Below are 55539 nucleotides of genomic sequence, written 5' to 3'. Positions count from 1 at the left end.
GCTTCAGCGACCCGCTCTCTGGTTTCCGGCCCGCGCACGGCGACGACCTCAGCCGCGGCGGCATGGGCCTGTGGCTGGCGCGCAAGCTCTGGGACTCCGTGGACCTGCTGCCCGGCCCCGGCGGCCTCACCGTGCGGCTCAGCACCCGGTTGCACTGAGCCCGGTCCTTGACGCGGCGAATACCTCACTGCTGAGGTACCCGGGTGATCGTGGTGACGGCGGCGGGCGGACAGACCGGCACCGCCGTCGTCCGGGCCCTCCGCGCGCGGGGGTGGGACGTGCGGGCGGTGGTCTCCCGGCCGGGCCGGCGGCCGGAGCTCGCCGCGCTGGGCGCCGAGGTCGTGGTCGCCGAGCTGACCCGGCCGCGGTCCTGGGCCGGCGTCCTGGCGGGTGCCGACGCGCTGTACCTGATCTGGCCGAACTTCGACCCCGGCGAGGCCGAGGGTGCCGCGGCGCTGTTCGACGAGGCGCGGCGGGCCGGCGTCCCCCGGGTCGTCTACCACTCGGTGCTGCGGCCCCAGGCCCGGTCGATGCCGCACCACGCCGCGAAGGACCGCGCCGAGGAGGCCCTCGACGCCTCCGGCCTCGCCTGGCGGGTGCTCCAGCCCTGCGCCTACGCGCAGAACCTCGACGACCAGGTCGCCGAGGCCGCGCGCACCGGACGGCTGCGCAGCCCCTGGGGTCTGCAGCAGGCACAGTCGCTGGTCGACCTGGCCGACGTCGCCGAGGCCGCGGCGGTGCTGCTCACCGAGGACGGCCTGGACGGCGGGACGTTCGAGGCCGTGGGCCCCGAGCCGCTGACCGCGCCGCGGCTGGCCGAGTCGGTGGCCGAGCACCTGGGCCGCGCGGTGACCGCCGAGGACGTCGTCCCGGAGGGGGACGTGCCCGCCGACCACGCCGCGCGCTGCCTGCGGCTGATGTTCGACCACTACCGGGCGCACGGCTTCGTCGGCAGCCCGCGGGTGCTCACCGCCCTGCTGGGCCGCCCGCCCCGCACGTACGCCGAGCACCTGGCGTCCCTGCCCGCCCCGGATCGGTGACTGAACGGTGACGGAGCGCACTACCGTGACCGGCGTGGGGGACGCGGTCGACCTGATCCTGGCGCAGTGGGCCCGGGAGCGTCCCGACCTCGACTGCAGCCCGATGGGGATCATCGGCCGGATCTCCCAGCTGCACCGCGAGGTGTACCTGGCGCAGCGCGCGACCTTCGCCCGGCACGGCCTCGACGCGCCGTCCTTCGACGTGCTGGCCGCGCTGCGGCGTGCGGGGGAGCCCTACCAGCTCACCCCGACCGCGCTCATGCGCACCGCGCTGGTGACCTCCGGCGCGATCACCCAGCGGCTGGACCGGCTGGAGGAGAAGGGGCTGATCACCCGCGAGCGCAGCGAGGCCGACGGGCGGGCCGTCGTCGTCACGCTGACCGACGCCGGCCGCGCCGCCCTGGACGCCGCCCTGCCCGACCACCTGGAGACCGAGCGCCGGCTGCTCGGCGGGCTGTCCGACGACGACCGCGAGCAGCTCGCCGGCCTGCTGCGCCGCCTGCTGGTCGACCTGGGCCGCGTCCCCCAGCGGCCGTGACCGCCGTGACGTCGTCGGCCTACCGGCCGACACCGCGACCAGGTGCCGTCCCCCGGCAGCGCTGAGCCCTGCCGCCGCCTCGTCGCGGACTCCTCCAGGGCCCACTCCTCGACGGCACGGGACTCCTCACACCCCCGGGAGGTCCTCCGGTGTGAGGTCGGGCCGGACGCGGACGAACCGCAGCGGGTGGCGGAAGACGCCGGCCTGCAGCGCGGCGTCGGCACCGACCTCCACGACGACGTCCGGCTGCACGCGGGTGAGCGGCACCGACAGCCGTCCGCCGCCGAAGCGGCCCGTGCCGATCCGGTCCGGCCACGGGTGCTCCGGCCCGGCCGGGCGGAGGACGGCGGCCAGCTCCGCGGCCTGCTGGGGGGAGAGCGGGCTGGTGCGGCCGACCACCACCAGCTCGCCGTCCCGGTAGCGGCCGGCCACGAGCTGGCCGGGCCGCTCGATCGGGCCGATGACCCCGCCGGCGACGACCTCGGTGGTCTCCCAGGACTTGACCTTGACCCACTCCCGCCGGCCGGGTGCGTAGCGGCTGCCGGCGCCCTTGGCGACCAGCCCCTCCACGCCGGCGGGACGGAAGTCGGTGAACCACTGCTCGGCCTCGGCGCGGTCGGTGGTGGCGGGGGAGAGCTGCATCGGCGGGGCCCAGCGGGCGGCCAGCTCCTCCAGCGCCGCCCGCCGTTCCCGCAGCCGGCGACCGCGCAGGTCCGCTCCGCCGAGCGCGAGCAGGTCGAAGGCGACGTAGGAGGCGGGGGCCGCGGCGACCAGGGCGGCCATCCGGCCGGGCGCGGTGACCATCCGCCGCTGCAGCAGGCCGAAGTCCAGTCGGGACCCGTTCCAGACGACGACCTCGCCGTCCACCACCGTGCCGGTCGGCACCTGTGCCACGGCGGCGGCGACGACGTCCGGGAAGCGGGCGGTCAGGTCGCGGCCCTGCTTGGACCACAGCCGGGTGGTGCCGCCGGTGCGGACGACGACGAGGCGGTAGCCGTCCCACTTGGGCTCGTAGAGGACGCCGCCGGGCAGCGCGTCGGGCCGCGGGATGTCGCGGACGGGCTTGGCCAGCTCCACCGCGACCGGCCCGGCCAGCTCCGGCGGCACGTCGGGCAGACCGGGGACGGACAGCGGCACGTCGGTCAGCCTGGGGGCTCTCGTACCCCACCGCAGGCCGCTGAGCTGGTTGTTCACCCCTTCGTGGCAGGTCGCCACCCTCCGCGAGGGACCCGGCGGGACGCACGTGCCCACCCGCCGGGTCAAGTCACGTTCGGGTGACGGGCGGGTCAGCTGCCCTCGGTGACGAGGCGGTCGGCGAGGGTGCCCGCGAAGTCCTCGGCGACGGTGAGCTCGGCGCGCCGGCTCAGCGGTAGCCGAGGCCCCACACGTGGTCGGCGACCAGCTGGAGGCGGGCGGCGCGGCCGGCGTCGGTGAGGTGCACACCGTCCCAGGCGACGTAGCCCGGGTTCGCGGCGACGGCTCGGGACCAGGGGATGACGTGGAGGTTGGGATGGCGCTTGGCCGCCGCCTGGATCTCGGCGTTGATCTGTCGCTGGTACCGGTGGGCCGAGTGAGCGGGGTTGGTCGCGGCCACGTCGATCCAGAGCACCTGCTTGCCCTGCGCCAGCCAGAGGAAGTAGTCGATGTGCTGACTGAACTGCTGCAGCGAGACTGCGCACGGCGGCGGGTTGGGGCCCGATCCGCGGGCGTTGTCGATCTGGACCGGCCAGTAGGTGGTCTTGCGGCTGCCGCAGGAGACCAACCGACTGGCGTCGTTGGTCCCGAGGCCGAACACGACCACGCGGGACTTCGCGATGGCCTCCCGCAGGTCGTACGGGTTGGTCAGGCCCCGGCCCGGGAGGTAGGGGTGGGGCTGTGCGGCGTCCCTCGAGTGGAACCGTCCGCCCTGCAGCATGAAGGCCGTGTCAGGGGTGCTGGCTCCCCAGAACCCGTAGCAGCCGCCCTCCCGCTCGCGCAGCCACCGCGGCGCGGGAGCCCCGATCCGCTGCGCCGCGCCACAGGACTGCCAGGTGAGGGAGTCGCCGATCATGAGGACGCGCGGATTGGCCCGCGTGGTGGCTGCTGCGGCTGCCTCCTGTGGCGGGGCCAGGAACAGCGCCAGCAGGACGCCGATCAGGACCACCACGGGCAGTCGGCGGAGCGAGATGGTCACGGCAGGCTGGTCGGCAGACCCGGCCCGTCGCTTGATCGGGGGTCACCCGGTAGAGGGAGCTCGGGCCCGGCTCCGGTGTCACCCTGGAGGGGATGACGGAGCGCAAGCCGCCCGGGATGTCGTTCCAGACCTGGGTCGACCAGCAGATCACGCAGGCACAGGCCCGCGGCGCCTTCGACGACCTCGACGGCGCCGGCCGGCCGCTGCCCCGGCGGGACCGGGACCAGAGCAGCCACGAGTGGGCCCTGGAGTGGGCGCGACGGCAGTCGGCCGACCCCCGCGACCTGCTGCCGCCCGGCCTGGCGCTGCGCCGCGAGCGCGACGAGCTGCCCGGGCGGGTGGCCGGGCTGCCCTCGGAGGCCGCCGTCCGCGCTGTGGCCGACGACTTCAACGCCCGGGTCGAGGCCTTCTGGCGCCGTCCCCAGGAGAGCCGGTGGGCGCCGGTGCCCGGCCTGGCCGACGTCGAGGCGCTCGTCGCCCACTGGCAGGCCACCCGCCCGCCGCCGGCTCCTCCGGCCGAGGTCACGGCCGCGCCGCCGCGGCGTCGCCGGTGGTGGCGCCGGCGACGATGATCGTCGGATGCGCTTCGTGCTCGAGGTGGACCTGGTCGCCGGCGCCCTGGCCGGGGACGACCGGGCCGCGGAGCTGGGCCGGATCCTGCGCCGCTGGGGCGGCAGCATGAGGCAGGTGCCGCTGGAGCCGGGCGCCCGGCAGGACCTGTACGACAGCGGCTACACCGCCGTCGGCTCCTGGCGGGTCGAGGCGGACTGAGTCCGGGCGCGCGGCGAGGCCGGTGATCCCTCGAGGAGGGACCACCGGCCTCGCCGGTGTCAGGCGGCCGACGGCACGCGGTCCAGGAAGCCGAGGACGGCGCGGATCCGACCGGCGCCGTCGGTCAGCGCGACGTCGAAGCCGGCGATCGGCCCCTCCTGGCCCTCGGGGCCGAGGTGCCACGTGAAACGCACCTGGTCGTGGTGCGCGTCGGCGGGACCGGCCGAGCGGAACACGAAGCCCGGGAACTGCGCCTGGACGGCGGCGATGGTCGCCTCGATCGCGTCCCGCCCGGTGACGTCGACCAGCGGGTCGGTGTAGCGGGCGTCCTCGGTGAACAGCTCCGCGACGGCGGCGCGGCGCGCGGCCGGGTCGGTCCGGTTCCAGGCCGCGAGGTAGCGGGCGGCGAGGTCGGGCGATGCGGTCATGGGTCCTCTCCTCTCGGTTCAGCTGCGCCGCAGGCCGGCGGCCTGCAGGACGGCGAAGGCGGCGACGACGAGCGCCTGCAGCACCAGCCAGGCGGCGCCGACCGTCGTGGGGGAGCCCAGGCCGGCCAGCACGGCGACGACGCTGCCGGCGGCCCAGAGCGCGTTGGCGGCGACGACCGTGCGGACGGTGGGCGGGCCGGGGCGGGTGCCCACCAGCCACACCGCGGCGGCGAAGGCCAGCAGGAAGACCCCGGCGCCGCGCAGCCAGCCGGCGGGCAGGCCGAGCAGGCCGGCGAGGGGGCCGGCGGCCAGGAGGTAGGCCGCGCCGTTGAGCCCGGTGACGACGGCGTCGAGCCGCAGCGCCACGCGGAGCAGGGAGGCGGGAGCGGGAGCGGTGGTCGTTGTCATGGCGACCACCGTGGCGGCCCGTGTGAGGAGGGTCGATTACCTCGCAGGTAAGCGACGGGCAGACCGTCCGTCGCTAGCGTCGGCGCCGTGAGCGCACAGGGGCGCCAAGCCCGGCAGGGAGCGCCGGCGACCGAGGAGCGGAGCGCCCCGCGGGAGCGAACGGCAGGCGGGGTGACCGCCGTCCGGACGCGACCGAGCGTGGGTGAGCTGCTGCGCGACTGGCGGCAGCGCCGCCGGCTGTCCCAGCTGGATCTCGCCGGCGAGGCCGGCGTCTCCGCCCGGCACCTGAGCTTCGTGGAGACCGGCCGGGCGCGGCCGAGCCGGGAGATGGTGCTGCACCTGGCCGAGCAGCTGGAGGTCCCCTTGCGCGAGCGCAACGAGCTGCTGCTGGCGGCCGGCTTCGCCCCCGCGTACGGCCGGCGCGGCCTCGACCACCCCGACATGGCCGCGGTCACCCGGGCGCTGGACCTGGTGCTCGCCGCCTACGAGCCCAACCCCGCGCTGGTGGTCGACCGGTCGTGGGAACTGGTCATGGCCAACGCCGGCGTCGCGCTGTTCACCGACGGCGTCGCCCCGTGGCTGCTCGAGCCGCCGGCCAACGTGCTGCGGCTGAGCCTGCACCCCGAGGGCCTCGCCCCGCGGATCCTGAACCTGCCGCAGTGGCGGGCGCACGTGCTGCACCGGCTCGGCCGCGAGGCGCACCTGACCGGCGACCCGATGCTGGCGGCGCTGCACCGGGAGCTGTCCGCGCTCCCCGGCGGCACCGACCGCTCGACGCCGGACGGCATCGCCGTCCCGCTGCGGGTGCGGTCCGGCGACGGCGTGCTGAGCTTCCTGAGCACGGTCACCACGTTCGGGACCGCCGTGGACCTCACCGCCGCCGAGCTGTCCGTGGAGGCGTTCCTCCCGGCCGACGCGCCCACCGCCGAGGTGCTGCGGAACGCTCACGGCGCGGTGACCGGGTCGGTCACCGCGCCGTGAACGCGTGCGGGGAGGGACGGCGTCAGCTCGCCGCCGCGCCGGTGCGGACGATGTCCCCGTACAGCTCGGGCCGCCGCTGCTCGAGCAGCGGGTAGCGCTCGCGCATCACGTCGACGAGACCCAGGTCGAGGTCGGCGGTGACGATTCCCTCGACGTCCGAGGCCGTCGCGACGATCGTGCCCCACGGGTCGGCGACCATGGACCGGCCGACGAAGCTGATGCCGCTCACAGGCTCGGTCCCCACCTGGCCCGAGGCGACGACGAACACCTGGTTCTCGGCCGCCCGCGCACGGATGAAGAACTCCCAGTGGTCCAGTCGCGGGCTGAGGAACGCCGAGGCACAGACGATGATCCGTGCGCCCCGCAGCGTGAGCACGCGGTAGACCTCGGGGAACCTCAGGTCCGAGCACACGGTGACGCCGATGGGGCCGATCGCGGTGTCGAAGACCGGCAGGTCCTCACCGGCCGTGACCTTGTCCGACTCCCGGATGCCGCTGGTGATGTCGGTCCGGTTCGGGGCGTCGAACAGGTGCGTCTTCGTGTAGGACCCGATGACGTGCCCGTCCGGCCCGATCAGCGGGGCGAGGTTCGCCACGGTGCCGTCCGCCGAGCGGGCGTACAGGGACCCGACGATGTGCAGGCCGTGACGTCGGGCCCGCTCCGCGAGCAGGTCGGTCGCCGGGCCGGGTACCGGCTCGGCGATCTCCCGGTAGATCGTCGGGGTCGAGTAGCCGAGCCCAGTCCAGACCTCCGGCAACACGACGAGCTGCGCGCCCCGGTCCGCCGCGGCATCGATGAGCTCCAACGCCTTCTTCACGGTGCCGGCCTTGTCGTCGTCGCGCGCGGTCAACTGGACGCACGCGACCGTCAGCACGTCGCGGCTCATCGCAGCGAACCCCCGGTGCTGGCCTCGACCGGCGCGCTCCCCGGGGTACCGGTGTCCACACCGGCGTCCTCCCGGTGCACGAGGGGCGTCCGGTACGACTCGGGCAGCCGCAGGGCGACGAGGAAGACGAGGGCGGAGAGCACCGCCACGTACACGGCGGGTGCGAGGAGGCTGCCGGTGACGTCGACCAGGTACGTGCTGAACAGGGGAGCCGTTCCACCGAAGACAAGGTAGGCGGCGTTGTAGCCGATCGCGGCGCCGCTGTACCTGTTGCGGGTCGGGAACAGCTCGAGGAACACGATGCCGACCGGGCCGAAGAACAGGCCGAGCGTGATCGCCAGCAGGCTCTGACCGGCGATGGCCGAGGCCAGGGACCCGGCGCTGGCCAGGAGGAAGGCCGGCAGGGCGGCCACGGCGCTCAGCCCCGCGCCCAGGACCATCGTCGGACGGCGCCCGATGCGGTCGGACAAGAGCCCGCCGAGGGGCATCGTGACGAACGCGACGAGCAGCGCGATGCTGTTGGAGGTCAGCGCGGCGCTGGAGCCCAACCCGACGGCTTCGGCCAGGTAGGTGCTGAAGTAGCCGGTCAGCATGTAGAAGCCGAGACCGGACAGCGACGCCATCGCGAAGGCGAAGGCGAGGCTGCGCCGGTGGTTGCGCAGTACGGCGAGGATCGGTGCGCGGGAGACCCGGTGGGCGGACCTGGTGGCCTCGAAGGCCGGGGACTCATCGACCGAGAAGCGGATGTAGAGCCCGACGAGGGCCAGCACGCCGCCGAGCAGGAACGGGATCCGCCAACCCCACGACGCATAGGCGGCCTCGCTCATCTGGCTGCTGAGGAGGAGCACGAGCAGGGCGGCGAAGACGGCCGGCAGGTTGGCGAACGAGTAGGTGAACCCGACCCACAGCCCGCGTCGGTGGTCCGGCGCGTGCTCGGCCACGAGCGCGTTCGAGCCCATGGCCTCGCCGCCGGCAGACAGGCCCTGGAGGAGCCGGCAGACCAGGAGCAGCAGCGGCGCGGCGATTCCGATCTGCTCGTACGTCGGCAGCAGACCGATGGCGAGCGTCGATCCGCCCATGAGCAGGATGACCAGCGCGAGCACGCCCCGGCGCCCGAGGACGTCACCGAAGTGGCCGAAGACGACTCCACCGAGAGGACGCATCACGAAGCCGACGGCGTACACACCGAAGGTCGCCAGCAGCGAGGCCACCCGGTCTTCGGAGGGGAAGAACAGCGTCGCGATGATGCTGGCGGCGTAGGCGTAGACGACGAAGTCGTACCACTCCACGAACTGCCCGATGGCCGCCGAGGTGACGACCTTCCGCCGTCCGGCTCGGCGCGCCGCGTCGGGCACGGCGCGGGTGTCAGCAGGGGAGTTCACCGGGTTTCCTCCGATTCAGGGGTGCGGGGGGATGCAGCAGGGTGGGGGAGTGCGATCTCGCTGTGTGGAGCGGTCACCCGATAGCGGCGGTGTGCCAGCGACGGAACGGTCTGCCGTACGTCACGGAGGTGTGCGGGGTCGAGGCTGTGGACGGCGATGCCCTCGCGCGTCGGGCACGTGGCCGCCACCAGGCCGAACGGGTCGATGACCGTGCTCAGCCCGACCGACGCCGGTGGCGGCTGGTTCGAGGCGAGGACGTAGCACGTGTTCTCGATCGCCCGCGCCCGCAGCAGCGTCTCCCAGTGCATCTCCTTGTGCGGACCGGCGACCCAGGCGCTGCTGACCACGAGGACGTCGGCGCCCCGGTCCACCAGTGCCCGAGCCATCTCCGGGAAGCGCAGGTCGTAGCAGTTCAGCAGGCCGATGGTGAACTCGCCAATGGGGACCACGCACAGTTCGGTGCCGTCAGGGGTGAGGCTGCCGGCGCTGACCTTCTCGGACTCACGCCAGGCGAAGGCGTCGTAGAGGTGCAGCTTGTCGTAGGAGCCCTGCGGCCGGCCGTCGGCGCCGACGACCACCATGCGGTTGAAGGGCTGCGCCCCCGGTCGTGGCGCGAACACCCCTGCCACCAGGGTGACCGCGTGCCGGGCGGCCGCGGCCCCGAGGCCGGCGGTGAAGGCGGCGACGTCTCGCTGCGCGGCTTCCACCAGCTCAGGGGCCGGTACGTCCCACGCGTACATCGACGCCTCGGGGAACACGACGAGGTCGGCGCCCTGCGCGGCGGCTTCGGCGGTCAACTCCTCGACGCGCCGCAAATTCTTCTCCGCGTCCGGCCCGGCGAGGAACTGGGCCACTGCGACCGTGAGCATGCGATCCGACGCGTCCATCCATCTCCCATCAAAGCGTTTTGACCAATCGATTTGACGGCTACCTTCACCCGTGAGATGCCTCACGTCAAGAGGCGTCCGGCAATCTGCAGCACGCGGCAGGATGACCCTGTGTCCGTGCCCGACGACCACTCCGAACCGCCCGGTGAGCGCCCGGCCAAGGTGACCATCAGCGACGTCGCTGCTCGGGCCGGCGTCTCGATCAGCACCGTCTCGCACGCGCTGTCCGGCAAGCGGCCCATCTCCGCGGCCACGCGTGCCCGGGTCCAGGAGGCGATCGCTGCCCTGGGATACGGGGCGAACCCCGCCGCCCGTTCCCTGCGGACCGGCCGGTCGGGGCTCGTCGGCCTCATCTTGCGCCCCCGCGACGCGGTCCACGGGTCGCTGCGCGGCACGCAGACGTTCACCCGGCTCTCGGGCGCCATCGCCACCGCCGTCCTGGACCGTGGCATGGGTCTCGTACACGTGCCGGACATCTTCGATCCGACGGCCTCCCGCGTGCCCATGGACGGGTGCATCGTCGCGCACCCCTACGGCCGCGACGAGGTGCTCGCCGAGTTGCTGAGGCGCGGGGTCCCGGTGGTCACCGTGGAAGAGGACCCCGACCGCCCGGACTACCCGTGGGCGGTGACCCTGGACTACGGCACGACGCTCAGGGAGTTGTTGGACCGCGTGCACGCCGAGGGGGCCCGGCGGATCGCCCTGGTGACGGGGACGGAGGACAACGCCTGGAACCGGCGGGCCCGGGAGATCTACCTCGCCTGGACCGGCGCGCGCGGGATCACGCCGCGGCACCACACCCTGTACGAGGGGTCCGGCATGGAGGGCGCCGAGGAGTTCATCCGTCCGTTGCTCACCGGGCAGGACCCGCCGGACGCCGTCATCACGGGACCCAGCACGTTCGCGGCCGGGGTCGCCCACGTCGCGGGCGCGCTGGGCCTGTCCATCCCGGGCGATCTGATGCTGGCGGCGCTGACCGACAGCGAGTTCAGCAGGGGAGGCGTCCCCCCGATCACCGCCGTCGACCTCGTACTCGAGGACCTCGCCCGGCACGCGGTGGCACTCATGCTGGACAGGATGGACGGCGGGGCGACACCGGACCGGCCGCAGGTCCTGCAGCCGGTGCTGCACTGGCGGGCGTCGACCATGCGGTCGGGCGGCACCTGACCTCCCGGGAAGCTCGTGCTCTGCCCACCGGAGTGGGCAGAGCACGAGCACTCCCGAGACGACCACGGCGCGGAGACCGGGCCGGTCTCCGCGCCGTGGTCGCCGGCGAGCTCAGAGGACGTCGAACTCGTTGAACGCCGCGCCGCCGGAGAGCATCGCGTAGCCCGGGCCGCGGTCGAAGAACGGCTCGTCGCCGGTGCGGGCCGCCCGCCTCTGCGCACGCAGCGCCGACGTCGCGGCCTCGTCGGCGGTCCCGTCCTCGCGGACCACCACGCCGTAGTCCCCGCGGGCGCCGTCCACCGACACCTTCCGCCAGGCGATGTCCCGCAGGACCTCGTCCACCGGCCGGTCCAGCGGGTCACCCCAGCCGCCGCCGCCCGTCGTCCGGATGCGGACGACCGTGCCGGCCTCCAGCGGCTCGGCGTCGGCGAGCGCGTCGACGTCGTGCTCGTCGGGACCACCCGGGTCGACGGTGATCTGGAACGGCCGCCCGGCCTTGCCGCCCTTCACTCCCCAGCAGGACAGGATCGAGCGGTCGGCGATCGACATGAAGTGCGCGTCGCGGAGCACCCGGATGTGCTTCTCGTAGCCGCAGCCGCCCCGGTACCGCCCCGGGCCGCCGGAGTCGATGGCCAGGCCGAGCCGCTCCACCCGCAGTGGGAAGCGGCCCTCGGTGAACTCGGTGGGCAGGTTCCGCGAGTCCGGGACGACGTGGATGGTGTCCTCGCCGTCGGCGTAGTACCGCCCGCCCGAGCCGCCGCCGAGCACCTCGCGCATGAGGTAGGGCTGCCCGTCGGCGTCGGTGCCGTAGACGCCGGTGTAGCGGATCGTCTCCTGGTCGGCGGGCATCCGGCCGCCGGTGGCCTTGGCCAGCACCCCGGCGAGGACGCCGAGCAGCCGCAGGATGACGAACGTCCGGGCGTTGGTGGGCGCCGGGAAGATCGGCGTGAGCAGCGTGCCCTTCTCCGGGAAGCGCATCTCGATCAGCGGGACGACGCCCTCGTTGACGTCGAGCTCGGCCATCCGCTCCGGCGTCTCGGCCAGGTTGCGCAGGATCGGCGCGAGCCACTTCTTGAGGAAGTTGCCGTCGGCGTAGTCACCGCAGTGGTTGATGGGGCCCTTGGCCTGTGGGCCGGTGCCGGAGAAGTCGATGACCAGGGGGACGTCGGCGCTCGAGTCCATGGTCAGCGTGATCCGCTGGCGGTGGAGCTTGGGCTCCTCGACGCCGTCGTGCTCGGCGTAGTCCTCCCAGACGTAGGTGCCGTCGGGGATCTGGGACAGGATCTCCCGCCGGTAGACCTCGGTGGAGTTGGCCAGGATCGCGTCGAAGCACGCCTCGACCGCCTCCACGCCGTACCGGTCGAACAGCTCGCCGAGCCGCCGGGCGCCGGCCAGGCAGGCCGAGCACTCCGCGTCGAGGTCGGCGGCCAGCGAGTCCGGCATCCGGGAGTTGCGCGTCATGATCTTCAGTGCGCTCTCGTTGGGCACGCCGCGGTCCCACAGCTTGATCGGGGGGACCATCAGGCCCTCCTCGTACACGCTGGTCGCCGCCGACGGCATCGACCCGGGCACCGCGCCGCCGATGTCGTCGTGGTGGCCGAACGCCTGGATGAACGCGACGACCTCCTCCTCGCCGTCCACGTGCGCGAAGACCGGCACGGTGACGCACAGGTCGGGCAGGTGCCCGATGCCGCCCTCGGACCGGTAGACGTCGTTGTGGAAGAAGACGTCGCCCACGTGCATCGTCTCGATCGGGTAGTCGCGCACCACCGGGTGCACGAGTGCCGAGTACGAGCGCCCGGTCAGCTTGCGCAGCTTCCGGTCGTGGATGCCGGCGCGGAAGTCGTGCGCGTCGCGGATCATCGGCGAGCGCGAGGTGCGCCCGATGGAGGTCTCGACCTCCTTCTCGATCGCGGCCAGCGTGCCGGCGACGATCTCGACGAGGACCGGGTCGGCGGCGACCTTGGGCTGGGTGGGAGACGACTCGGCCAGGGTGCCGCTGGGGAAGGTCGTCACTGGCCGGTCTCCTTGGTGAGCAGCAGGTTGCCGTGGGCGTCGACGGTGGCGGCGAAGCCGGGGTGCACCGGCACGGTGGAGCCGAACTCCTCGATGATCGCCGGTCCGCGGACGACGTCGCCGGGCCCGAGGTCGGGCCGGTCGTAGGTCGGGGTGTCGACCCAGTCGTCGAAGAACACCCGGCGGGTGCCCGTGACGGCCCGGTCCGTCCCGCCGTCCTTCGGCGCCAGCTCCACCACGTCCGGACGGCGGATCGGGCCGATCCCGCTCACCCGCAGGTTGACCCACTCGACGGCCTGGCGCGGGTCGTCGGCGAAGTCGTAGCCGTAGAGCTGCCGGTGCACGGCGTGGAAGGCCTGGGCGACCTCCTCGGCGGCCGCGGCGTCCAGCTCGCCGTCGGTGACCGGCACCCGCACCTCGAACGCCTGGCCCACGTAGCGCAGGTCGGCGCTGCGCTGCATGCGCTGCTGGTCGCGGGCGAAGCCCTCGCCGTCGAGCGCGACCTGAGCCTGGCCCTCCAGGTCGGCGTACACCGCGCGGACCCGGTCCAGGTCGAGGTCGGCGTGCTTGGAGACCACCGTCTGCACGTAGTCGTTGCGGACGTCGACGGTGAGCAGGCCGAAGGCGCTCACGTTGCCCGGGTTCGGCGGGACGAGCGTCCGGGGCAGCCCGAGGATGTCCATCAGCCGGCAGGCCAGCAGCGAGCCGGAGCCGCCGAACGTGGTCAGCGTGAAGTCGCGGACGTCGAGGCCGCGGGCCACGGTCACCTGGCGCAGCGCGTTGGCCTGGTTCCAGGCGGAGATCTCGAGGATGCCGGTGGCGGTGCGCTCGAGGTCCATGTCCAGCTCCGCGCCCAGGGCGGTCAGGCCCTTGCGCGCCGCCTCGACGCTCAGCGGGATCTCGCCGCCCAGCAGGTGCGGGGGGATCCGGCCGAGGACGACGTGCGCGTCGGTGACGGTCGGCTGCTCGCCGCCGGAGGGGTAGCACATGGGGCCGGGGTCCGCGCCGGCCGACTTCGGCCCGACCTTGAGCGTGCCCTCGGGGGACAGCCAGGCGATGGAGCCGCCGCCGGCGCCGACGGTGACGACGTCGATCATCGGGATCTTGGACGGGTAGTCGCCGACCGAGCCCTCGGTGGTGAGCGTGGGCTCGCCGTCGATGACCACGGTGACGTCGGTGGAGGTGCCGCCGCCGTCGCAGGTGAGCACCCGGTCGAAGCCGGCGGTGCCCGCGATGAGCGCGGCGCCCAGCGCACCGGCCGCCGGGCCGGAGAGCATCGTGGTGATCGGCTGGTGCACGACCTCCTGCGCGGACAGCACGCCGCCGTTGCTCTTCATCACGTAGAACGGCACGCCGGGCGCGATCTCGTCGAGCCGGGTGCGGATGTTGGTGACGTAGGCGCCGACCTTGGGCTTCACCGCGGCGTCGACCAGCGTGGTCACCGAGCGCTCGTACTCGCGGTACTCGCGCAGCACCTCGCTCGACAGCGAGACGACGGCGTCCGGGTGCTCTTCACGGAGGATCTCCAGCATGCGGCGCTCGTGCGCGTCGTTCGCGTAGGCGTGCAGGAAGCAGACGCCGACCGTGCCGATGCCGGCGTCCTTGAAGAAGCGGGCGGCCGCGCGGGCGTCGTCCTCGTCGAACGGGCGCACCTCCTCGCCGCGGTGGTCGAGCCGCCCTCGCACGGTGCGCACCAGGTCGGCCGGGACGATCCGCGGCGGCTTGACCCAGAAGTAGCTGTTGCCGTACCCGTCAGGCACCGACTGGCGGGCGATCTCGAGCACCGACTCGTAACCCTCGGTGGTGATGAACCCGATCCGGTCGAGCTTGCCCTCGAGCAGCTGGTTGGTCGCGACGGTCGTCCCGTGGCTGACCGCCGTGACCGCGTCGCCGGGCAGGTCCAGCAGGCCGAGCACCTTGCGGACGCCGGTGAGGAAGCCCTCGGCGGGGTCGGCGGGGGTGGACGGCGTCTTGGTGGTGGTGGTCTGCCCGGTCTCCTCGTCCACCGCGACGACGTCGGTGAACGTCCCCCCGGTGTCGATGCCGATGCGGACCCGGCGGGGTGGCGCGCTCATGGACGGATACCTTAGCGCTGAGATACCGCGCGGCGGAAGGTGCTGCCCGAGATCACGCGGAGCAGCGCCCGTCCGGTCCGGGGGCCCGCCGTCAGCCGGATCTCGGCACCGCCGTCAGCCCTCCCCGAGCTCGCGCTCGACGGACCCGCGGCCGGCGTCCTCCACCACGTCCTCGCGCGGGGCGACGGTCTCGGCCGGGCGCTCGACGTCGTCGGCGCCGGGGCCGGCGTCCTCGTCGAAGTCCCGCAGTGCGTCGTCGGGCGCCAGGAAGGCGTCGTCGGGACCGGTCATGGCTGCTCCTCTCCAGCGAACGTGACGTCCTTGAGTGTTGCCTGCCGGAACGCGGCCAGCCGCTCGGCCTGCGCCGCGACCGCCTCCTGCAGCGCCGTCGTCGGTGACCGCCACGGCTCGACGGCGACGGTGAGCGACGAGCCGGACTTCCGCGGCCGCCACGTGCCGGCGACCTCCCCGTCCACCAGCACCGCGCCGGGCCGGCCGAGCACCGGCCACAGCGTCGTGGCCCGCGCGGCGTCGGGCACCAGCAGGTCGCGGTCCCGGCCCTGGAGGAACAGGTCGAACGGGCCCAGCAGCCGCGTGCCGGACGCGGCCGGGACCTCGCCGAGCCGGTCGGCGTCCTCGGCGAGCAGCCAGCGCCGCTCGCCGTCCACCGTCACCTCGACGGCGTCCGCGGGCCAGTGGGCCTGCACGTCCTTGACCGGGGCGTCGAGGTACCCGGCGACCAGCTTCGGCGTCGCCGGGCCGAGCAGCCGCAGGCAGCCCCGGACGACGTCGAAGCGCGGCGGGACGGTCTCGGCCGGCCGCAGCCCCGGCACTGGGCGGAGGACCGGCGGAGAGGTGCCCGGCTCGAGCTCCAGCCCGGCGCGCAGCGCGGCCAGCCGGAACGGCTGCTCGTACAGGTGCGTGGCGTCGCAGGGCCGGCAGTACCGCAGGTAGGGCTCCGGCATGAGTTCGGCCAGCCGCCCCGACATCTCGCCCTTGACCATGGGCGCGGTCACCAGCGACCGCATCGCGGCGGCGACGGCGTCGAGGGCCTCGAGGTTGCCGATGCCGGCGGCCTTGAGCGGCCTCGCGGCGTCGAAGATGCGCTTGCCGGCGTCGGCGTCGGAGAACGGCGCGGTGGCCGCGGCGACCGAGGGTAGGTCCTCGCGCCGGTACAGGTGCGGAGCGCCCCGGATGGTCCAGACGGTCGCCAGCGCGCCGTCCGGCAGGTCCGCCACGTCGACGCCGCGCAGGGCGAGCGCCCACAGCCCGCCGTCCGGGCCGGTGTCCTGCACGCCCAGGTCGAGCACCGCGGTGTCGGCCGGGCTGCCGGTCGCGCGGTCGAGCTGCTGGGCGTGCACCCGCAGGTCCAGGACCTGCCGGCGGGTCAGGGAGAGGGCCACCCGGGGGACGCTAGCGGCGGGGGACGACGGCCGTCAGCGTCTCGGCCGGCCGATGCCCACCGCGTAGAGCACCGCGAGGACGGCGCCGGGCGGGGCGGCCACCCAGATCCACCAGGGGTGCACGAACTCACCGGAGGTTCCCGACACGAGCACCCACGCGACCAGGTTCACCGCAGCGATGCTGGCGAAGACGATCGTGAGCACCCGCATCGCCATGCCGCCGGCGTCGTCGGAGAACGCGCCGCCCAGCGGCAGCCGCCGGGGCGCCGGCGGCGCGGGTGGCGGCTCGGGCAGGTCCCGGGTGACGTGGGCGAGCTCGCCACGGGTGCGCGCGGCCCACACCGACTGCACCCGGGCGTCGAACTCGTGCAGGTCGAGCTGCCCGGCCGCGACGGCGCGGCGCAGCCGCTCCTGGACGGCGGCCCGCTCGGTGTCCGAGACGCGCAGCTCGTCGGGGCGCACCGGATCGGTCACGCCGCCGATCGTGGCACCCCGCGCCGCGCGATCGAGCCCGCACAGCTCCGGTGCGCGTCGAGTCGCACGAAGTCGCAGGCCGCGCTGATCGGCTCCGGCGACGAGCCGTCGTCAGTCCCCCGCGAGCGCCAGTCCCCGCTCGCTCAGCTCCGCCCGCAGGAGCCGGACCGCCTTCGGGCCCACGCCGTGCAGGGCCAGCAGCTCCTCCTCCCGACGGCGGGCCACCTCCGACAGCCGGGAGATCCCGGCCGCGCGCAGCGCCCCGAGCGCCGGGCGGCCGATGGCGGCGGGCAGGTCGTCGTCGGTCATGTCAGCGCAGACTCCCCGCAGCCCGAGAACTCATCCGTCGGGCCTGGGGCCGCCCGCCGGCCCCGTCCAGGGCACCGCCCCGAGCGTGCGAGGGGGTGGGAGGACGGGGTCCTCTCTCAGTCGGCGTCGGCCTGCCACAGGTCAGGACCGAACACCTCGTACTGGATGTCGCGCGCGGACACGCCCTGGTCGAGCAGCGTCTGGCGGACCGCCTTCATGAACGGCAGCGGGCCGCACAGGTAGTAGACGGCGTCGTCGGGCAGGTCGACGTCGGAGAGGTCCATGACCCCCTCGTGGACGCCGTCCACCGGCAGGCTGCTCTGGGCGCCCCGCTCGAACCACACGTGCACCCGGCCCTCGGGCAGCGTCCGGACGTCGTCGACCACCTGCTGCCGCAGCGCCCAGGACGCCTCGTCGACGTCGGCGTGCAGCAGCGTCACCTCGAGGTGGGAGCCGGCCGCGACCAGGTGGGAGAGCATGCCGGCCATCGGGGTGACACCGATGCCCGCGCTGGCGAACACGGCCGGCCGCGAGTCGTCGAGGACGACGTCCCCGAACGGCAGGGACATGGTGATCGTGTCGCCGACGTCGCACCGGTCGTGCAGCAGGTTGGAGACCTCGCCGTCGGGCTTCTCCCCGCCGTGCACGCGCTTCACCGCGAACGAGCGGTGCTCGCCGTCGTCGGCCCGGGTGAGGCTGTACTGGCGCGGCTGGGCGACGCCGTCGGGCATGTCCACCCGCACCGTGACGTACTGGCCGGGCAGGGAGGTCTTCACCAGCCGGTCGTCGATCCGCTTGCAGGTGAACCGGACGACGTCGTCGGTCTCGCGGACCTTCTCGATGACCTCCCAGTCGCGCCAGACCGTCTCCGCGCGGACCCCGCGGGCGCTGTAGAGGCCGCGCTCCTGGTTGATCAGCGCGTAGGCCATGAGCCAGTAGACCTCGTCCCAGGCGGCGGCGACCTCCGGCGTGACGGCGTCCCCGAGGACGTCGACGATCGCCCAGAACAGGTTGTCGTGGACGACCTGGTACTGCGCGGGCTGGATGCCCAGCGAGGCGTGCTTGTGCGCGACCCGGCTGAGCAGGTGCTCGGGCAGGTGGTCGGGGTGGTTGACCAGGGCGCTGGCGAACATCGCCACCGAGCCGGCCAGCGCCTGCTGCTGGGTGCCCTCGGCCTGGTTGCCGCGGTTGAACGTGCCGTTCAGCAGTTCCGGGTGCTCCCCGAACAGGTGCTGGTAGAAGCGCTCGGCGATCTTGCCGATGTTCTCGCCGACCACCGGCAGGGTGGCCTCGATCACGGGCTTGGCCTTCTCGGAGAGCACGGCGGGTCCTTCCCCTCGGGTGGCGTGACGGGTCCGTCACGCGCAACACCCGTAGCCCGCGAGCGCCGCGAGTACGCATGCGCTGCGCACTCGGGTCACTCGGCGGCGAGCGAGCGCAGGATCCGGGCGAGTGCGGCGCGGTCGGCCGGGTCGAGTCGGGTGAAGAGGTCCCGGGTGTCGGCCGCGCGTGCCGCGGCGACCTCACCCTGCACCCGCCGCCCGGCGTCTGTCGGCGTGAGGACGACGGCCCGCCGGTCGGTGGGGTCGGGGGAGCGGGTGACCAGGCCGCGGGCCTCGAGAGCGTCGGCGACCTCGGTGGCCGAGCGCGGCGCGATGTGCAGCGCCTCGGCGAGATCCGACAGCCGGGTGCCCTCCCGCGTGCAGACGACGCGCAGCGCGCGGGCCTGGTGCGGGGAGAGGTCCCAGGGCGCCAGGGCGTCGCTCCAGCGATGGCGTTGCGCGCGGGCCACCCGCAGGAGCAACTCGCCCAGCACCTCGGCGTCGTCGTCGGCCACGGCGGGAATCCTCCGTCCACTGCTACGGTTCCCTTATCGTGAGGTTACCTCAGTAAACCGGGGAGGTGGTCGTCGTCGACGTGCTGACCAGAGGCGGCGGGGGCGGGCGCTTGGGGCGCACCGTCGACCCGGCCGACCGTGCCCAACTCGAGCGCTCACCCGTCCCTCTGCGCCGGGTGGCCGCCCTCTTCGCCCCCCACCGCTGGCAGGTGGCCGCGGTCGTGGTGCTCATCGTCTGCGCCTCGGTCGTGGCGCTGGCCTCGCCGTTCCTCGTCCGGCTCGTGATCGACGAGGCGCTCCCGCGGCAGGACGTCGCCCTGCTCGCCTGGGCGGTCGCCGGGATGGTGGCGGTCGCCGGCACCACCGCCGTCCTGGGCGTGGTGCAGACCTGGTTGTCCACGACGGTCGGCCAGCACGTCATGCACGGCCTGCGGACGGCGGTCTTCAGCCACCTGCAGCGCCAGTCGCTGGGCTTCTTCACCCGCACCCGGGGCGGGGAGGTGCAGTCGCGGCTCACCAACGACATCGCCGGCATGCAGTCGGTGGTCACCTCGACGGCGACCTCGCTGGCGTCCAACGCGACCACCGTCGTCGGCACCGTGCTCGCGATGGTGGCGCTGTCCTGGCGGCTGTCCCTGCTGTCCCTCGTCGTCCTACCGCCGGCGGTGCTGCTCACCCGCCGTGTCGCGCGGATGCGGCGCACCGTCACCGCCCAGCGGCAGCGCGCGCTCGCGGACCTGCACGCCCAGGTGGAGGAGGGGCTGTCGATCAGCGGGGTGCTGCTCGGCAAGACCCTCGGCGCCGGGCCCGCGCAGTCGCGCCGGTTCGCCGACACCTCCTCCGGGCTGGTCGGCCTCGAGGTGCGCTCCCAGCTGGCCGGCCGCTGGCGGATGGCGACCATGAGCATCGTGTTCGCCGGCATCCCGGCGGTGATCTACCTGGCTGCGGGCCTGCCGGCGACATCCGGCGGCATGACCATCGGCACCCTCGTCGCCTTCACCACGCTGCAGACCGCGCTGTTCCGCCCGCTCATGCAGCTGCTCGACGTCGGGGTCTCGGTGACCAGCTCGATGGCGCTGTTCAGCCGGGTGTTCGAGTACCTCGACCTGCCGGTGGAGATCGACGACCCCGCCCACCCGGTGCCGCTGGACCCCGCCGCGGTCCGCGGCGAGGTGCGCTTCGAGGACGTCTCCTTCACCTACCCCGACGGGCACCGGCCCGCGCTGGCCGACGTCGACCTGGCGGTGCCGGCCGGGACGACGCTGGCGCTGGTGGGGGAGACCGGCTCGGGCAAGAGCACGCTGGCCTCGCTGGTCGCGCGGCTGGCCGAGCCCACGGCCGGCCGGGTGACGATCGACGGCGTCGACGTCCGCGACCTCTCCCTCGCCACGCTGGCCCAGGTCGTCGGCGTCGTCGCGCAGGAGACCTACCTGCTGCACGCGACGGTGCGGGAGAACCTGCGGCACGCCCGGCCCGACGCCACGGACGCCGAGGTCGAGGACGCCGCCCGCCGCGCCCAGGTGCACGACGTCATCGCCGCGCTGCCCGGCGGCTACGACACCGTGGTCGGCGCGCGCGGGCACCGGTTCTCCGGCGGGGAGAAGCAGCGGCTGGCGATCGCCCGCACGCTGCTGCGCGACCCGCGGGTGCTGGTGCTCGACGAGGCGACCAGCGCGCTGGACACCGCCACCGAGCGAGCGGTGCAGGCGGCCCTCGACGAGGCCTGCCGCGGCCGGACGACGATCACCATCGCCCACCGGCTGTCCACCGTGCGCGGCGCCGACCGGATCGCCGTCCTCGCGGCGGGGCGCGTCGTGGAGCGCGGCACGCACGAGCAGCTGCTCGCCGCCGGCGGCCGCTACGCCGAGCTGGTGGCCGCCGCCGACCGGGACGTCGCCCTGGCCGCGTGAGCGCGGACGCCGGCCCACCGATGAGCAGGCGGCGCGGACGCCGTCCTACCGGGGAGACCGGTCACCGCGGCCGGCCGGACCCGAGGAGGGACTCGATGCGACCGCTCGTCGTCACCACGTTCGTCACGCTGGACGGCGTCATGCAGGCCCCCGGCGGACCCGGCGAGGACCCGGAGGGCGGGTTCTCGTACGAGGGCTGGCTGGTGCCGCACTTCGACGACGACCTCGGCACCCAGATGGAGGAGTGGTTCGTCCCGGCGCAGGACTTCCTGCTCGGCCGGCGCACCTACGACATCTTCTACGCGTCCTGGCCGAAGATGCGCGACGAGAGCAGCGCGGTCTCGACCGGCCTCAACGACAAGACCAAGTACGTCGCGTCGCGGACCCTCACCGCGGTGGAGTGGGAGACCGCACGGCTGCTGGAGGGCCCCGTGCCCGCCGCCGTCCGGGCGCTCAAGGCCGAGGACGGCGGTGAGCTGCAGGTGCACGGCTCGGCCGGGCTGGTGCAGACGCTGCTGCACGAGGACCTGGTCGACGAGCTGCGGCTGGTCGTCTTCCCGGTCACCCTCGGCCAGGGCAAGCGGCTGTTCGGCGAGGGGGCGGTCCCGCGCACCTGGCGGCTGACCACGTCGAAGGCGACCGGCTCGGGCGCGCTGATCGCCACGTACCAGCGGGCCGGCGAGGTGGAGACCGGCTCGGTGGGGCCCGAGTACGAGGAGTGACACACCCGGGAAGGGCAGCGGCGCCGGATCGGTTGCTCGTGGCAACACCACGCGAGAGGTACCGCCCCATGAGCACCCCGCTGTCCATCCTCGACCTGGCGCCGATCGCCAAGGGCTCGACCGCGGCCGACAGCATCGCCGCCAGCGTCGCGCTCGCGCAGCGCGCCGAGCAGACCGGCTACCGCCGGGTCTGGTACGCCGAGCACCACAACATGCCGCAGATCGCGTCGTCGGCGACCAGCGTGCTGATCGCGCACGTCGGCGCGCACACGTCCTCCATCCGGCTCGGCGCCGGCGGCGTCATGCTGCCCAACCACGCGCCGCTGACCATCGCCGAGCAGTTCGGCACCCTCGACGCGATGTACCCGGGCCGGATCGACCTGGGCCTGGGTCGGGCCCCCGGCTCGGACCAGAGCACGATGTACGCGCTGCGCCGCGACCCCCGCTCGGCCGACCGCTTCCCGCAGGACGTCCTCGAGCTGCAGGCCTACCTGGCCGGCGACTCCCGGGTGCCCGGCGTCGACGCGATCCCCGGAAAGGGCTCGCACGTGCCGCTGTACGTGCTGGGCTCGTCGATGTTCGGGGCGACGCTGGCCGCCGCGCTCGGCCTGCCGTACGCGTTCGCGTCGCACTTCGCCCCGGCGATGCTCGAGCCCGCGGTCGCGGCCTACCGGCGAGAGTTCCAGCCGTCCGAGCAGCTCGCCGAGCCCCACGTCATCGCCGGCGTGAACGTCGTCGCGGCCGACACCCGCGCGGCGGCCGAGGAGGCCTACGCCGCCGTCCGCCGGACGCTGGCCGTCGGGCTCTTCGGCCGCGGCCGCTCGCTGACGGACGACGAGGCGCGGCTGCTGCTCGAGGGCGGTGCCGGCCTGCACGTCGACACGATGCTGACCCACACCGCCGTCGGGACCCCGGCCGAGGTGCGCGAGTACCTCCAGGGCTTCGCGAAGCAGGCCGACGCCGACGAACTGATCGTGGCGCACCAGTTCCCCGGCACGGAGGGCCGGCTGCGCTCGGTCGAGCTCACTGCCGAGGCCATGGCGACCGGCTGAGGCCATGGCGACCGGCTGAGGTCGGCCGGAGGGCCCGCGCCGCGCGGGGAGCGGGCCCTCGGTGTCTCGCGGCTCAGTACCAGCCGCTGGTCCGGGAGTGCTGCCACGCCCCACAGGCGCTGCCGTACCGCTTCCCGATGTAGATCAGCCCGGCCTTGATCTGCCGGTACGGGTCCGACGTCTTGCGGATGCCGGTCATGGCCCAGGTCGAGTCGAGGAACTGGGGGATGCCGTACGCGGAGCTCCTCGGGTTCTGGGCGTGGGGGTTCCAGCCGCTCTCCCGTTCCCAGAGCTGGTCGAGGCAGCCGAACTGGGTCCGGTTGCCACCGACCTGGCCCAGGGCGTGGTCCTTGTAGGCCTGCTTCTCGCCGGCGCTGATCCCGGCCAGGCCGTGGCTCCCCTCTGCCCGGGCGACCGACTGGGCGGCGGGGGCCAGAGCGAGGGCGAGGGTCAGGACACCGACGGCGGCGAGCCGGTGCAGGGAGCGCGGTCGGTGGGTGTGCTGGTTGTGCATGGTGCGGGTTCCTCGTGTTGTGCGGTGCCCGGCACCATCGGCGCCGGGGCGTGCGGGACCGGCCGCGGCGGTCGCCGTGTCGTCAGCTGGGCGCGCGGCACCGGCCGGACACGGGCGCCCGGCGAGGAGCCGTCGACCGACACTGCGTGCCGTGCGGCTGGTCCCTGGGGGTGGGCAGGCGGGACCGCGACGGTCCCGGACCTGGAGGGCGCGGGGGGTCGAGGCCCCGGGCGCGGTGGTTCTCCTTCTCTCCCCGGGCCGCCTACCGGGTCAGCTGACGGGTTCGGGCTGGGAGTGCCCTACCCGCTCCCGGATGATGCCCGGGAGCGGGACTCACCCCGGGTGGTGCGGGTGGGTCCCCGGCTCGCGCCCACTGCGGTGGGAGCGACTCGGCGGCGTCCGGCGCGGGCTCCCCAGGCTCGGGAGGCGACGATCGGCCGGACGCAGTCACCGTAAGAACGCCTCACACATCCCGCCACTCGACGGCCGACGATCCACTGTGGCGGCATAGTGGGTCTCGCGAGGCGCGCGTCACTGTGAGCGCCGTGACGGTCGCCGGCCGGAATGGCGACCCCTCCGTCGAGCGTCGAACTCCCCGTGGACCTGTTCTCCCCCGTGACCCTGGGCGACCTCGAGCTCGCCAACCGCGTCGTGATGGCCCCGCTCACCCGCATGCGCTCCGGCGCCTCCGGCGTCCCCGGCGACCTCGTCGTCGAGCACTACCGGCAGCGTGCCGGCGTCGGGCTGATCGTCACCGAGGGCACCTACCCCAGCCCCGAGTCGCAGGCGTTCGTCGGCCAGCCCGGCATCGTCACCGACGAGCAGGTCGAGGGCTGGCGCCGCGTCGCCGAGGCCGTGCACGCCCGCGGCGGCCGGATCGTCATGCAGGTCATGCACGGCGGCCGGGTCACCCACCCCGACGTCAACGGCGGCCGCCGCGTCGTGGCGCCCAGCGCCATCGCCATCGACGGCGAGGGGCACACGGAGAAGGGCAAGCAGCCCTACCCGGTGCCGCACGCGCTCACCGTGGCCGAGGCCCGCGACGTCGTGCAGGACTTCGTCTCCGCCGCCCGCCGCGCGATCGAGGCCGGCCTCGACGGCGTGGAGATCCACGGCGCCAACGGCTACCTGCTGCACGAGTTCCTCTCCCCGGCGTCCAACCGGCGGACCGACGAGTACGGCGGGTCCCCCGAGAACCGGGCGCGCTTCGTCGTCCAGGTGGTGACGGCGGTGGCCGCGGCGATCGGCGCCGGCCGGGTCGGCCTGCGGATCTCGCCCGAGCACGACATCCAGGACGCCCTCGAGACCGACCGGGACGACGTCCGCGCGACCTACGGCGCGCTGCTCGACCAGCTCGCCCCGCTGGGCCTGGCCTACCTGTCGGTGCTGCACCGCGAGCCGGCCGGGGAGCTGGTGCAGGAGCTGCGCCGGCGATTCGGCGGCCCGCTGATCGCCAACAGCGGCTTCGGCGCCGTCACCACGCGCGAGGAGGCGGTGCAGCTGATCGAGGCCGCCCACGCCGACGCGGTCGCCGTGGGCCGTCCGGTCATCGCCAACCCCGACCTGGTGCAGCGCTGGGCCGGCGAGCACCCGGAGAACGAGATCCGGTCGCACCTGTTCTACGCGGCCGGCCCCGAGGGCTACACCGACTACCCGCCCCTGCAGGACCGCCGGGCGAGCTGACGCCCTGTGCACCCAGCGCGGTCCGGCGCCGTCCGGGACCGCGCTGGGTGCACACCACGCTCTCGGACCGGGTACGGGAGCCGCGTGGACCTCGACGACGTCGTGCCGGCCGCCGACCACGTCACCCGCCAGGCCCAGTGGATCGACGCCCCGCCGACGGCGGTGTGGGCGGAGCTGCACCGGGTGCGGATGTCCCGGCTGCCGGTGACCACGGTGCTCAGCGCCGCCCGCTTCCTGCCGGTCGTGCTCGCCGGGCGCGGCCTCGGGCACCTCCGCGACCGGCCGTTCCTCGACGCCGTGCCGGTGCCGCTGCTCTCCTCGGAGCCACCGGCCTCGGCCGTGTTCGGTGGCGTGCTGCAGGCGTGGCGGCTCTCCGGAGGGGAGGCCCCACCGGCGCTCGACGCCGACGGGGTGCACCGCTTCGCTGAGCCGGGCTGGGTGAAGGCGGCGATGGACTTCCGGCTGACGCCGTCCCGCGGCGGCACGGAGCTCAGCTCGGAGACGCGTGTGGCGGCGACCGACCCGGCCACGCGGCGGCGCTTCGCCCGCTACTGGCGGGTGATCCGGCCGGGCAGCTCGGCGATCCGGTGGGAGCTGCTGGCCGCCGTCCAGCTCCGCGCGGAGGCCCGCGCCTCGTGACGGCGGTCAGCCGTCGAGTGACGCTGTTCGGGACGGCGTTCGCGGCTCTGTTCACGGCGCTGACGGCCGGCGTGCTCCTGACGATGCTCGACGGCGTCGCCTGGGACGCGCCGGGCGGCCCATCGGCGCGGTGGGGGCGCCGGCGCGGCGTTCGCGGTGACAGGCGGGCGTGGATGCGGCCCTGGCACACACCCCCGCGGCGTTGACCGGCCTCTACCCAGGTGGTGCTGGGCGTCATCCCGGTGGTGTCGGGCTTCAAGGCGGAGATCGGCGAGAAGCTCGATCCGGCGGACGCCGTGCTGAACCTGGGCCAGGGTGCGGAGTAGACGCAGTCGATCCTCGTCCTCGTCGCCTGGGTGGTCGTGCCCGCGGTGGCCGGCTGGGCTTCACCCACCGCCGCGCCCTGCAACAGGCAGGCCGAACAAGCCAAGGGCTCCGCGGTGGGCTACCCGTGTCCCTCTTGAGTCACGTCACACGAGTCGCGATCCCTGAATGGGCGAACACGCACAGAGACTGTGTGCATGGACTTCTTCAACGCCTCAGTCCAGGACTTAGCCATCCTGGCGCCCTGGATTGCGGTGGCGGGCATCGTGGGGGGAGCGCTCGCCTTTGCGAGCAAACTCATGGCTCTCTGGGCGAAGGACGAGAGTGGGTCCGGGCGCAGAGAGAAGGTCGCCGCACGCCTCGACCTCTACAGCTCCCTCGTGGTTGCTGCCACCGGCCTTGGCGCGCTGATTGCGGTACTGACTGCCTAGCCTGTCGATCCATCCAACGACGAAGTGCGACATCACGCTGCGGGCCCTCTCGAGTCGATCGAGAGGGCCCGCAGTACGTCGGCGAAGTCAACCCCTGCGGCGGCCCAGGAGCCAGCCGACGAGGACGCCGAGCAGCGTGAGCCCGGCACCGCCGAGAGCGCCCGTCACCAGGGTCCGGACGTCGGACGGCGCGGCGGGTGCAGCAGCGGCCCGGCCCGCGAACACCGTGGGCGCAGCGGCAGCAGGGGTGGCCTCAACGGCGGCGGGAGCCGCAGCGGCCGGAGCCGCCGCGGCCGGCGCCGGAGCGGCGACCCCGGTCAGCTCGTCGTCGATCGCCTTGAAGAACTGCCCGGCCATCCGCTTGGCCACGCCGGTGATCATCCGCTGGCCCACGCCCGCGACCGGGCCGCCGATCACCGCGTCGGCCGAGTAGGTCAGCGTCGTCGTCCCGGCGTCGGTCGGCTCCAGGTTGATCGTCACCTGCGCCCGTGCGTTCCCCGGGGCACCCGCGCCGGACGCGTGCATCACGTAGGACTTCGGCCGCTCCTGGTCGGTCAGCCGCACCTCGCCGGCGTAGGTGCCCTTGATCGCCCCGACCCCGACCGAGACGTTCATCTTGTACTCGTCGGCGCCGACCTGCTCCAGCGACTCGCACCCGGGGATCGTGCGGGCCAGCACCGCCGGGTCGGTGATGACCGACCACACCTTCTCCGGGTCGGCGTGCAGCACCGCAGAGCCGTCGAGGTTCACGCACTCACTCCTGTCCTGCGGGCGGACGCCGCCGTCCGCTCCGAATCGGGGGATCGCATCAGGTCGTACAGCTGGGTGGGGGACAGCGGCATCGCCGCGATCCGCCGTCCGGTCGCGTCCTCGATGGCCGAGGCGATCGCCGCCGTCCCGGGGATGACGCCCGCCTCGCCGGCGCCTTTGATGCCCAGCGGGTTCAGCGGCGACGGGGTCTCCTGGTGGTCGATGACCACGTCCGGGACCTCCGAGGCGTACGGCATGAGGAAGTCCATGAACGACGCGTTCTGCAGCTGCCCGTCGGCGTCGTAGGCCATCCGCTCGTACAGCGCGCCGCCCACGCCCTGCGCGACGCCGCCGTGCACCTGGCCCTCGACGATCATCGGGTTGACCACGTTGCCGCAATCGTGCACCACCGCGTACCTCACGACGTCGATCTCCCACGTCGCCGGGTCGATCTCCACGACCGCCGCGTGCGCGCCCGAGGCGAAGGTCGACCGGATCGGCGAGTAGTAGTCGCGGTGCTCCAGGCCCGGCGCGTCGCCCTCGGCCACCGGCGGCTTGGAGTCGTCGTGCGTGGCGAACTGGGTGGCCTGCTTGGCCGCCTCGTCGAACGCGTAACGCAGCGGGTTGGACAGGACGGCGACCGTCCGCAGCGGGATGGAGGCCCCGGGGGTGCCCTTCACCTGCACGACGCCGTCGTCGATGTCCAGGTCCCCGGCGTCGACCTCGAGGACGTCGGCGGCGATCCGCAGCGCCTTCTCCCGCACCCCGCGGGCGGCCAGCGCGATCGCGTTGCCGCTCATGACCGCCGCGCGGGAGGCGAACGTGCCCACCGCGTACGGGAAGCGGCGGGTGTCGCCGGTCGTCACCTCGACGTCCTCGATCGGCACCCCGAGCTCGGAGGCGACGATCTGCGCGAACGACGTCTCGTGGCCCTGGCCCTGCGTCGTCAGCCCGGTGGAGACCAGCACCTTGCCGCTGCCGAGCACCTGCACGTGCCCGCCCTCGTAGGGGCCGGGGCCGGTGCCCTCCACGTACATCGCCATCCCGACGCCGAGCAGCTTCCCGCGGGCCTCGGCGTCCGCGCGCAGCTCCTCGGCCTGCTCCCAGCCGACGAGGGCGCGCAGCTTGTCGAGCAGCCCCGGGTAGTCGCCGGAGTCGTAGATGACCGGCCGGCCGTCCTGGAACGTCAGCCGGTGGTCGTAGGGGAACTGCTCGGGCCGGATCAGGTTCCGCTCCCGGACGACGGCCCGGTCCAGGCCGAGGGCGTCGGCGATGCGGTCCATCGTCCGCTCCATCGCGTAGCAGCCCTGCGGGCGCCCGGCGCCGCGGTACGGCGTCACGATGACGGTGTTGGTGAAGACGCTCTCGACGATGACCTTGTACACGGGGATGGCGTACGGCCCGACCAGCTGGGTCGCGGTCACGATCGGCACGATGATCCCGTAGGGCGTGTACGCGCCGTTGTCGTGCCAGATGTGGACGTCGAGCGCGGTGATCCTCCCGTCGTCGTCGTACCCGACGGTGATCTGCTGCCGCTGCTGCCGCTCGTGGGCGCTGGAGATGAAGTGCTCGCGGCGGTCTTCGGTCCACTTGACCTCGGCCTGCAGCGCGATCGCGGCCATCGGCACCAGCAGCTCCTCCGGCCACGGGTGCACGATCTTCACGCCGAAGCCGCCGCCGACGTCGGGCGCGATGACCTCGACCGCGTCCAGCGACAACTCCAGCTTGGCCGCGATCGCCGCGCGCACCGACGTCGACGCCTGGGTGCTGGTGTAGACGCGCAGGCTCCGGTCGGCCGCGTCCCACCGGGCGTGCACGCCCTTGCCCTCCATCGGCATGCAGGCGCTGCGTTCGATGTACTGCGTGAACGACAGCGTGTGCGGGCTGGCGGCCAGCGCCGGCGCGACGTCCCCGGTCTCCTGGTGGTGCCGGGCGGCGACGTTGTCCGGGATCTCCTCGTGGACGGCCACCTTGGCCTCCCGCGCGGCGTCCACCCCGACGACGGGCGGCAGTTCCTCGTAGGTGACGACGATCCGCTCGGCGGCGTCCTCGGCGAGGTACCGGTCGGTGGCCACCACCATGACGATCGGCTCGCCGACGTGGTTGACCTCGCCGTTGGCGAGCGGGTAGCCGGTGCGCGGGGCGTGCAGCTGCGGGTGCGGGATGAGCACGGGCAGCGGCTCGGCGAGCGGGCCGGTGAGGTCCTCGTAGGTGTAGATCGCGACCAGGCCCTCGACGTCGAGCGCCGCCTCGACATCGACGTCGACGATGCGGGCGTGCGCGTGCGGACTGCGCACGAAGGCGGCGGCCAGCGTCCCGGTGGAGCCGATGTCGTCGAGGTAGCGGCCCCTGCCGGTGATGAGCCGGGCGTCCTCGCGCCGCCGGACCGGCTCCCCGAACAGCTTCGTGGTCACCGCCGTCCCTCCCCGAGCCTTGCGCCCTGCCGCGTCACCGGGCGTCCTGCATCGCCGCGGCCGCGTGGCGGACCGCCTTCTTGATGTTCGCGTAGCCCGTGCACCGGCAGAGGTTGCCGCCGACCAGCTCGTCGACCTCCTCCTCGGTGAGCTCGGCCGCCACGTCGCGGTTCTCCAGCCCGGCCTTGATCGTCATGAGGAAGCCCGGCGTGCAGAACCCGCACTGGAGGGCGTGGCACTCGCGGAAGGCCTCCTGGACCGGGTGCAGCACCTGGCCGCCCCGGCCGTCGTCGCGGGCCAGGCCCTCGACGGTCTCCACCGTTGCCCCGTCCACCTGGACGGCGAGCACCAGACAGGAGCGCACCGGGGCACCGTCCACGACCACGGTGCAGGCGCCGCAGACGCCGTGCTCGCAGCCGACGTGCGTGCCGGTCAGGCCGAGGTCGTGGCGCAGCGCGTCCGACAGCAGCCGGCGCACCGGCACGGTCGCCTTCCGCGGCACACCGTTCACGGTGACGGTGATCGTGCGCTCGGCGTCGACGGGGACGGTCATGCGGCGGTCCTCTCGGTGCTCATGGCTCGGTTCCGGCCTCGCTCCGCTCCTCGGTCGCTAGCGCTCCCTGCGATGCTCACTCGCCCGTCACCTTTGCGATCGCCTCGGCGGCGGCCTCTGCCAGCGTTCGTTCGGTCAGGACGCCGACCAGCAGGCGGCGGTAGTCCGCGCTGGCGTGCAGGTCGCCGTCCGGGTCGACCAGGGTGCGGGCCAGCGCGCCGGCGGCGGCCCAGTCGGCCTTCTCGACCGGCGCTCCCGCGACGGTCTCGGTGAGGTCGTGCACCTCGGGCACCAGCCCGACGGAGATGTAGGCGGCGCGGGCGGCGGTCACCCGCCGGGACTCGTCGAGCGTGACGACGACGCCGGCGCCGCAGACGGCGTAGTCGCCCTTGCGGCGGGCGACCTCGGCGAAGGCGGTGCCCGAGCGGTCGGGCAGGGCCGGGAAGAACGCGGACGTGACGATCGAGGGCCCGGACAGCGAGGTCTCCAGCGGGCCGACGAACAGGTCGCCCCAGTCCACGTCCCGGGTGCCCGCCGGCGTGGCGACGGTGACCGAACCACCGGTCAGGGCCAGGACCGAGGTCATCTCGCCCGAGGGGTCGGCGTGCGCGATGGAGCCGACGGTGGTCCCGCGGTTGCGGATCGCGGGGTGGGCGACGTTCGCGGTCGCCCGCGCGAGCAGCGGCTGCACGCCGGCGGCGTCGTCGGAGAGCAGGCGGGCGTGGCGGACGAGCGCCCCCACCCGGACGCCGTCCGCGGTCGCCTCGACGGTGTCGAGGCCGGGCACGCGGTTGATGTCCACGAGCGTGGCCGGCGCGGCCAGCCGCATCGACAGCAGCGGGAGCAGCGACTGGCCCCCGGCGAGCACCTTCGCGCCCTCCTCCGCGGCGAGGACCTCGAGGGCCTCGTCCAGGGAACGGGGGTCGGCGTAGCGGAACGGAGCGGGCTTCACCGGTCGACCGCCCCCCGGCTCCCCCGCGGGGTGTCGTCCCGGCGGAGCTTCCGACGCAACGCCACGAGTGCCTCCTTGCCGCGCTCCTCGCCGACTCCCCGAGGGACCCTGCCGGCCGGTCGGGTGGTGCTGGGCCGACGAGCGTCGGCCGCACCGGCGAGGTGTCAGCGTGTCACGGGGCTGATCACGGCGGAAGTACCTCAGCGCTAAATCTTCGTGTCGGCGACCCGTGCCGTGCGGGTCCCCGCGGCCGGCCCCTGAGCAGCGGAAAGGGCCCCGCCACGAGGTGACGAGGCCCTTCCCAGGAGTGCGGGACCGCGGGCGGTCCCGCGCGGGTTCACGACGTGCGCGTGCCCTTGCCCGGCGTCCGGGAGCTCGGGATGCCGGGCCGGCCGACGTCGTCGACCGACGACGGGTCGGCGCTGACCTCCTCGCCGTGGACGTGCCCAAACGACGACGCCGCGGCCGGGTGGACGCCCTCGCGGGCGAGCGCGGCCTTCATCTCGGCCGGGGCCAGCACGCGGGCCACGTGCCAGAAGACGACGGCGACGATCGCACCGAACGCGATGCCCGACAGCGAGAAGGTGTCGGTGATCTGGAGGGTGACGTTGCCGATCGCGATGATGATGCCCGCGGCCAGCGGCACCAGGTTGATCGGGTTGGCGAAGTCGACCCGGTTCTCCTTCCAGATCTTCGCGCCGAGCAGGCCGATCATCCCGTAGAGGACGACGGTGATCCCGCCCAGGACGCCGCCCGGGACGATGTTGATCAGGGCGCCGAACTTCGGGCACAGGCCCAGGAGGATCGCCACGATCGCGGCCACGTAGTAGGCCGCGGTGGAGTAGACCCGCGTGGCGGCCATGACGCCGATGTTCTCGGCGTACGTGGTGGTCGGCGAACCGCCGACCGACGTCGCGACGACGGTGGCGACGCCGTCGGCGGCGATCGCCCGGCCCATCACCGGGTCGAGGTCGCGCTTGGTCATGGCGGCGACGGCCTTGACGTGGCCGGCGTTCTCCGCGATCAGGGCGATGACGGCCGGCAGCACGAGCAGCGAGAAGTTCAGCGAGAAGCTCGGCGCGATGAAGTCCGGCAGACCGAACCAGTCGGCCTGACCCACGGCGTCGAAGTTGATCCGCTCGCGGGTGGAGACGGTCCCGGTCCCGTCCGGCGAGGTGATCGGCCCGGTGGTGACGTCCAGCAGCACCGACAGCAGGTAGCCGAAGATCAGCCCGAGCAGGATGGAGATGCGGGCCCAGAAGCCGCGCAGCAGCAGCGAGGCGACGATGACGAAGACCATCGTCGCCAGGCCGACCCACTGGTCCTGGGGCCAGTACACCCCGGCCACCACGGGCGCCAGGTTGAACCCGATCAGCATGACCACCGCGCCGGTCACTGCCGGCGGGAGCACGGCGTTGACCACCCGTGCGCCCATGAAGTGGATGATCACGCCGACGAGCGCCAGGACGACGCCGGAGACGAGGATCGCGCCGACGACGTCGGAGGAGTCCCCGCCCTGCGCCCGGACGGCGACCACGCCGCCCACGAACGAGGCGCTGGTGCCCAGGTAGCTGGGGACCTTCCCGTTCACGATGAGCAGGAAGATGATCGTCGCGATCCCGCTCATCATGATCGCCAGATTGGGGTCGAGCCCCATGACGATCGGGAAGACGAACGTGGCGCCGAACATGGCGACCACGTGCTGGGCGCCGATACCGACCGTGCGCGGCCACGACAAGCGCTCGTCGGGCGCGACGGCCTCGCCCAACGGCGGGGTCTTGCCGTCCCCGTAGAGCTTCCAACCGAACGCCATGAGTGCCTCCTCGACGTGCACCACAGACCTGGTCCCGGCCGGTCGACGGACGTTGCCGGCGCCGGGGACGCGTCAATCTGTCACGCTGCGGGAGGCGCGCGGAAGTACCTCAGTGCTAAATCGTTATTGCCAAGATGTCTCAGCGCTGAGATAAATTGTGGGGGTGAGCGCCCCTCCCTCCGGTACCGGAGTCCGGCACGTCTCCCTCCGCAGCGGCGTCTACGCCGACTCGGTCAAACTCATGCAGGTCAGCCGCGACATCGGCGCCCTCGACGGGGTCTCCGCCGTCGTGGTCGCGATGGCCACCCCGCTGAACCTCGAACTGGCCGCGAACACGGGTCTCGCACCCGATGTCGAGGCCTCTCCCGACCAACTGCTCATCGCGATCGCGGCGACGGACGACGAGGTCCTGGCCGGCGCGGTCGCCGCGGTCGACGCCGCGCTGGCCGCCCGCGAGCGCTCCGGTGGCACCGCCGAGGCCATCCCGGCGCGCACGATCGGCGGGGGACTCGACGCCCTGCCGACCGAGGGCTCCGCGCTGGCCATCGTCAGCGTGCCCGGCCAGTACGCCGTCGCCGAGGCCGCCGACGCGATCGCCGTCGGCCGCAGCGTGCTGGTCTTCTCCGACGGGGTGCCGGTCGAGCACGAGGTCGCGCTCAAGCGCGCCGCGCACGACGCGGGCGTCCTCGTCATGGGGCCCGACTGCGGGACGGCGATCGTCTCCGGTGTCGCCCTCGGCTTCGCCAACGTGGTGCGCAGCGGCCCGGTCGGGCTGGTCGCCGCCTCCGGCACCGGTGCCCAGCAGGTCTCCTGCCTGCTCGACATGGCCGGGGTCGGCGTCAGCCACGTCCTCGGCGTCGGCGGCCGCGACCTGTCGGGGGCCGTCGGCGGGCTGGCCACCCTCGACGCCCTGGCCGCCCTCGACGCCGATCCGGCCACCGAGCGGGTGCTGCTGGTCTCCAAGCCCCCGGCGCCGTCCGTGGCCGCCGCGGTCGAGGAGGCCGCCGCGCGGCTGTCGGTGCCGGTGCGGTCCGCGGCCCTCTCGCCCCAGACCCCCGACCTCACCGCCGCCGTCGAGGCGCTGCTCACCGACATGGGCGCCGAGGTGCCGCAGTGGCCGTCGCGGCCCGGGCCGCAGGAGACACCGGTGCCCGGCGCGGTGCTCAAGGGCCTGTACTCCGGAGGCACCCTCGCCGACGAGGCGATGCTCATCGCCGCGCCGGTGCTCGGCGACATCCGCTCCAACACCCCGCTGCGGCCGGAGCTGGACCTCGGGACGGACCTGTCCGCCCGCGGCCACGTGGTCGTCGACTTCGGCGACGACGCACTCACCGTCGGCCGCGCGCACCCGATGATCGACCCGACGCTGCGACTCGAGGCGATCGCCGCCCTGGCCGCCGAGGGGGAGCCCGCGGTGCTCCTGCTCGACGTCGTCCTCGGGTACGGCGCCGACCCCGACCCCGCCGCCACGCTCGCGCCGGCGCTGCGGGCGGCGCGCGCGTCCCGGACGCTGCCGGTCGTGGTCGCGCTGGTCGGCACCGAGGGCGACCCGCAGGGCTGGAGCCGCCAGGCCGACGCCCTCGCCGCCGCCGGTGCCGCCGTCTTCGCCTCCAACGCCGCGGCCACGCGGTACGCCCTCGACCTGCTGGGAGCACTGCGATGACCCTGGGAGAGCTGCTCTCCGCCCCGCCGGTGATCGTCGCCGCCGGCGTCGACGTCTTCTCCGACGCGCTGCGCGCCCAGGGCGCCGAGGTGCACGACGTCGACTGGCGCCCGCCGGGCTTCGGCGACCCGGTCGACCTCGCCGCGCTGGCCCTGGACCGGCGCCGCGCCACGGCCAACCGCACCGCGGTGGAGCGGGTCATGGCCGCCGGGTCACAACTGGTCGACGTCCGGCCGGTCCGCGACGTGCTCGACCTCCCCGACCGCACGCTCCTGCACGCCGGCCCGCCGATCGCGTGGGCCGACGCCAGCGGCCCGCTGCGCGGCGCACTGATCGGCGCCTGCCTGTTCGAGGGCTGGGCCGACACGGCGGAGGAGGCCGAGCGGCTCCTCGCCGCCGGGGAGATCACCCTCGACCCCTGCCACCACCACCGGACGGTCGGCCCGATGGCCGGCGTCACCAGCCCGTCGATGTGGGCGTGGTGCCTGCAGGACCCGGTCCACGGGGGGCAGGCGTTCTGCAACCTCAACGAGGGCCTGGGCAAGGTCCTGCGGATGGGCGCCTACAACGACGAGGTGCTCACCCGGCTGCGGTGGATGCGCGACGTCCTCGGGCCGGTGCTGCAGGCGGCGGTCCGCTCGATGGCCGAGCCGCTCGACGTCAAGGCCGTGCTCGCGCAGATGCTGCAGATGGGCGACGAGGGCCACAACCGCAACCGCGCCGGCTCGCTGATGACCCTGCGCGATCTCTCGCCGGCGATCGTGGAGGTCGACGCACCGGCGTCCGACATCGCGGCGGTGCTGCGCTTCATCGGCGGCAACGAGCACTTCTTCCTCAACCTCGGCATGCCGACGGCGAAGCTGGCGATGGACGCGGCGCGGGACGTCCCGGGCTCGACGATGGTCACGGTGATGGCCCGCAACGGCACGGAGTTCGGCATCCAGACCGCCGGCACCGGCGACCGCTGGTTCACCGGCCCGGCGCAGACCCCGGTGGGCCTCTTCCTCGGCGACTACGGCCCCGAGGACGCCAACCCCGACATCGGCGACTCCGCGATCATGGAGACCTACGGCGTCGGCGGGTTCACGATGGCCGCGGCGCCGGCGATCGTCCGGTTCGTCGGCGGCACCGTGCCCGACGCGCTGGCCACCACCGAGCGGATGTACTCCCTCACCCTCGCCGAGAACCCGGCGATGCAGGTGCCGATCCTCGGCTTCCGCGGGGCGCCGACCGGCATCGACGTCCTCGAGGTGGCCCGCACCGGCTGGCTGCCGCAGATCAACACCGGCATGGCCGGGCGCGTGGCCGGCACCGGCCAGGTCGGCGCGGGCCTGGTGCAGCCGCCGCAGGAGTGCTTCGAGCAGGCGCTGGCCGCCCTCGCCGGGGAGCTCCGCGCCGCGGCGTGACGCGGATCGAGTCCTGCGCACGCGTGACCATCAGCGGCCGATGGCCACGAGTGCGCGGGACTCGCCGTGTCGGGGCCGGCGGGCGTGCAGGCTCGTGTAGCTGATCCCGCCCCGAGGGGGCCACGCTGCGGGGCATGTGGAGCACGAGCTGGCCGCACGGCGAGCCCGATGAGGAGTACTACCGGCGGATGAGTGCGCCGGGGAACGAGATCCCGGTTGCCCTGTCCGACAACCTGCTGCTGGCCCGTACGCACGACGTCGCGATCGCCCTGGTCGGGCTGCAGGTCTACACGACGGGGATCTCCTTCGACCTGTCCGTGCGGGTGCGGCCCGGTGCCCTGCCGGGGACCGACGTCCAGCAGCTGCTCTGGCGGCACGGTCCAGGCGCGCCGGCGTTGCTCGTCGGTGTCGAGCTGGCCGACGGGACGCGTGTCGACAACGTCCCACGGCAGGAGCCCGGCGAGGACATCGTCTTCACGGAGAGCAGCGGCTCGGCCGACGAGCGCTCCGCCACCCAGACCTGGTGGCTCTCCCCGGTGCCGGGGGAGGGCTCGCTGCGGGTGGTCGTCCGCTGTCCCGAGCTCGGCATCACCGAGACCGCCGTCGAGCTGGACGCGACCCCGATCCGGCAGGCCGTCGAGCGGGTCGTGGAGCTGTGGCCGTGGGTGCCACCGGAGCTGAGCGATCCCGAGCCCCCGCAGCGGCCGGACCTCCCCGACGACAGCTGGTTCGCCCACCGCTGAGGCTCAGTCGCGCGGGCAGGCCAGCAGGGCCGTGACCGCCGCCGCGAACTCGCCGGGGCCGGTCAGCGGCCCGGGGAACGCCGTCCGCAGGTCATAGCAGCCGCGCCGGTGCTCCACCCGGAACAGGACGCCGAACCGGTCGACGCCGAGCAGGTGCACCGCGTCGTCCCCGGTCCACGCCCGGACCCGCACGCACAACTCAGCGAGCGGCTCGGCGCAGTCGGCCAGCAGGTCGTCCTCGGCGGCGCCGAGCGGGTCGGGCCGGGCGGCCGCGTAGTCCTCGGGCGTGATCTCGCTGCACCCACCGCCCTCGTGCAGGAGGACCTCCGCGAGGTCGAGCCGCAGCAGCGTGGCTGTGAGCCCGACGTCGAGGAGGACGTCGGCCGGGCAGGCCTCGGCGAAGGCGAGCACCCGGTCGGGCTCGTCGCGGACCGGCACGGGGGTGAGCCACCCGGCCAGCTCCAGCCGCGCCCGCAGCGGGTTGCGCAGCGGCAGCGGCGAGCGCGCGGTCACCGTGACGCGCGCCGCCAGGTCGCCCTCGGGTGCGCGGGCCACGGCGTCGGCCAGGCCGCCGGCGCGTGGCACGACGACGAGCACCTCGCCGTCGGCGGTGGTGGTCGCGGCCAGCAGGTGGCTGGTGCCCAGCCCGAGGGCGGAGACCGAGGCGGCGGGCCGGGTGGCGACCGTGCGGGCCCGCTCGGCGGCGCGGGGCACGGCGGCCCGGTCGGTGTGGGGCGGGGTCGGGCGGCCGGAGGTCATGGCGTCCCTCGGGGTCGACGGCGGGGAGCTCCAGAGGAGTAAGGTGAGCCTAACCAAACCAGGAGGTCCCGTGAACACCCCGCGCCCCAGGACCCGGCTCAGCCGCGCGCTGGGCATCCCGCTGACGCCGAAGGCGGTGGCCTACTTCGAGCGCCGCTCCTACCCGCCGGGTGAGCACGGCCGCAAGCGCAAGAGCACCAGCGACTACAAGACCCGGTTGCTCGAGAAGCAACGGCTGCGGGCGCAGTACGACATCAGCGAGACCCAGCTGCGGGCCGCGTTCGACCGGGCGAAGCGCTCCGGCGGCAAGACCGGTGAGGCGCTGATCCAGGACCTCGAGTCGCGGCTGGACGCCACCGTCCTGCGCGCCGGCTTCGCCCGCACCATCTACCAGGCCCGGCAGTTCGTCACCCACCGGCACGTGCTGGTCAACGGCAAGCGGGTGGACCGGCCCTCCTACCGGCTCCAGCCGGGTGACTTCGTGCAGATCACCGCGAAGTCACGCGCCAAGGAGCCGTTCCTCGTCGCCGCCTCCGGTGCGCACGCCGACGCCCCGGCCTACCTGTCGGTCCGGCTGGCCGACCTGGTCGCCCGGGTCGAGCGGGTGCCCGCCCGTGAGGAGGTCCCGGTGGTGTGCGAGGAGCAGCTGGTCGTCGAGTACTACTCCCGCTGACCGGTCGTGGGATCTGCACGGTGGCGCTCTCGGGCCGCCCGACGGCGCCACCGTGCAGATCTCGGCCGAGGGGCGCTCAGCCCAGCAGGTGGCGGGTCAGCGCCGCGTTCACCGTCTCCGGGTCGGTGGCGTTGGGCAGGTGCGCCGCCCCCGGGACGACGACGAACTCCGCGCCCGCGATGCCGTCGGCGATCACCCGCACCATCTCCGGCGGGGTCGCCGGGTCCTCGGCGCCGGCCACCACGAGCGTCGGGGCGGAGATCTCGCCCAGCCGGCTGCGGACGTCGAACGCGCCGATCGCCTCGCAGCAGGCGGCGTAGCCCTCGCGCGGGGTGTCGCGCAGCACCTGCAGCAGCCGCTCGGCGTCGTCCGGGTGCTCCCGTGCCCACTGCTCGGTGAACCAGGTGCCGGTGCGCGAGGCGACCAGCGGCTCGGTGCCCTGCTCGCGCACCTGCTGCGCGCGTGCCGTCCACGACGGCGGGTCGGCGAACTGGGCCGCCGAGGCGATGATCGCCAGCTTCTCCAGCCGCTCGGGCACGGTCAGGGCCAGCTGCTGGCCGATCGCCCCGCCGATCGAGACCCCGGCGTAGGAGAACCGCTCGACCCCGAGCCGGTCCAGCAGCGCGAGGACGTCGGCGGCGAGGTCGGCCATCGTGCACGGGCCGGGCACGACCTCCGAGCCGCCGTGCCCGCGCAGGTCGAAGCGGACCACGCGGAAGTCCTCGTCGAACACCTCGGCCTGGGCGTCGAAGAGCCCGGTGTCGGTGCCCAGGGAGGGGCCGAGCACGAGGGTCGGCGCCCCCTCCTGGCCCTCGTCGATGCAGTGCAGGCGTGCGGTCATCTACAGAGCTCTCCTGGGGACGGCGGCGCTGCGGGCCGCCTCGAGGGTGAACCGGTGCTGGTCCCATCCAACCGCCGGCGGGCGCCCAGTACGAGCACCGGACCCGCTCGACCCTGTACCGCCACCCCTCATCGGTGCGGGCCGGCTCGTCGGCGTAGCGCCCGGCGGCCACGTGCGGGACGCCGTCGACGACGCTGGCCGAGGCGCCGACGGAGGTGGTGGGCGCCGCCCTGGACCGCCGCCCGACCTCGGCGGCCGGCCCTGGCGCGCAGGCGGGAGGCGGACGGCGAGCAGGGCCACGTCGTCCTCCCGGCCGCCCAGCTCGCGCAGGACCGTGTCGCAGACCCGCTCGAGCGGTTCGTGGCCGATCCGCTCCAGCGTCGCGACCAGCCCGGCGAACCCGTCGTCCAGCGGCGCGTCCCGGCGCTCCACGAGGCCGTCGGTGTAGAGGACGAGGGTGTCCCCGGGGTCGAGCGCGACCTCGTGGTCGTCGCGCCGGGCCGTGCGGACGACGCCGAGCAGCGGGTCTACCGGGCGCTCGAGCAGCAGCGCCCGCCCGTCGGCGCGGACCAGGACCGGCGGCGGGTGCCCGGCGTTCGACCAGCGCAGCAGCGCACCGCCGTCGGGCCGCAGGTCCAGCGTCGCCACGACCACGGTCACCGGCGTCGCGACGCCCAGGTCCGCGAACGCGCCGTCGAGGGCGGTGAGGACGGCGGACGGGGTGCGGGGCCCGGTCTGCGCCAGGCCGCGGAGCATGCCGCGGGTCTGCGCCATCAGGGCCGCGGCCGGGGCGTCGTGGCCGGTGACGTCACCGATGGCGAGCATCGTCGTCCCGTTCCCGAGGCGGAAGGCGTCGTACCAGTCCCCGCCGACCTGCGCGTGCCGGCCGGCCGGCACGTAGCGCACGGCCGCCTCCAGGGGCGCGACGTCCGGCGGGTCCCCGAGCAGGTGCCGCTGCAGGGTCTCGGCCGTCTCCACGACCGCCCGGGCGGCGGCCGCCTCGGCCCTGACCCGGGCCAACTGGTCCTCCCGCCGCAGCCGCATCGTGCAGGCGGCCATCGCGACCAGCCCGGCGAGAGCGGTCAGCAGCAGCCGGGCGAGGTGGAAGGGCAGGGCCTCCGGGGTGTACTGCCGGTCATAGACCCCGAGCACGGCCGCCACGACGAGGGCCAGCACCCCGTACGTCGCGGTGGCCCGACGGCCGAGGAAGGACGCCGCCACCAGCGGTGCCATGACCACGAGCCCCACCACGGTCTGTCGACGTCCGGCGACGAGGTCGAGGAGGACGACCAGGACGAGGAACACCGCGGGCAGCGCCCGCTGCACCCGGGTGGACCCGTTCACTCGGCGCGCTCCCGTCCGGCCTGGCCGCAGTGCCCGGCCGACACGGTAGAGGAGACGATCCGCCGTCCCCCGGCACCGAGCCGCGCCGGAACAGCCCGTGTCCCCCGCGCCTTGCTCTAGCTCGTGCAGATCGACCTGGGCGGCCGCAGGGCCGTCGTCACCGGTTCCTCGCAGGGCATCGGCCTGGCCATCGCCACCGGTCTGGCGCGGGCCGGCGCCACCGTCGTCCTCACCGGGCGGGACGCCGGGAAGCTCACCGGCGCGGCCGAGCGGCTGCGCGCCGACGTCGAGGGCGCCGAGGTGGCCACCGTCGCCGGCGACGTCACCACCGACGAGGGCACGGCCGCGCTGCTGGACGCCGTCCCGGACGCGGACGTGCTCGTCAACAACCTCGGCGTCTTCGGCGCCCAGCCGGTCCTGGACATCCCGGACGACGAGTGGCGCCGCTACTTCGAGACCAACGTGCTCACCGCCGTCCGGCTGACCCGCGCCTACCTGCCCGGGATGCGGGACCGCGGCTGGGGCCGGGTGCAGTACATCGCCAGCGACTCGGCGGTGGTCATCCCGGCGGAGATGGTGCACTACGGGGTGACCAAGACCGCCCTGCTCGCCGTGGCCCGCGGGTTCGCCAAGGAAGCCGCCGGCTCGGGCGTGACGGTCAACTCGGTGATCGCCGGCCCGACGCACACCGGCGGCGTCGAGGAGTTCGTGCACTCCCTGGTCGGCGACCTGCCCTGGGAGGAGGCGCAGCGGGAGTTCATGCGCCGGCACCGGCCGAACTCGCTGCTCCAGCGGCTGATCGAGCCGGAGGAGATCGCCAACATGTGCGTCTACCTGGCCTCGCCGCTCGCCTCGGCGACCACCGGCGGCGCGCTGCGGGTCGACGGCGGCTACGTGGACGCGATCCTGCCCTGACCACGGGCCCGGTCGTCGCCGGGCCCGCGGCCTGCCTCAACGGGCCAGCGTGCCCAGGTCGACCGGCAACGCGATGCCGGTGACGTGCCGCGCCTCGTCGGAGGCGAGCCACGCGACGGCGGCGGCGATGTCCTCCGGCTGCGACACCTGGTCGGGCAGCGTCTGCATGAAGATCGGCCCGAGCGTGCTCGCGTACTGCGCCATGAGCGGCTGCATGTCGTCCACGGTCATCCCGGTGGCCACGCCGTGCGGGTGGACGGTGTTGACCCGGATGCCGTACTGCCCCAGCTCGTTGGCCATCGTGCGGGCCAGCCCCACGACGCCGTGCTTGCTGGCCGCGTAGTGGCCGAGGAACGGCAGTCCGCGCAGGCCGGCCACCGAACTGGTGATGACGATCGAGCCGCCGGTGCCCTGCTCGATGAGGACCGGCACGGTGGCCTTCGCGGTGAAGAAGACGCCGGTCAGGTTGGTGTCGATCGTCTCCTGCCACTGCTCGACCGAGATGTCCCAGGAGAGGTTGGCCGAGCAGATGCCGGCGTTGGCGACGACGACGTCCAGCCGGCCCAGCTCGGCCACGCCCTCGGCGACGACCGCGGACACGGCGTCGAAGTCCCGGACGTCGGCCTCGCGGGCGACGATCCGCCGGTCCTGCGCCTCCACCAGCCGCACGGTCTCGGCCAGGTCCTCGGCCGTCGGGCCGGGGTAGGCCGTCGTCTTCGCGTCGGCGTTGACGTCCAGGGCGATGACGTCGGCGCCCTCGCTCGCCAGCCGGACCGCGTGCGCCCGGCCCTGGCCGCGCGCGGCGCCGGTGATGAGGGCGACCTTGCCCTCGAGTCGGCGGTTGCTCATCCCGTGCTCCTCCTCGTCCACTGCACTGAGTGCAGCGAACTCTAGGGGCTAGCGTGCACCGCGTGCCGCCACTCGGCGCCCGGGAGGCGCAGCGCCGGGAGAGCTGGCGGGCGCTGCAGGCCGCCGCGGTCGACCTGGTGGGACGACGGGGCTTCGCCGCCGTCACGGTCGACGACATCGCCGCGGCGGCGGGCGTCTCGCGGCGGACCTTCTTCAACCACTTCCCGACCAAGGCGGCCGCGCTCTTCGACCCCGATCCGGGGGACGCCGACCGGCTGGCCGGTCTGCTCGCCGCCGCCGACGGCGCGGCCGACCCGTGGACGGCGCTGGGCGCGGTGTGCCGCGAGTACCTGAGCACCCACACCGGCACCCTCGCCGTCCGCCGCCGGCTGGCCGAGGACCCCGAGCTCGCCGCCTACCAGCGCGCCGCGTACGGGCACATCCAGGGTGCCCTGGACGGCTGGGTGCACCGCCAGCGGCCCGCCGACCCGTTCACCGCCGCGCTGCTGGCGCAGGCGGCGGGTGCGGTGCTGGGCGCGGCCTTCACCACCTGGCAGCCGGACGACGCCCCCGCCCGGTTCCTCGACCTGGTCACCCGCGGCTTCGCGCTGGTCTCGGTCGGACCGGTGCGGTGATCCGCACCGGCGGTGGGCCGGGGCGCGGGTGCGGCGGGAGGTGCTCGACCCCGTCTGCGCGGACGTCGTCCAGGGCGCGGTTCGAGGCGGGACCGCCGTCCTCGGCGAGCCACGAGCGGGCCTCCCGGGAGGGCGCCGACCCGCGGGGACGCCGGGGGCCCCTCCACTCGCGCGGAGGGGCCCCCGGTCGTCGTTCAGCAGGAGAGGCGGACCACCCGCTGGATGAGCGAGCGGCTCGGGAACCGGTCCGCCCGGATCTTGTCGAGCAGGATGTCGGCGTACTCCCGCCGCCGCCACGGGGGCAGCAGCTGCTCGACGTCGTCCATCATCGAGGCCGACGGGAACCGGTCCTCGTCGATCTTCTCGAGGAGGATGTCGAGGACGTGCTCCCGGACGGAGAGCACCTCGGCGGCCTCCACCAGCTCGGCCGGGACCGCGTCCTGATCGGTTTGCGACATGCGACTGTGGCTCCTCTCGTCGCCTGGTCAGCGGGATCCGGCCGGCTCCCGACGGCGGCCGCGCCGGCTGCGCGGTCCGACGTCCTCGAGCTCCGGTTCCTGCTCCTCCTCCGGCTCTTCCCCCTCTTCCTCCTCTCCCTCGTACTCGCCCTCCTCGGCCTCGCCCTCGGCGTACTCGCCTTCCTCGGCCTCGCCCTCGGCGTACTCGCCTTCCTCGGCCTCGCCCTCGGCGTACTCGCCCTCCTCGGCCTCCTCCGGCTCCTCCTCGCCGTAGGCCTCCTCGCCCTCTTCCTCCGGGGCCTGTTCTTCCTCTTCCCCTCCCCGGGCGAGGGCGGCCCGGTCCTGGGGCTCCTCCTCCTCGTCAGGGCCGCGGACGACCTCGGCGTCCCGGATCTCGCCTCGCCAGCTGCCGGTCGCCTCGCCGCGCATCGTCACGAAGCGGCGGAAGTGCTTGAGGTCGAGCCGGGTCCGGCGACCCTGGGCGCGCCAGATGTTGCCCGTCTTCTCGAACAGGCCCTGCGGGTAGTACTCCATGACCAGCAGGATCTGGGTCAGGTCGTCGGCGAGCGGGTGGAACGTGACGACGCCCTTGGTGGTGCCCTTGCCACCCTCGGTGGTCCAGGCGATCTTCCGGTCGGGGATCGCCTCGGTGATGGTGGCCTTCCAGTTCCGGCGGGACTTCGCGACCTTCACCCGCCAGTTGCTGTGGACCTCGTCCTGCGGGTCGACGGAGTCGACGCCCTTCATGAAGCTGGCGAACTCCTGGAACTGGGTCCACTGGTCGTACGCCACGTTGACGGGGACGCCGACGGTGACGTCCTCGATGATGTTCATGAACTTCTTGTTGCCGCCGGCGCCGCCGCCCTTCTTGCGGCCGAACAGGCCCTTGACCGACTCCTTGATGCCGGCGCCGACCCCTCCTATGGCCGCCTTGAGCGGGCTCTCACCCTGGACCACCCGCTTGACCGCGGCGGAGGCGGCGGTGGCCTTGAAGCCGCCGTCCTCGGCCGACTGGTTCATGGAGTCGGTCACGCCCGACAGCTTCTCGCCGACCTTCCGGACGGCGTCCTGCCCGCGGGCCTTGGCGTACTGCTTCGCGGCGTCACCGAGTTGGGACACCACGGGGTTGTTCCGCACAACGCCCGCCAGCCCACCACTGCTGCTCTGCTGACTGCTGGTCATGCCCGGTTCCCTTCCGGTCGGGGACGGCGAGGTGCGCGGCCCTCGGGGGTCCGCCTGGCGGCCTTCGCCGGCTGACGCTTGGCGGGCTCGGCGGCTCGCTTGGTGGGTGCCGCGGCGCGCTTGGCCGGTCCGGCGGCCCTGTTGGCCGGTTCAGGGGCCCGCTTCCGGGCGGCTGGCTGCTCGGGCTCCTCCTCTTCCTCTTCCTCGGGCTCCGCCTCGTCCTCTGCCTCTTCGGCCTCGGCCTCGGCCGGAGCGCCCTCGTCCTCCTCTTCCTCCTCCTCGTCCTCGTATTCGTCCTCGTCCTCGTACTCGTCCTCGGCGGGCTCGCCCTCGTCCTGCGCGGCCGGTGCCTCCTGGTCCTCGGCTCGCTCCTCGCTGCCGGAGTCCTCCGCCTCGTCCTCCGCGGCTGGGGTCTCCTCCTCGGTGTCCTCCGCCTCGTCCTGCGCGGCCGGGGTCTCCTCCTCGGTGTCCTCCGCCTCGTCCTGCGCGGCCGGGGCCTCCTCCTCGGTGTCCTCCGCCTCGTCCTGCGCGGCCGGTGCCTCCTGGTCCTCGGCCCGCTCCTCGGTGCCGGTGTCCTCGGCCTCGTCGTGACGGGCCCGACGCTTCCTGCCCTTGCCGACGAGACTGGTGACCCGCCCGAGGCCACCGGTGAGCGCCGCGGCGCGCTGGCCGGCGTCGCCGGCTCCATCGGCGGCGGACTGGGCGGCCTCGCCGGCCTTGTCGGTGACGCCCGCGGCGGTCTCACCGGCCTTGCCGGCGGCCTTGCCGGCCGTCTCCGTGGTCTTCTCCGCCGCGGCGGTCAGGGACTTCGTCCGCTGGTCCAGGGCTGCGGTCAGCGCGGCGAGCTGGCCCTCGATCGTCGCCCCGGCTGCCTTCTTGCCCGCCTCCAGCATCGGCCCGCGCACCTGGGTCAGCAGACTCTTGACCTCCGGTGAACTGGCGGCGGAGACGATCGCCTCCCGCAGCAGGCGCTTGGGGTCGAGACCCGGTGAGCCGGCGAGCCACATGGCGAGGCTCACGGCGGCCCGGCCCTTCTTCATGCGTCCCAGCATGTAGGCCCCCACGGCCACGGCGCCGAGCTTGAGGGCGCCTGGGTTCGGGGTTGTCGTGCTCTCTGTCATTGCTGCACTCCTCCTCATGAGCCGAGGGGCATCCCTGCCCCCGCTTCGCTCCCGTGGTCGCCGCCCCCGCCGACGTCGCTCACTGCTGCACGTGCCTCGTGCCGGTCACCACCCCCATCGCGACGTCGGCGCGGGCTCCGCTTCGGCGGAGATCTCGTCGAGGAAGCTGTAGACGGGCAGCGGCCCGACGTACTCGATCGCGGCCAGGCCCTCGGCCGCGGTCCGCAGCTCGGCGACGGCGGCGTCGGCGTCGGCGAGCCGGTCCCGGTGGACCAGGTACGCGCTGCGCCGGATCTGCTCGTCGGTGTGCAGGACGGCGCTGCGTTCCGCGACCTCCTCCAGGTCCTGCGTCCACGCCTCGGCCAGCTCGGCCTGCAGGTCGGCGACGCGCCCGGCGACGGCCTCGCCGAGGGCCATGCGCTCGGCGAGCCCGGCGCCCGGCGCCCGGCTGCGTTCGGCGAGCCGGAGCAGTTCGGGATCGGACTCGGCGACCCGGGTGACCGTCGCGTCGGTGTCGAAGGCGAGGTCCAGGCGCAGCTCGACCAGGTCGGCGACCGCCGCCAGCTGCTCGGCGAACTGCTCGGACCCCGGTTCGAGCACCTCCGCGCGCACCGCGTCGTCGTCCGGGGCAGCCGTGCCGAGCGCGAGCGGCAGCACCGGGACGTCGGCGACCAGGGCGACCAGCAGGTCGAGGTGGGCCACCGCGTCCTCGGGGGTGAGCTCCCGGTCGTCGTCGTCGGTGACGACCGCGGCCACGCTCCCGTCCGAGACCGCGCGCGGCCGCAGCCCCTCCTCCGGGAGGGAGGAGAGGACAGCGGTGTCGCGGTCCCGCAGGACCCCGTGGACGAGGACCATCGGTCACCCTCTCCGCGGAGCCTGCCGGTCGGCGGGGGCAGAGCGCCGCTCGGCGCGCTTCCCGCCGTCCCCCTGCTCCTCCTCGTCCCCCCGGCCGGTGAGGGAGCCGATGAACTCCTGCGCGGACTCCTTGGCACCGGTGAGCGCACCACGGGTCTTGGCCTTGGAGCCACCCTGGGTGATCTCGCGCATCAGCCCGGGCAGGCCGGCCACCTGCTCCTGCGGCTGCAGGTCGAGGCGGTTGACCGCCTCGGCGAAGCGCAGGTAGGTGTCCACGCTGGCGATCACGATGCGGGCGTCGATGGTCAGCAGTTCGATGCCGACCAGCGCGACACGGACGTAGGCGTCGATGACGATGCCCTTGTCGAGGACGACGTCGAGGACGTCCGCGAGGCTGCTGGGCCGGGGCGCGCGGTTGACGCTGGACACGGTCATGGGTCTCTCCTGGACGGGGCAGTGGTCAGGGGCAGGACGCCGTCGGTCGCGACGCGGTCGGAGCGCACGAGGGCGTTGAGGTCGATCGGCAGGTACAGGTCGTTCGGCACCACCCCGAAGTGGTCGATGAGTTCGTCGAAGGTGCGTTCCAGGTCCATCAGGGCGCGGCCGAGGCGCTCGATCTCCTCGTCGCTGAGGTCGCCCACCTCGACCCGGCGCAACGCCTGCCGCTCGACCACCTGGCGGACGACCTCCAGGAGCGTCACGACCAGGCGGCCCAGGCCGCGCCCGACGTCCTCCCCGCTGCCGGCGAGCCGTCGCCCGGCGTCCCCGGCGGTCACGACCACGCCTCCGGGGCAGTGGGCGGCGGCGGTCGCACCGGAGTCGGTTCCGGCTGGACTGCGGTGAGCAGCAGTCGCAGGTCGAGCCGGACCAGGTCGATCCCGGCCAGGCAGATCACCACGTCACCGCTGACGTAGGCGCCACGGTGGACGACGCGGTCGAGCAGTTCCACCAGGCTGGTACCGGTGCTGTCACCGCCGAGGATCCCGCGCTGCTCACGCACCATCGCGACCCCCCGTGGACTCCTCCAGCGCGGCGAACGAGTACGGCGGCCAGGGACCGGTCACCTCGACGTCCAGCCCCTCGGGCCGCAGCTCCTCGGCCAGCCCCGCGACGGCGGCGCGGAAGGCCTCCTCGCGGTCGGGGGTGACCAGGTAGGCGGCGTCGAGCAGCAGGGACGAGCCGGTGGACCCGCCGCGCCGCATCGCCTCCCGCACGTGCGGGACGAGCACCTCGTCGAGCCGCTCGGCGGCCTGCGCGGCGGCCCGCTCGGCCTCGTCGCGCTGGGCGAGGGCCTCCCGACGGCGGGCGAGGTACTCGGTGCCGGTGGCCGAGGCGCGCTCGTCGTCGCCCCGGGATCGGGTGAGAGCCGGCTCGGGCTCGAGGGTGCGCAGCAGCCGGACGCCCCACTCCCGCGCGTCGGCGATGCGCGCCAGCAGCCGCCGCGCCGCGGCGCCGTGGGCGTCCAGCAGGCGGCGGGCGCCGTCCTCGTCCTGGACGACGGTGCCGAAGCGCAGCGGCAGCACCGGCCCCGCGGCGGCGGCGGCCCGGATGACGGCGTCGTGCCCTCGGGCGAGGACCGCCAGCCGCCCCTCCTCGGACAGGTCGTCCTCGTCGACCCGCAGCTGCTCCGCCCGCACGGGGCTGACCAGCAGGGCGAGGTCGCCGGCCGTGACGCGGTCGACGCGGCCCCCGGTGACCGGCACGAGGTCGACCGGCGGCAGGTCGGCGCGGGCGAGGGCGTACGCGTAGAAGACCGTCGCCCGTTCTCGAGCCGCGTGCTCCTGGGCCGGCTGCTCGGGGGCCGTCCCCTCCTCCTGGGCCGCCGGCTCGGGGGCCGTGGGCTCCTGGGCCGGAGCAGGCGGGGGCGGCGGGCCGGGCAGGGCGGCGCCGGCCAGGGCCTGGGCGACCAGCGTGTCGGTGAGCAGGTCGGCCAGGCGGGCGACGGCCTGCTCCCGCGCCTTCTCCACGGCCCGGGCGAGGACGTCCGGCGCCAGCTCGCGGGCGAGGGCCGCCAGCCGGTCCGCCTCGGGCGCGGTCACGGCCGTCGCTCCTGTTCCTCGGCCGGGGCGCTCGGCGCCGCGGTCCCGCCGGCGGCCCGTGCGGCCTCGACGGGGCGCGCCGACCCCTCGGCCGGGGCCTCGATCCCCTGCCGGCGCAGCAGCGCCTCCAGCGCGGCCACCCGCTCGCGCAGCGCCTCCACCTCGGTGGTGTCGCTCGCGTCGGCGCCCTCCACCGCCCGGCCGGAGAAGAACGGGTCGCGGCTCCACCAGTCCATGCCCATCTGGCGGGCGGTGTCGGCCGACGAGATGAACAGCCGCAGCTTCAGCGTGAGCAGCTCGATGTCGAGGATGTTCACCACGACGTCCCCGGCGATGACGATGCCCTTGTCCAGGACGCGTTCGAGGACGTCGGCCAGGGAGTCCGGTTGCCGGCCGAGCGCGCCGCCGCCGATGCCGCGCCGCATCGCGGGCTCCACGCTCATGACGGGTCCACCGACCCGCGCGTGAAGCGCCGCAGCCGCTGGTAGCCGACCAGCCGCCCGGAGCCGTCCAGGTCCACCTGGTACGTGGCCATGACGCTGGTCGTGGACGGGACGCGCTCCAGTTCGACGACGTCCACGAGGACTGACCAGCCGTCACCGTCGCGCCGGACGCCGGTGGTCGCCACCGGCTCCATGCGGGTCAGCTCGGCGAACTGTTCCAGCGCGCCGCCGACGAGGTCGACGAGGCCCCCGCGTCCTTCGTCCCGCGCTCCGTCCTCGCTCACTGGCCAACCCACTCTGCTCGGGTCCACGGTCGACCGTCGCATACCCGTATCGCGATCACGAAAACGGTCGTGAGCAGGGAAAAGACGTCCGGGCGTGTCGCCCCGTACGCGTCGGGGAGGGGTGATCCGGCGTCGAGCCGGACCACCCCTCCCCGAGGGAGTCGTGCGAGCTGCCGTCAGGCCGTGCTCATGGCCTGTCCGCGCTCCGCGGCGGGACCCCGCCGCCCCCCACCGCTCGCACGCTCGCGGCGGGACCCTGCAGCGTGGCCGCCATCGCTCCGCAGAGCTCCCCGCGGTGCTCCCGGAGCTGTCATCGGGCGTGGACGATGGCGGCCACCGGGCCGCCCCCCGACGGGCCCTGGTGCACCGCGGCGACGGAGACGAACACCGCCGGGTCGCCGGTGACCGACGCCGTCACGCCACCGACGGTGGCCTTGATCTGCCGGTGCCAGTGCACGTCGGAGTCGTCGAGCATCGCGTTGCGCCGGCCGCGCACCTTGCCGGTCGGGTCGGCCTCGCACTTGAGGAAGACGTTGACCAGCCGGTCGCCGAGGTCGGTGTGGTGCGGCCGCTCCGGCAGCTCGAGACCGGCGTTCCGGATCGCTTCCCAGATGCCGTCCTGGTCGAGGGCGTCCTTCATGACCGAGTGCCCGATGCGGTAGTCACCGCCGTGCCCGCGGGCGTTGCCGACGACGACGATCTGCGCCTGGTCCAGCTCCACGCCGGACGAGCACGACGCCACCGACGAGAACAGCGACAGGTCGCGCATGACCTGCTCCTGCGTCGGCATCTCGATCTCGCCGAGGGCGACGGCGATGCCGAGCGCGGTGGTGCCGTTGGACAGGTCCATCGACCCGTGCGGCTCGTCGTAATAGGTGGTCTGCCCGCGCTCGTGGGCGTCGCGGATCGTCTCGATCGTCAGCAGCGGCGTCTTGGTCTGCACGTAGTGGACGTCGGCCGGGTCCTCGATGCCGGCCTCCTTCATCGCCTTGCGCACACCCTCGGCGACCTTCTCCACCATGGAGATGCGGCCGATGTCCTCGGGCAGCAGCCGCTCGCTCATCGCGAAGCCGACGGTCAGCCGCGGCTCGTCGGTCTGCTCGACGGCGTCCTCCGGCAGGGTCGCGAAGATCGTTGCGTGCGGGCTGATGACGCCGTCGGTGCCGCCGGACCACACGATCGGGATCTGCTTGACCTCCTCGGCCGAGCGCGTCCCCTTCTCCTGCAGCACCTCGCGGAAGGCGCGGTCGGCGATGATCCGCGTGTAGTCGTTGACGCCGCCGTTGCCCTCGGTCTTCCCGATGACGGCGACCACCCGGTCGGCCTCGAAGACGCCCTCGTCGATGAGCTTGGCCAGCTCGGAGGCGTCACTGACGTTGTGCAGCGGGACCTTGCGGACCTCGATCGGTGCGGGCACGGCGTTCCTCTCGGTTGTCGGTGCTCAGGCGGACAGGACGGTGCCGGCGTCGTCCCCTCGGACGGCGTCGGAGATGTGCTCGAGGCTGGTGATGACGGCGCGGCCGCCGGTCCGCTCGACGAACCGCAGCGCGGCGTCGACCTTCGGGCCCATGCTGCCGCGGGCGAACTGCCCGGCCGCGGCGTGCTCGCGCAGCTCGGCGGCGGTCACCCGGCCCAGCGGGCGGGCCTGCGGGGTGCCGAAGTCCACCATCACGTTCGGGACGTCGGTGGCGATGACCAGGGTGTCGGCGCCCAGCTCGGCGGCGAGCAGCGCGGCGGTGAGGTCCTTGTCGATCACGGCCTCGACGCCGCGGAGGGCGCCGCCGGGGTGGGCCGGGTCGACGGAATCGTCGACCACCGGGATGCCGCCCCCGCCGGCGCAGGCGACGACGAACCCGGCCGCGGCCAGGGCGGAGATGGCGGGGACGTCGACGACCGAGCGCGGCTCGGGGGAGGCGACCACCCGCCGCCAGCCGCGCTCGCCGCGGTCCTCCCAGATCTGCCCGTGGGCGATGAAGGTCTCCGCCTTCTCGCGAGGGAGGAACCGGCCGACCGGCTTGGAGGGCTCGCGGAAGTGCGGGTCGTCGGGGTCGACGAGCGTGCGGGTGACCAGGCTGGCAGTGCGCTGGGCGAGGCCGCGTGCGGCCAGCGCGGCGTCGAGCTCGTCGGCCAGGGTGAAACCGATCGTCGCCTGGGTCTGGGCGACGCACCAGTCCAGGGGCACCGGGGGGACCTCGTGCGCCGCGAGCTCGTTCTTGACCAGCAGGTTGCCCACCTGCGGGCCGTTGCCGTGGGTCAGCACGACCTCGACGCCGGTGGCCACGACCTCCGCGACGTGCACCGAGGCCGCCGCGATCGCGGCTCGCTGGGCGCCCGGCGTGGCCGAGCCGTCCGGGCCGGTCATCGCGTTGCCGCCCAGGGCGATCACGACGCGGCGGGATGCGGTCACCCCGTCGACCCTAGCGGCAGTTCTCTTAGCGGTGAAGTACTTCTTCGCGATCGTCGAGCGCCGACGGTGCTCAGCGGCGCCAGAAGTCGAAGGGGTCCCGCCCGGGGCGGAAGCCGGCGGACTCGACGACGTCCACCGCCAGGTCGAAGTGCTGGCCGACGACGGCCGGCTGGTGGGCGTCGCTGCCGAAGCTGACCGCCTCGCCGCCCTCCTCGTGGAACCAGCGCACCTGGTCGACCGAGGCCAGCGGGCTGGTGGTGTTGACCTCCAGCGCCCGGCCGGTGTGCGCCAGCGCCCGGAACACGGCCCGGTACTCCTCCTCGTAGTCCTTCTCGGAGTAGCGGTCGCTGCCGCCCGGCCAGTACCGGCGCGGGAAGTCGACGTGCGCGAGCACCTGGAAGACGTCGCTGTTCTCGACCATGTCGACGACCTCGGCCAGGTAGCGGCGCATCGTGGTGTCGGGGTCGGGGTAGAGCAGCCGGCCGACGCCGTACAGCCGGCCGTCCTGGCTCAGCGAGTGCAGGGACCCCAGCACGCGGTCGACCGGCGCGTCGTGCAGGTGGTCGGCGACGCTCGCGGCGAACAGGTGCGGCTCACCGGTCTCCACCCCGGACCAGACGCGCAGCTCGGGGAAGCGCTCCCGGCACTCCTCGAGCTCGGCGAAGTACCCCTCGACGTCGATCGGCAGGTGGCGGGAGGCGTGCCGGTCGACCAGGCCGTCAGCGGTGGCGCGGTCCTCGGGCGACCAGGTGGTGAAGTCCAGGTGCTCGGTGAAGGCGATGGCCGGCAGGCCCCGGGCCACCGCCCGCTCGCAGGCGCGCACCATCGTCGCCGAGTCGGGGGTGTCCCAGGACCAGTGGGTGTGCACGTGGTTGTCCGGCGGTCGCATCGCCTGTGGATCCTCCTCCATCGTCCCCAGGATCCGCGCGGCTGCCGGTCCTGTCGCCCTCGGTGCCTACTGTCGGCTGCCATGAGCACCGCCGCGCCGACGTCCGACCTCGCCGTCGAGGCCCTCGAGGTCCTCCGCGAGCTGACCGGCCGGCCCGACGCCGAGTTCCGCGAGGGGCAGGACGCCGCGGTCGCCGCGCTGGTCGAGCGGGCCGAGCGGGCCCTGGTCGTGCAGCGCACCGGGTGGGGGAAGTCGGCGGTCTACTTCGTCTCGACCGCCCTGCTCCGCCGGCGCGGCGCCGGTCCCACGCTCCTGGTCAGCCCCCTGCTCGCGCTGATGCGCGACCAGGTGACCGCGGCGTCGCGGGCCGGCATCCGCGCGGTGGAGATCTCCAGTGCCAACGCCACGGAGTGGGACGACGTCGCCGCGCGCCTGGCCGCCGACGACGTCGACGTGCTGCTCGTCTCGCCGGAGCGGCTGACCAACCCGCGCTTCCGCGAGGAGCAGCTGCCCGACCTGGTCCGCCGGTGCGGGCTGTTGGTCGTCGACGAGGCGCACTGCGTCTCCGACTGGGGGCACGACTTCCGGCCCGACTACCGCCGCATCCGCGACCTGCTGAGCACGCTGCCCGAGGGCACGCCGGTGCTGGCCACCACGGCCACCGCCAACGAGCGGGTGGTGGCCGACGTCGCCGAGCAGCTGGGCGCCGGCGGGGTGTCGGTGACGACGGTCCGGGGACCGCTGGCGCGGGACTCGCTGCGCCTGGGGGTGCTCCGGCTGCCCACCGACCGCGCGCGGCTGGCCTGGCTGGCCGCCCACCTCGGCGACCTGCCGGGCAGCGGCATCGTCTACACGCTCACCGTCGCGGCCGCGGAGGAGACCGCCACCCTGCTCCGCGACGCCGGCCACGAGGTGCGCGCCTACACCGGACGGCTGGACGACGCCGACCGGCGCGATGCCGAGGAGGCGCTGCGGGAGAACCGGGTGAAGGCCCTGGTCGCGACGTCGGCGCTGGGCATGGGCTTCGACAAGCCCGACCTCGGGTTCGTCGTCCACCTGGGCGCGCCGTCGTCGCCGGTCAGCTACTACCAGCAGGTCGGCCGCGCGGGCCGTGCCGTCGAGCACGCTGACGTCCTGCTGCTCCCCGGCCCGGAGGACCTCGCCATCTGGCAGTGGTTCGCCACCTCCTCAATGCCGCGGGAGGACCACGCCGCGGCGGTGCTCTCCGCCATGGCCGACGGGAAGGCCTGGTCGGTGGCGCGGCTGGAGACGGTGGCCGACGTCCGCCGGTCGCGGCTGGAGCTGCTGCTCAAGGTGCTCGCCGTCGACGGGGCGGTCGAGCGGGTGCAGGGCGGCTGGCGGGCCACCGGGCAGCCGTGGGTCTACGACGCCGACCGCTACGCCCGGGTGACCCGCACCCGTGAGGCGGAGCAGCGGGCGATGATCGCCTACGCCCGGCCCGTCGACGAGGCGCAGTGCCGGATGGCCTTCCTCCAGGAGGCGCTGGACGACCCGACCGCCGCGCCCTGCGGCCGCTGCGACGTCTGCGCCGGCACCTGGTACGCGACCGACGTCCCCGAGGCCGCGGCCCAGGCCGCCTCGGCTGCGCTGGACCGGCCCGGCGTGGAACTCGCGCCCCGTGCCATGTGGCCCACCGGCGCCGACCGGCTCGGCGTGGGCGTGAAGGGCAAGATCCCGGCCGGCGAGCACATGGACACCGGCCGGGCCGTCGCCCGGCTCACCGACCTGGGCTGGGGGCAGCGGTTGCGTTCCCTCCTGGGGGACGACGGCGTGGGTGGCGTCGTCGACCTCGAGGCGCCCGGCATCGAGGAGGACCCGGACGCCGCCTTCGACGTCCCCGTGCGCCGAGCGGTCTCCGACACCCCGCCGGACGACGAGCTCATCCGCGCCTGCGCCCGCGTGCTCGGCGCCTGGGACTGGGCCGAGCGCCCGGCCGCGGTCGTCGCGGTGCCGTCGCGGCGGCGCCCCCGGTTGGTGACCGGCCTGGCGCAGGGGCTGGCCGGCCTCGGGCGGCTGCCCTACCTCGGTGAGCTCTCCCTCGCGCACGGCGGTCCCACCGGCCAGCCCGGGGGGAACAGCGCGTTCCGGCTGGCGGGGGTGTGGCAGCGGATCGTCGTCGGGCCGCAGCTGCGCGAGCAGCTCGCGGCCATGGGCCCCGTCCCGGTCCTGCTCGTCGACGACCTGGCGGACTCGCGCTGGACCATGACCGTCGCCGGCCGGGAGCTGCGACTGGCGGGCGCCTCGCGGGTCCTCCCGTTCGCCCTCGCGCTCACCGCATAGGACTCGTACACACGTTCGACTCGGCGTAGCCTGCGCCCATGTCGCTCGCGCACCAGCCGTCGATGTGGGATCTCGCCGAGGAGCCGACGATCGGGCCGCTCGCCGTCACTCGGCACCCGCTGAGCCGCGGCGCGTGGGTCGACCACCTGCCCGGGTGGGTGTCCGGCTCCGACGGGGTCCTGGAGGTCCTGCTCGGGGACATCGGCTGGCGTGCCGACCGTCGGCAGATGTACGAGCGCGAGGTCGCCGTCCCCCGGCTGCTCCGGTGGTACGGCAGCGGTGAGGTGTTGCCGCACCCGCTGCTCACCGCCGCCCTGACCGCCCTGAACGCGCACTACGCCGACGAGCTCGGCGAGCCCTTCGTCACGGCGGGCATGTGCCTGTACCGGGACGGCCGGGACAGCGTGGCATGGCACGGCGACCGCATCGGCCGGGGCCGTAGCGCGGACACGATGGTGGCGATCGTCTCCTTCGGGTCCCCGCGGCCGCTGCTGCTCCGACCCGTGGGAGGAGGCGAGAGCCTGCGCTTTCCGCTGGGGCACGGCGACCTCGTCGTCATGGGCGGCTCCTGCCAGCGGACGTGGGAGCACTGCATCCCCAAGACGGCCAAGCCCGTCGGCCCCCGGGTCAGCGTGCAGTTCCGCCCCCGCGGCGTCCTCTGACCGCCCTGTGACGCAGCGCTCGGACGCGTCGGGACGAGCAGCCCCGTGGCTGCCGTTCCACCCGGTGCCCACGGACGACGGCTCCCGAGCCGCCCGCCCGGAGGCCGAAAGCCCTGGTGGACAGGGCGATCGAGGCAGGACGTACCCCCCTCCGGGACCCCCTGCAGAGGGCCCTGGAGGTCGTGTACTGTGCTCTCTGCACCGAGCGAGAACGGACCGGGCCGCCAGCCTGGTCAACCGCCAGACGGACCCCCGCGGTTTGAACTGATGCGGAGCACGGTGTAAAGTGGGGACACCGCCTCGAACGAAGGCCGAAAAGGCTGGAGTTGGAGCGCGTCCGCTCCTTGAGAACTCAACAGCGTGCCGAAAGTCAGTGCCAAGTAACAACCCCTTTGTGGGTTTCTTTGGGTGGATGGACATGGAGAGTGCCAACTCTCGGTCCTTTCGCCTGGTATCGAATTCATCTACGGAGAGTTTGATCCTGGCTCAGGACGAACGCTGGCGGCGTGCTTAACACATGCAAGTCGAACGGTGAACT

At 74.1% G+C, this 55539-nt stretch carries 59 protein-coding genes, 1 rRNA gene and 1 riboswitch (1 of these 61 only partly in view); of the genes, 22 read left to right on the top strand and 38 right to left on the bottom strand.

The window, feature by feature from the left end:
- The 3 genes in view from ACI782_RS03780 to ACI782_RS03770 are tightly spaced (at most 45 nt apart) and all read left to right on the top strand, a layout consistent with a single transcriptional unit that may run on beyond the window.
- Window positions 1-158 carry the 3' portion of an anti-sigma factor RsbA family regulatory protein gene (locus ACI782_RS03780; protein ID WP_456906241.1) on the top strand. The gene continues 847 nt to the left of window position 1, outside the view, so 158 of the gene's 1005 nt are visible here — the last part of the coding sequence; the start codon falls outside the window, past its left edge; the stop codon is at window positions 156-158.
- 45 nt (window positions 159-203) lie between these two features.
- Window positions 204-1040: an SDR family oxidoreductase gene (locus ACI782_RS03775; protein ID WP_456906239.1), complete on the top strand. Its 837-nt coding sequence runs from the start codon at window positions 204-206 to the stop codon at window positions 1038-1040.
- A 34-nt stretch (window positions 1041-1074) separates the two neighbouring features.
- Entirely contained in the window at window positions 1075-1578 is a 504-nt protein-coding gene (locus ACI782_RS03770; protein ID WP_456906237.1) for a MarR family winged helix-turn-helix transcriptional regulator, read from the top strand.
- Between the two features lie 126 nt (window positions 1579-1704).
- Here ACI782_RS03770 and ACI782_RS03765 read toward each other — a convergent pair whose 3' ends face one another.
- Complete coding sequence (locus tag ACI782_RS03765; protein WP_456906235.1) at window positions 1705-2715, bottom strand: ATP-dependent DNA ligase; 1011 nt, start codon at window positions 2713-2715, stop codon at window positions 1705-1707.
- 226 nt (window positions 2716-2941) lie between these two features.
- Window positions 2942-3751, bottom strand: a complete 810-nt coding sequence (locus tag ACI782_RS03760) for a GDSL-type esterase/lipase family protein (RefSeq protein WP_456906233.1) — start codon at window positions 3749-3751, stop codon at window positions 2942-2944.
- A gap of 92 nt (window positions 3752-3843) precedes the next feature.
- Between ACI782_RS03760 and ACI782_RS03755 the strand changes: the two genes are divergently transcribed.
- Together ACI782_RS03755 and ACI782_RS03750 are read left to right on the top strand one after the other, a co-directional pair.
- The gene (locus ACI782_RS03755; RefSeq protein ID WP_456906231.1) at window positions 3844-4323 is read left to right on the top strand and encodes a DnaJ family domain-containing protein; all 480 of its coding nucleotides are present in this window, start codon (window positions 3844-3846) and stop codon (window positions 4321-4323) included.
- 7 nt (window positions 4324-4330) lie between these two features.
- Complete coding sequence (locus ACI782_RS03750) at window positions 4331-4522, top strand: hypothetical protein (protein WP_456906229.1); 192 nt, start codon at window positions 4331-4333, stop codon at window positions 4520-4522.
- Window positions 4523-4581: 59 nt separating this feature from the next.
- Here ACI782_RS03750 and ACI782_RS03745 read toward each other — a convergent pair whose 3' ends face one another.
- A complete protein-coding gene (locus ACI782_RS03745) occupies window positions 4582-4950 on the bottom strand; it encodes a nuclear transport factor 2 family protein (RefSeq protein WP_456906227.1) in 369 nt (122 codons plus the stop codon).
- Between the two features lie 18 nt (window positions 4951-4968).
- Window positions 4969-5358 carry a hypothetical protein gene (locus ACI782_RS03740; protein ID WP_456906224.1) on the bottom strand — a complete coding sequence of 130 codons (390 nt, stop codon included), beginning with the start codon at window positions 5356-5358 and terminating at the stop codon, window positions 4969-4971.
- A gap of 198 nt (window positions 5359-5556) precedes the next feature.
- Between ACI782_RS03740 and ACI782_RS03735 the strand changes: the two genes are divergently transcribed.
- Complete coding sequence (locus ACI782_RS03735) at window positions 5557-6339, top strand: helix-turn-helix domain-containing protein (RefSeq protein ID WP_456906222.1); 783 nt, start codon at window positions 5557-5559, stop codon at window positions 6337-6339.
- Window positions 6340-6361: 22 nt separating this feature from the next.
- On the opposite strand, the gene ACI782_RS03730 is transcribed toward ACI782_RS03735, so the two are convergent.
- From ACI782_RS03730 to ACI782_RS03720, 3 genes are read right to left on the bottom strand one after another with little or no spacing between them, the layout of a single operon-like run.
- The gene (locus ACI782_RS03730) at window positions 6362-7225 is read right to left on the bottom strand and encodes a carbon-nitrogen hydrolase family protein (protein WP_456906220.1); all 864 of its coding nucleotides are present in this window, start codon (window positions 7223-7225) and stop codon (window positions 6362-6364) included.
- A complete protein-coding gene (locus ACI782_RS03725) occupies window positions 7222-8607 on the bottom strand; it encodes an MFS transporter (protein WP_456906218.1) in 1386 nt (461 codons plus the stop codon). Before ACI782_RS03725 ends, ACI782_RS03730 begins: the two co-directional genes overlap by 4 nt.
- A complete protein-coding gene (locus ACI782_RS03720; RefSeq protein WP_456906216.1) occupies window positions 8604-9476 on the bottom strand; it encodes a carbon-nitrogen hydrolase family protein in 873 nt (290 codons plus the stop codon). Before ACI782_RS03720 ends, ACI782_RS03725 begins: the two co-directional genes overlap by 4 nt.
- A 135-nt stretch (window positions 9477-9611) precedes the next feature.
- On the opposite strand from ACI782_RS03720, the gene ACI782_RS03715 reads away from it, so the two are divergent.
- Entirely contained in the window at window positions 9612-10661 is a 1050-nt protein-coding gene (locus tag ACI782_RS03715; RefSeq protein WP_456906215.1) for a LacI family DNA-binding transcriptional regulator, read from the top strand.
- 111 nt (window positions 10662-10772) lie between these two features.
- On the opposite strand, the gene ACI782_RS03710 is transcribed toward ACI782_RS03715, so the two are convergent.
- The 8 genes from ACI782_RS03710 to ACI782_RS03675 all read right to left on the bottom strand — a co-directional run bounded on the left by ACI782_RS03710 (window position 10773) and on the right by ACI782_RS03675 (window position 18775).
- Complete coding sequence (locus ACI782_RS03710) at window positions 10773-12677, bottom strand: hydantoinase B/oxoprolinase family protein (RefSeq protein ID WP_456906213.1); 1905 nt, start codon at window positions 12675-12677, stop codon at window positions 10773-10775.
- Entirely contained in the window at window positions 12674-14752 is a 2079-nt protein-coding gene (locus ACI782_RS03705) for a hydantoinase/oxoprolinase family protein (protein ID WP_456906211.1), read from the bottom strand. Before ACI782_RS03705 ends, ACI782_RS03710 begins: the two co-directional genes overlap by 4 nt.
- A gap of 114 nt (window positions 14753-14866) precedes the next feature.
- Window positions 14867-15043 carry a hypothetical protein gene (locus ACI782_RS03700; protein WP_456906209.1) on the bottom strand — a complete coding sequence of 59 codons (177 nt, stop codon included), beginning with the start codon at window positions 15041-15043 and terminating at the stop codon, window positions 14867-14869.
- Window positions 15040-16155, bottom strand: a complete 1116-nt coding sequence (locus ACI782_RS03695) for a winged helix DNA-binding domain-containing protein (RefSeq protein WP_456906207.1) — start codon at window positions 16153-16155, stop codon at window positions 15040-15042. The genes ACI782_RS03700 and ACI782_RS03695 overlap by 4 nt, the downstream gene beginning before the upstream one ends.
- Window positions 16156-16188: 33 nt before the next feature.
- The gene (locus ACI782_RS03690) at window positions 16189-16629 is read right to left on the bottom strand and encodes a DUF1707 SHOCT-like domain-containing protein (protein WP_456906205.1); all 441 of its coding nucleotides are present in this window, start codon (window positions 16627-16629) and stop codon (window positions 16189-16191) included.
- Window positions 16630-16740: 111 nt separating this feature from the next.
- Entirely contained in the window at window positions 16741-16938 is a 198-nt protein-coding gene (locus ACI782_RS03685) for a DNA-binding protein (protein ID WP_456906203.1), read from the bottom strand.
- Between the two features lie 116 nt (window positions 16939-17054).
- Window positions 17055-18260 carry a globin domain-containing protein gene (locus tag ACI782_RS03680; RefSeq protein WP_456906201.1) on the bottom strand — a complete coding sequence of 402 codons (1206 nt, stop codon included), beginning with the start codon at window positions 18258-18260 and terminating at the stop codon, window positions 17055-17057.
- A gap of 95 nt (window positions 18261-18355) precedes the next feature.
- A complete protein-coding gene (locus tag ACI782_RS03675; protein ID WP_456906199.1) occupies window positions 18356-18775 on the bottom strand; it encodes a MarR family winged helix-turn-helix transcriptional regulator in 420 nt (139 codons plus the stop codon).
- A 65-nt stretch (window positions 18776-18840) separates the two neighbouring features.
- On the opposite strand from ACI782_RS03675, the gene ACI782_RS03670 reads away from it, so the two are divergent.
- The 3 genes from ACI782_RS03670 (at window position 18841) to ACI782_RS03660 (ending at window position 22459) form a co-directional block, all read left to right on the top strand.
- Entirely contained in the window at window positions 18841-20685 is a 1845-nt protein-coding gene (locus ACI782_RS03670; RefSeq protein ID WP_456906197.1) for an ABC transporter ATP-binding protein, read from the top strand.
- A 95-nt stretch (window positions 20686-20780) separates the two neighbouring features.
- The gene (locus tag ACI782_RS03665) at window positions 20781-21407 is read left to right on the top strand and encodes a dihydrofolate reductase family protein (protein ID WP_456906196.1); all 627 of its coding nucleotides are present in this window, start codon (window positions 20781-20783) and stop codon (window positions 21405-21407) included.
- A gap of 68 nt (window positions 21408-21475) precedes the next feature.
- Window positions 21476-22459, top strand: a complete 984-nt coding sequence (locus ACI782_RS03660) for an LLM class flavin-dependent oxidoreductase (RefSeq protein ID WP_456906194.1) — start codon at window positions 21476-21478, stop codon at window positions 22457-22459.
- A gap of 73 nt (window positions 22460-22532) precedes the next feature.
- Here the strand turns inward: ACI782_RS03660 and ACI782_RS03655 are convergent, their stop codons facing one another.
- Entirely contained in the window at window positions 22533-22973 is a 441-nt protein-coding gene (locus ACI782_RS03655; RefSeq protein WP_456906192.1) for an aggregation-promoting factor C-terminal-like domain-containing protein, read from the bottom strand.
- Between the two features lie 244 nt (window positions 22974-23217).
- Window positions 23218-23378: riboswitch (cyclic di-AMP (ydaO/yuaA leader) on the bottom strand.
- A gap of 192 nt (window positions 23379-23570) precedes the next feature.
- Here ACI782_RS03655 and ACI782_RS03650 point away from each other — a divergent pair.
- From ACI782_RS03650 to ACI782_RS03640, 3 genes are all read left to right on the top strand, one after another.
- Complete coding sequence (locus tag ACI782_RS03650) at window positions 23571-24656, top strand: alkene reductase (RefSeq protein ID WP_456906190.1); 1086 nt, start codon at window positions 23571-23573, stop codon at window positions 24654-24656.
- 84 nt (window positions 24657-24740) lie between these two features.
- Window positions 24741-25295 (top strand): hypothetical protein, encoded by a 555-nt coding sequence (locus tag ACI782_RS03645; RefSeq protein WP_456906188.1) that lies wholly within the window; start codon window positions 24741-24743, stop codon window positions 25293-25295.
- 521 nt (window positions 25296-25816) lie between these two features.
- Window positions 25817-26050: a hypothetical protein gene (locus ACI782_RS03640; protein ID WP_456906186.1), complete on the top strand. Its 234-nt coding sequence runs from the start codon at window positions 25817-25819 to the stop codon at window positions 26048-26050.
- An 87-nt stretch (window positions 26051-26137) separates the two neighbouring features.
- Here the strand turns inward: ACI782_RS03640 and ACI782_RS03635 are convergent, their stop codons facing one another.
- The 5 genes from ACI782_RS03635 to ACI782_RS03615 all read right to left on the bottom strand — a co-directional run bounded on the left by ACI782_RS03635 (window position 26138) and on the right by ACI782_RS03615 (window position 32532).
- Window positions 26138-26800 (bottom strand): SRPBCC family protein, encoded by a 663-nt coding sequence (locus ACI782_RS03635; protein WP_456906184.1) that lies wholly within the window; start codon window positions 26798-26800, stop codon window positions 26138-26140.
- Window positions 26797-29214 carry an aerobic carbon-monoxide dehydrogenase large subunit gene (gene cutA / locus ACI782_RS03630; RefSeq protein WP_456906182.1) on the bottom strand — a complete coding sequence of 806 codons (2418 nt, stop codon included), beginning with the start codon at window positions 29212-29214 and terminating at the stop codon, window positions 26797-26799. The genes ACI782_RS03635 and cutA overlap by 4 nt, the downstream gene beginning before the upstream one ends.
- A gap of 34 nt (window positions 29215-29248) precedes the next feature.
- The gene (locus ACI782_RS03625) at window positions 29249-29767 is read right to left on the bottom strand and encodes a (2Fe-2S)-binding protein (protein WP_456906180.1); all 519 of its coding nucleotides are present in this window, start codon (window positions 29765-29767) and stop codon (window positions 29249-29251) included.
- A 76-nt stretch (window positions 29768-29843) separates the two neighbouring features.
- Window positions 29844-30719: an FAD binding domain-containing protein gene (locus ACI782_RS03620; RefSeq protein ID WP_456906178.1), complete on the bottom strand. Its 876-nt coding sequence runs from the start codon at window positions 30717-30719 to the stop codon at window positions 29844-29846.
- A gap of 337 nt (window positions 30720-31056) precedes the next feature.
- Window positions 31057-32532, bottom strand: coding sequence for a uracil-xanthine permease family protein (locus ACI782_RS03615; protein ID WP_456906176.1), 1476 nt, complete (start codon window positions 32530-32532; stop codon window positions 31057-31059).
- Between the two features lie 163 nt (window positions 32533-32695).
- On the opposite strand from ACI782_RS03615, the gene ACI782_RS03610 reads away from it, so the two are divergent.
- From ACI782_RS03610 to ACI782_RS03600, 3 genes are all read left to right on the top strand, one after another.
- The gene (locus ACI782_RS03610) at window positions 32696-34195 is read left to right on the top strand and encodes an FdrA family protein (protein WP_456906174.1); all 1500 of its coding nucleotides are present in this window, start codon (window positions 32696-32698) and stop codon (window positions 34193-34195) included.
- Entirely contained in the window at window positions 34192-35601 is a 1410-nt protein-coding gene (locus ACI782_RS03605) for a DUF1116 domain-containing protein (RefSeq protein WP_456906172.1), read from the top strand. Before ACI782_RS03610 ends, ACI782_RS03605 begins: the two co-directional genes overlap by 4 nt.
- Window positions 35602-35735: 134 nt before the next feature.
- Window positions 35736-36344 carry a hypothetical protein gene (locus ACI782_RS03600; RefSeq protein ID WP_456906170.1) on the top strand — a complete coding sequence of 203 codons (609 nt, stop codon included), beginning with the start codon at window positions 35736-35738 and terminating at the stop codon, window positions 36342-36344.
- Window positions 36345-36347: 3 nt separating this feature from the next.
- On the opposite strand, the gene ACI782_RS03595 is transcribed toward ACI782_RS03600, so the two are convergent.
- Complete coding sequence (locus ACI782_RS03595; protein WP_456906168.1) at window positions 36348-37103, bottom strand: DUF2470 domain-containing protein; 756 nt, start codon at window positions 37101-37103, stop codon at window positions 36348-36350.
- 70 nt (window positions 37104-37173) lie between these two features.
- On the opposite strand from ACI782_RS03595, the gene rpsD reads away from it, so the two are divergent.
- Window positions 37174-37776, top strand: coding sequence for a 30S ribosomal protein S4 (rpsD, locus tag ACI782_RS03590; RefSeq protein WP_456906166.1), 603 nt, complete (start codon window positions 37174-37176; stop codon window positions 37774-37776).
- 76 nt (window positions 37777-37852) lie between these two features.
- On the opposite strand, the gene pcaD is transcribed toward rpsD, so the two are convergent.
- Window positions 37853-38617 (bottom strand): 3-oxoadipate enol-lactonase, encoded by a 765-nt coding sequence (gene pcaD / locus ACI782_RS03585; RefSeq protein WP_456906164.1) that lies wholly within the window; start codon window positions 38615-38617, stop codon window positions 37853-37855.
- Window positions 38618-39961, bottom strand: a complete 1344-nt coding sequence (locus tag ACI782_RS03580) for a PP2C family protein-serine/threonine phosphatase (RefSeq protein WP_456906162.1) — start codon at window positions 39959-39961, stop codon at window positions 38618-38620. It abuts the gene before it with no gap.
- Between the two features lie 123 nt (window positions 39962-40084).
- Here ACI782_RS03580 and ACI782_RS03575 point away from each other — a divergent pair, with 123 nt between their 5' ends.
- Complete coding sequence (locus ACI782_RS03575; RefSeq protein ID WP_456906160.1) at window positions 40085-40876, top strand: SDR family NAD(P)-dependent oxidoreductase; 792 nt, start codon at window positions 40085-40087, stop codon at window positions 40874-40876.
- Window positions 40877-40912: 36 nt separating this feature from the next.
- Here the strand turns inward: ACI782_RS03575 and ACI782_RS03570 are convergent, their stop codons facing one another.
- A complete protein-coding gene (locus ACI782_RS03570) occupies window positions 40913-41725 on the bottom strand; it encodes a mycofactocin-coupled SDR family oxidoreductase (RefSeq protein WP_456906158.1) in 813 nt (270 codons plus the stop codon).
- A 62-nt stretch (window positions 41726-41787) separates the two neighbouring features.
- Here ACI782_RS03570 and ACI782_RS03565 point away from each other — a divergent pair, with 62 nt between their 5' ends.
- The gene (locus tag ACI782_RS03565; RefSeq protein ID WP_456906156.1) at window positions 41788-42360 is read left to right on the top strand and encodes a TetR/AcrR family transcriptional regulator; all 573 of its coding nucleotides are present in this window, start codon (window positions 41788-41790) and stop codon (window positions 42358-42360) included.
- Between the two features lie 194 nt (window positions 42361-42554).
- On the opposite strand, the gene ACI782_RS03560 is transcribed toward ACI782_RS03565, so the two are convergent.
- The 13 genes from ACI782_RS03560 to ACI782_RS03500 all read right to left on the bottom strand — a co-directional run bounded on the left by ACI782_RS03560 (window position 42555) and on the right by ACI782_RS03500 (window position 52059).
- A complete protein-coding gene (locus ACI782_RS03560; RefSeq protein WP_456906154.1) occupies window positions 42555-42818 on the bottom strand; it encodes a hypothetical protein in 264 nt (87 codons plus the stop codon).
- A 27-nt stretch (window positions 42819-42845) separates the two neighbouring features.
- Window positions 42846-44000, bottom strand: a complete 1155-nt coding sequence (locus ACI782_RS03555; protein ID WP_456906152.1) for an SRPBCC family protein — start codon at window positions 43998-44000, stop codon at window positions 42846-42848.
- A complete protein-coding gene (locus ACI782_RS03550) occupies window positions 43997-45121 on the bottom strand; it encodes a hypothetical protein (protein WP_456906150.1) in 1125 nt (374 codons plus the stop codon). The genes ACI782_RS03555 and ACI782_RS03550 overlap by 4 nt, the downstream gene beginning before the upstream one ends.
- A 105-nt stretch (window positions 45122-45226) precedes the next feature.
- Window positions 45227-45976, bottom strand: coding sequence for a GvpL/GvpF family gas vesicle protein (locus tag ACI782_RS03545; RefSeq protein WP_456906148.1), 750 nt, complete (start codon window positions 45974-45976; stop codon window positions 45227-45229).
- Between the two features lie 3 nt (window positions 45977-45979).
- On the bottom strand, window positions 45980-46411 hold the full coding sequence (locus tag ACI782_RS03540; RefSeq protein ID WP_456906146.1) for a gas vesicle structural protein GvpA: 432 nt from the start codon (window positions 46409-46411) through the stop codon (window positions 45980-45982).
- A complete protein-coding gene (locus ACI782_RS03535; RefSeq protein ID WP_456906144.1) occupies window positions 46408-46752 on the bottom strand; it encodes a gas vesicle protein K in 345 nt (114 codons plus the stop codon). Before ACI782_RS03535 ends, ACI782_RS03540 begins: the two co-directional genes overlap by 4 nt.
- Window positions 46749-46976, bottom strand: a complete 228-nt coding sequence (gene gvpJ, locus ACI782_RS03530) for a gas vesicle protein GvpJ (protein WP_456906142.1) — start codon at window positions 46974-46976, stop codon at window positions 46749-46751. The genes ACI782_RS03535 and gvpJ overlap by 4 nt, the downstream gene beginning before the upstream one ends.
- Complete coding sequence (locus ACI782_RS03525; RefSeq protein ID WP_456906140.1) at window positions 46969-48015, bottom strand: GvpL/GvpF family gas vesicle protein; 1047 nt, start codon at window positions 48013-48015, stop codon at window positions 46969-46971. Before ACI782_RS03525 ends, gvpJ begins: the two co-directional genes overlap by 8 nt.
- Window positions 48012-48458, bottom strand: coding sequence for a gas vesicle protein (locus tag ACI782_RS03520; protein WP_456906139.1), 447 nt, complete (start codon window positions 48456-48458; stop codon window positions 48012-48014). The genes ACI782_RS03525 and ACI782_RS03520 overlap by 4 nt, the downstream gene beginning before the upstream one ends.
- Window positions 48455-48742, bottom strand: coding sequence for a gas vesicle protein GvpO (locus tag ACI782_RS03515; RefSeq protein WP_456906137.1), 288 nt, complete (start codon window positions 48740-48742; stop codon window positions 48455-48457). The genes ACI782_RS03520 and ACI782_RS03515 overlap by 4 nt, the downstream gene beginning before the upstream one ends.
- Window positions 48743-49052: 310 nt before the next feature.
- Entirely contained in the window at window positions 49053-50159 is a 1107-nt protein-coding gene (gene bar, locus ACI782_RS03510; RefSeq protein ID WP_456906135.1) for a barbiturase, read from the bottom strand.
- 24 nt (window positions 50160-50183) lie between these two features.
- Window positions 50184-51149 (bottom strand): carbamate kinase, encoded by a 966-nt coding sequence (locus ACI782_RS03505; protein ID WP_456906133.1) that lies wholly within the window; start codon window positions 51147-51149, stop codon window positions 50184-50186.
- Window positions 51150-51219: 70 nt separating this feature from the next.
- Window positions 51220-52059, bottom strand: coding sequence for a PHP domain-containing protein (locus ACI782_RS03500; RefSeq protein ID WP_456906131.1), 840 nt, complete (start codon window positions 52057-52059; stop codon window positions 51220-51222).
- 60 nt (window positions 52060-52119) lie between these two features.
- Here ACI782_RS03500 and ACI782_RS03495 point away from each other — a divergent pair, with 60 nt between their 5' ends.
- The 3 genes from ACI782_RS03495 to ACI782_RS03485 all read left to right on the top strand — a co-directional run.
- Entirely contained in the window at window positions 52120-54339 is a 2220-nt protein-coding gene (locus ACI782_RS03495; RefSeq protein WP_456906129.1) for a DEAD/DEAH box helicase, read from the top strand.
- 38 nt (window positions 54340-54377) lie between these two features.
- The gene (locus ACI782_RS03490; protein ID WP_456906127.1) at window positions 54378-55001 is read left to right on the top strand and encodes an alpha-ketoglutarate-dependent dioxygenase AlkB; all 624 of its coding nucleotides are present in this window, start codon (window positions 54378-54380) and stop codon (window positions 54999-55001) included.
- Between the two features lie 463 nt (window positions 55002-55464).
- Window positions 55465-55539, top strand: a 16S ribosomal RNA gene (locus ACI782_RS03485); the annotation flags it as partial.

The organism is Geodermatophilus sp. SYSU D00703 (assembly GCF_054050155.1).
Note: the sequence above shows the minus strand (reverse complement) of the source record. Positions and strands in the feature narration are given on the sequence as shown.

Excerpts from the sequence above, each read along its gene's own strand:
- ACI782_RS03595 (WP_456906168.1), bottom strand. The coding sequence starts at position 37,103 with ATGACCTCCGGCCGCCCGACCCCGCCCCACACCGACCGGGCCGCCGTG.
- ACI782_RS03550 (WP_456906150.1), bottom strand. The coding sequence starts at position 45,121 with ATGACAGAGAGCACGACAACCCCGAACCCAGGCGCCCTCAAGCTCGGC.
- ACI782_RS03745 (WP_456906227.1), bottom strand. The coding sequence starts at position 4,950 with ATGACCGCATCGCCCGACCTCGCCGCCCGCTACCTCGCGGCCTGGAAC.
- ACI782_RS03520 (WP_456906139.1), bottom strand. The coding sequence starts at position 48,458 with ATGAGCGTGGAGCCCGCGATGCGGCGCGGCATCGGCGGCGGCGCGCTC.
- ACI782_RS03600 (WP_456906170.1), top strand. The coding sequence starts at position 35,736 with ATGTGGAGCACGAGCTGGCCGCACGGCGAGCCCGATGAGGAGTACTAC.
- ACI782_RS03755 (WP_456906231.1), top strand. The coding sequence starts at position 3,844 with ATGACGGAGCGCAAGCCGCCCGGGATGTCGTTCCAGACCTGGGTCGAC.
- ACI782_RS03660 (WP_456906194.1), top strand. The coding sequence starts at position 21,476 with ATGAGCACCCCGCTGTCCATCCTCGACCTGGCGCCGATCGCCAAGGGC.
- ACI782_RS03640 (WP_456906186.1), top strand. The coding sequence starts at position 25,817 with ATGGACTTCTTCAACGCCTCAGTCCAGGACTTAGCCATCCTGGCGCCC.
- ACI782_RS03685 (WP_456906203.1), bottom strand. The coding sequence starts at position 16,938 with ATGACCGACGACGACCTGCCCGCCGCCATCGGCCGCCCGGCGCTCGGG.
- ACI782_RS03495 (WP_456906129.1), top strand. The coding sequence starts at position 52,120 with ATGAGCACCGCCGCGCCGACGTCCGACCTCGCCGTCGAGGCCCTCGAG.
- ACI782_RS03605 (WP_456906172.1), top strand. The coding sequence starts at position 34,192 with ATGACCCTGGGAGAGCTGCTCTCCGCCCCGCCGGTGATCGTCGCCGCC.
- ACI782_RS03655 (WP_456906192.1), bottom strand. The coding sequence starts at position 22,973 with ATGCACAACCAGCACACCCACCGACCGCGCTCCCTGCACCGGCTCGCC.
- ACI782_RS03540 (WP_456906146.1), bottom strand. The coding sequence starts at position 46,411 with ATGACCGTGTCCAGCGTCAACCGCGCGCCCCGGCCCAGCAGCCTCGCG.
- ACI782_RS03665 (WP_456906196.1), top strand. The coding sequence starts at position 20,781 with ATGCGACCGCTCGTCGTCACCACGTTCGTCACGCTGGACGGCGTCATG.
- pcaD (WP_456906164.1), bottom strand. The coding sequence starts at position 38,617 with ATGACCGCACGCCTGCACTGCATCGACGAGGGCCAGGAGGGGGCGCCG.
- ACI782_RS03555 (WP_456906152.1), bottom strand. The coding sequence starts at position 44,000 with ATGACCAGCAGTCAGCAGAGCAGCAGTGGTGGGCTGGCGGGCGTTGTG.
- ACI782_RS03570 (WP_456906158.1), bottom strand. The coding sequence starts at position 41,725 with ATGAGCAACCGCCGACTCGAGGGCAAGGTCGCCCTCATCACCGGCGCC.
- ACI782_RS03740 (WP_456906224.1), bottom strand. The coding sequence starts at position 5,358 with ATGACAACGACCACCGCTCCCGCTCCCGCCTCCCTGCTCCGCGTGGCG.
- ACI782_RS03720 (WP_456906216.1), bottom strand. The coding sequence starts at position 9,476 with ATGCTCACGGTCGCAGTGGCCCAGTTCCTCGCCGGGCCGGACGCGGAG.
- ACI782_RS03625 (WP_456906180.1), bottom strand. The coding sequence starts at position 29,767 with ATGACCGTCCCCGTCGACGCCGAGCGCACGATCACCGTCACCGTGAAC.
- ACI782_RS03560 (WP_456906154.1), bottom strand. The coding sequence starts at position 42,818 with ATGTCGCAAACCGATCAGGACGCGGTCCCGGCCGAGCTGGTGGAGGCC.
- ACI782_RS03545 (WP_456906148.1), bottom strand. The coding sequence starts at position 45,976 with ATGGTCCTCGTCCACGGGGTCCTGCGGGACCGCGACACCGCTGTCCTC.
- ACI782_RS03750 (WP_456906229.1), top strand. The coding sequence starts at position 4,331 with ATGCGCTTCGTGCTCGAGGTGGACCTGGTCGCCGGCGCCCTGGCCGGG.
- ACI782_RS03615 (WP_456906176.1), bottom strand. The coding sequence starts at position 32,532 with ATGGCGTTCGGTTGGAAGCTCTACGGGGACGGCAAGACCCCGCCGTTG.
- ACI782_RS03705 (WP_456906211.1), bottom strand. The coding sequence starts at position 14,752 with ATGAGCGCGCCACCCCGCCGGGTCCGCATCGGCATCGACACCGGGGGG.
- ACI782_RS03730 (WP_456906220.1), bottom strand. The coding sequence starts at position 7,225 with ATGAGCCGCGACGTGCTGACGGTCGCGTGCGTCCAGTTGACCGCGCGC.
- ACI782_RS03490 (WP_456906127.1), top strand. The coding sequence starts at position 54,378 with ATGTCGCTCGCGCACCAGCCGTCGATGTGGGATCTCGCCGAGGAGCCG.
- ACI782_RS03700 (WP_456906209.1), bottom strand. The coding sequence starts at position 15,043 with ATGACCGGTCCCGACGACGCCTTCCTGGCGCCCGACGACGCACTGCGG.
- ACI782_RS03500 (WP_456906131.1), bottom strand. The coding sequence starts at position 52,059 with ATGGAGGAGGATCCACAGGCGATGCGACCGCCGGACAACCACGTGCAC.